This is a genomic window from Streptomyces sp. NPDC003635 (assembly GCF_053587635.1).
In genome coordinates this window covers 1-57,671 of sequence record NZ_JBSFOK010000035.1, presented here as the reverse complement: position 1 = coordinate 57,671, position 57,671 = coordinate 1, and the positions used below count along the sequence as shown (strand labels likewise).

49 protein-coding genes, 1 tRNA gene and 1 pseudogene (1 of these 51 running past the window's edge) are annotated in these 57,671 nt (G+C 70.3%); 24 read left to right on the top strand and 27 right to left on the bottom strand.

The genetic code is table 11. The features are described from left to right. The 3 genes and pseudogenes from ACWDRW_RS28090 to ACWDRW_RS28080 form a co-directional block, all read right to left on the bottom strand. A protein-coding gene (locus ACWDRW_RS28090; RefSeq protein WP_451727231.1) for a family 2B encapsulin nanocompartment shell protein crosses the window boundary here: on the bottom strand, positions 1–885 show its 5' portion. 531 nt of this gene lie to the left of the window's left edge; only the first 885 of its 1,416 coding nucleotides appear in the window; its start codon is at positions 883–885; the stop codon falls past the left edge of the window. Between the two features lie 399 nt (positions 886–1,284). Next, a pseudogene (locus tag ACWDRW_RS28085) lies at positions 1,285–1,536 on the bottom strand (helix-turn-helix domain-containing protein); the annotation flags it as partial. Between the two features lie 149 nt (positions 1,537–1,685). Continuing rightward, complete coding sequence (locus ACWDRW_RS28080) at positions 1,686–2,681, bottom strand: ROK family protein (RefSeq protein ID WP_451727228.1); 996 nt, start codon at positions 2,679–2,681, stop codon at positions 1,686–1,688. Positions 2,682–3,030: 349 nt separating this feature from the next. Between ACWDRW_RS28080 and ACWDRW_RS28075 the strand changes: the two genes are divergently transcribed. From ACWDRW_RS28075 to ACWDRW_RS28045, 7 genes are all read left to right on the top strand, one after another. Beyond that, positions 3,031–4,308: an ABC transporter substrate-binding protein gene (locus ACWDRW_RS28075; protein WP_451727226.1), complete on the top strand. Its 1,278-nt coding sequence runs from the start codon at positions 3,031–3,033 to the stop codon at positions 4,306–4,308. Positions 4,309–4,438: 130 nt separating this feature from the next. Then, positions 4,439–5,407: a carbohydrate ABC transporter permease gene (locus ACWDRW_RS28070; RefSeq protein ID WP_451727223.1), complete on the top strand. Its 969-nt coding sequence runs from the start codon at positions 4,439–4,441 to the stop codon at positions 5,405–5,407. 2 nt (positions 5,408–5,409) lie between these two features. Beyond that, complete coding sequence (locus tag ACWDRW_RS28065; protein WP_451727325.1) at positions 5,410–6,279, top strand: carbohydrate ABC transporter permease; 870 nt, start codon at positions 5,410–5,412, stop codon at positions 6,277–6,279. A 47-nt stretch (positions 6,280–6,326) separates the two neighbouring features. Continuing rightward, positions 6,327–8,804, top strand: coding sequence for a glycoside hydrolase family 2 protein (locus ACWDRW_RS28060; protein WP_451727220.1), 2,478 nt, complete (start codon positions 6,327–6,329; stop codon positions 8,802–8,804). Beyond that, positions 8,797–9,855 (top strand): LacI family DNA-binding transcriptional regulator, encoded by a 1,059-nt coding sequence (locus tag ACWDRW_RS28055; RefSeq protein ID WP_451727217.1) that lies wholly within the window; start codon positions 8,797–8,799, stop codon positions 9,853–9,855. Before ACWDRW_RS28060 ends, ACWDRW_RS28055 begins: the two co-directional genes overlap by 8 nt. A 285-nt stretch (positions 9,856–10,140) precedes the next feature. After that, entirely contained in the window at positions 10,141–11,337 is a 1,197-nt protein-coding gene (gene manA, locus ACWDRW_RS28050; RefSeq protein WP_451727214.1) for a mannose-6-phosphate isomerase, class I, read from the top strand. Next, the gene (locus tag ACWDRW_RS28045; protein WP_451727212.1) at positions 11,334–12,011 is read left to right on the top strand and encodes an alpha/beta fold hydrolase; all 678 of its coding nucleotides are present in this window, start codon (positions 11,334–11,336) and stop codon (positions 12,009–12,011) included. The genes manA and ACWDRW_RS28045 overlap by 4 nt, the downstream gene beginning before the upstream one ends. A gap of 527 nt (positions 12,012–12,538) precedes the next feature. Here the strand turns inward: ACWDRW_RS28045 and ACWDRW_RS28040 are convergent. From ACWDRW_RS28040 to ACWDRW_RS28015, 6 genes are all read right to left on the bottom strand, one after another. After that, the gene (locus ACWDRW_RS28040) at positions 12,539–13,153 is read right to left on the bottom strand and encodes an FMN-binding protein (RefSeq protein ID WP_451727210.1); all 615 of its coding nucleotides are present in this window, start codon (positions 13,151–13,153) and stop codon (positions 12,539–12,541) included. Positions 13,154–13,235: 82 nt separating this feature from the next. Then, positions 13,236–14,606 carry a ferredoxin reductase family protein gene (locus tag ACWDRW_RS28035; protein ID WP_451727207.1) on the bottom strand — a complete coding sequence of 457 codons (1,371 nt, stop codon included), beginning with the start codon at positions 14,604–14,606 and terminating at the stop codon, positions 13,236–13,238. A gap of 514 nt (positions 14,607–15,120) precedes the next feature. After that, on the bottom strand, positions 15,121–16,125 hold the full coding sequence (locus ACWDRW_RS28030; protein WP_451727204.1) for a glycosyl hydrolase: 1,005 nt from the start codon (positions 16,123–16,125) through the stop codon (positions 15,121–15,123). Between the two features lie 262 nt (positions 16,126–16,387). Next, on the bottom strand, positions 16,388–17,278 hold the full coding sequence (locus tag ACWDRW_RS28025) for a hypothetical protein (RefSeq protein WP_451727202.1): 891 nt from the start codon (positions 17,276–17,278) through the stop codon (positions 16,388–16,390). A 51-nt stretch (positions 17,279–17,329) separates the two neighbouring features. Next, positions 17,330–18,454 (bottom strand): DUF4185 domain-containing protein, encoded by a 1,125-nt coding sequence (locus tag ACWDRW_RS28020; RefSeq protein WP_451727199.1) that lies wholly within the window; start codon positions 18,452–18,454, stop codon positions 17,330–17,332. A 195-nt stretch (positions 18,455–18,649) separates the two neighbouring features. Continuing rightward, positions 18,650–19,078, bottom strand: coding sequence for a peptidase inhibitor family I36 protein (locus ACWDRW_RS28015; RefSeq protein ID WP_451727197.1), 429 nt, complete (start codon positions 19,076–19,078; stop codon positions 18,650–18,652). A gap of 150 nt (positions 19,079–19,228) precedes the next feature. On the opposite strand from ACWDRW_RS28015, the gene ACWDRW_RS28010 reads away from it, so the two are divergent. Further along, entirely contained in the window at positions 19,229–22,177 is a 2,949-nt protein-coding gene (locus ACWDRW_RS28010; RefSeq protein WP_451727194.1) for an nSTAND1 domain-containing NTPase, read from the top strand. Positions 22,178–22,317: 140 nt separating this feature from the next. On the opposite strand, the gene katG is transcribed toward ACWDRW_RS28010, so the two are convergent. The 13 genes from katG to ACWDRW_RS27945 all read right to left on the bottom strand — a co-directional run bounded on the left by katG (position 22,318) and on the right by ACWDRW_RS27945 (position 38,292). Further along, entirely contained in the window at positions 22,318–24,507 is a 2,190-nt protein-coding gene (katG, locus tag ACWDRW_RS28005; protein WP_451727191.1) for a catalase/peroxidase HPI, read from the bottom strand. A 227-nt stretch (positions 24,508–24,734) separates the two neighbouring features. Beyond that, positions 24,735–25,634: a TauD/TfdA dioxygenase family protein gene (locus ACWDRW_RS28000; RefSeq protein ID WP_451727188.1), complete on the bottom strand. Its 900-nt coding sequence runs from the start codon at positions 25,632–25,634 to the stop codon at positions 24,735–24,737. Positions 25,635–25,674: 40 nt separating this feature from the next. After that, positions 25,675–26,043 carry a 4Fe-4S dicluster domain-containing protein gene (locus ACWDRW_RS27995; RefSeq protein WP_451727186.1) on the bottom strand — a complete coding sequence of 123 codons (369 nt, stop codon included), beginning with the start codon at positions 26,041–26,043 and terminating at the stop codon, positions 25,675–25,677. Beyond that, positions 26,040–27,653: an FAD-binding protein gene (locus ACWDRW_RS27990; RefSeq protein ID WP_451727183.1), complete on the bottom strand. Its 1,614-nt coding sequence runs from the start codon at positions 27,651–27,653 to the stop codon at positions 26,040–26,042. The genes ACWDRW_RS27995 and ACWDRW_RS27990 overlap by 4 nt, the downstream gene beginning before the upstream one ends. Further along, on the bottom strand, positions 27,650–29,017 hold the full coding sequence (locus ACWDRW_RS27985) for an LLM class flavin-dependent oxidoreductase (protein WP_451727181.1): 1,368 nt from the start codon (positions 29,015–29,017) through the stop codon (positions 27,650–27,652). Before ACWDRW_RS27985 ends, ACWDRW_RS27990 begins: the two co-directional genes overlap by 4 nt. A gap of 68 nt (positions 29,018–29,085) precedes the next feature. Continuing rightward, positions 29,086–30,114, bottom strand: coding sequence for an ABC transporter permease (locus tag ACWDRW_RS27980; RefSeq protein WP_451727179.1), 1,029 nt, complete (start codon positions 30,112–30,114; stop codon positions 29,086–29,088). Further along, positions 30,111–30,962: an ABC transporter ATP-binding protein gene (locus ACWDRW_RS27975; RefSeq protein ID WP_451727176.1), complete on the bottom strand. Its 852-nt coding sequence runs from the start codon at positions 30,960–30,962 to the stop codon at positions 30,111–30,113. The genes ACWDRW_RS27980 and ACWDRW_RS27975 overlap by 4 nt, the downstream gene beginning before the upstream one ends. A gap of 4 nt (positions 30,963–30,966) precedes the next feature. Beyond that, entirely contained in the window at positions 30,967–32,013 is a 1,047-nt protein-coding gene (locus tag ACWDRW_RS27970) for an ABC transporter substrate-binding protein (RefSeq protein ID WP_451727174.1), read from the bottom strand. 413 nt (positions 32,014–32,426) lie between these two features. Beyond that, positions 32,427–33,209 (bottom strand): TSUP family transporter, encoded by a 783-nt coding sequence (locus tag ACWDRW_RS27965; RefSeq protein ID WP_451727171.1) that lies wholly within the window; start codon positions 33,207–33,209, stop codon positions 32,427–32,429. A 26-nt stretch (positions 33,210–33,235) separates the two neighbouring features. After that, positions 33,236–34,453: an acyl-CoA dehydrogenase family protein gene (locus tag ACWDRW_RS27960; RefSeq protein WP_451727168.1), complete on the bottom strand. Its 1,218-nt coding sequence runs from the start codon at positions 34,451–34,453 to the stop codon at positions 33,236–33,238. A 14-nt stretch (positions 34,454–34,467) separates the two neighbouring features. Next, positions 34,468–35,037, bottom strand: a complete 570-nt coding sequence (locus tag ACWDRW_RS27955; protein WP_451727166.1) for a winged helix-turn-helix domain-containing protein — start codon at positions 35,035–35,037, stop codon at positions 34,468–34,470. Between the two features lie 274 nt (positions 35,038–35,311). Then, positions 35,312–37,288: an FAD/NAD(P)-binding protein gene (locus ACWDRW_RS27950; protein WP_451727163.1), complete on the bottom strand. Its 1,977-nt coding sequence runs from the start codon at positions 37,286–37,288 to the stop codon at positions 35,312–35,314. Then, a complete protein-coding gene (locus tag ACWDRW_RS27945; protein WP_451727160.1) occupies positions 37,285–38,292 on the bottom strand; it encodes an ABC transporter permease subunit in 1,008 nt (335 codons plus the stop codon). Before ACWDRW_RS27945 ends, ACWDRW_RS27950 begins: the two co-directional genes overlap by 4 nt. Positions 38,293–38,891: 599 nt before the next feature. Here ACWDRW_RS27945 and ACWDRW_RS27940 point away from each other — a divergent pair. The 12 genes from ACWDRW_RS27940 to ACWDRW_RS27885 all read left to right on the top strand — a co-directional run bounded on the left by ACWDRW_RS27940 (position 38,892) and on the right by ACWDRW_RS27885 (position 50,422). Next, complete coding sequence (locus ACWDRW_RS27940) at positions 38,892–40,028, top strand: LLM class flavin-dependent oxidoreductase (RefSeq protein WP_451727157.1); 1,137 nt, start codon at positions 38,892–38,894, stop codon at positions 40,026–40,028. Continuing rightward, entirely contained in the window at positions 40,025–40,543 is a 519-nt protein-coding gene (locus ACWDRW_RS27935; RefSeq protein ID WP_451727155.1) for a GNAT family N-acetyltransferase, read from the top strand. Before ACWDRW_RS27940 ends, ACWDRW_RS27935 begins: the two co-directional genes overlap by 4 nt. 14 nt (positions 40,544–40,557) lie before the next feature. Further along, entirely contained in the window at positions 40,558–41,511 is a 954-nt protein-coding gene (locus ACWDRW_RS27930) for an ABC transporter substrate-binding protein (protein WP_451727152.1), read from the top strand. 21 nt (positions 41,512–41,532) lie between these two features. Further along, complete coding sequence (locus tag ACWDRW_RS27925; RefSeq protein WP_451727149.1) at positions 41,533–42,555, top strand: amino acid ABC transporter permease; 1,023 nt, start codon at positions 41,533–41,535, stop codon at positions 42,553–42,555. Next, the gene (locus ACWDRW_RS27920) at positions 42,552–43,316 is read left to right on the top strand and encodes an amino acid ABC transporter ATP-binding protein (protein WP_451727146.1); all 765 of its coding nucleotides are present in this window, start codon (positions 42,552–42,554) and stop codon (positions 43,314–43,316) included. The genes ACWDRW_RS27925 and ACWDRW_RS27920 overlap by 4 nt, the downstream gene beginning before the upstream one ends. Before the next feature lie 37 nt (positions 43,317–43,353). Further along, complete coding sequence (locus ACWDRW_RS27915) at positions 43,354–44,334, top strand: ABC transporter substrate-binding protein (RefSeq protein ID WP_451727143.1); 981 nt, start codon at positions 43,354–43,356, stop codon at positions 44,332–44,334. A 73-nt stretch (positions 44,335–44,407) separates the two neighbouring features. Then, positions 44,408–45,238: a hypothetical protein gene (locus ACWDRW_RS27910; RefSeq protein WP_451727140.1), complete on the top strand. Its 831-nt coding sequence runs from the start codon at positions 44,408–44,410 to the stop codon at positions 45,236–45,238. 10 nt (positions 45,239–45,248) lie between these two features. Beyond that, positions 45,249–45,386 (top strand): hypothetical protein, encoded by a 138-nt coding sequence (locus ACWDRW_RS27905; protein ID WP_451727137.1) that lies wholly within the window; start codon positions 45,249–45,251, stop codon positions 45,384–45,386. 107 nt (positions 45,387–45,493) lie between these two features. After that, a complete protein-coding gene (locus tag ACWDRW_RS27900) occupies positions 45,494–46,756 on the top strand; it encodes a vanadium-dependent haloperoxidase (RefSeq protein WP_451727135.1) in 1,263 nt (420 codons plus the stop codon). Between the two features lie 119 nt (positions 46,757–46,875). Beyond that, positions 46,876–47,604 (top strand): GNAT family N-acetyltransferase, encoded by a 729-nt coding sequence (locus tag ACWDRW_RS27895; protein ID WP_451727132.1) that lies wholly within the window; start codon positions 46,876–46,878, stop codon positions 47,602–47,604. Between the two features lie 216 nt (positions 47,605–47,820). Beyond that, complete coding sequence (locus ACWDRW_RS27890) at positions 47,821–49,029, top strand: LLM class flavin-dependent oxidoreductase (RefSeq protein WP_451727129.1); 1,209 nt, start codon at positions 47,821–47,823, stop codon at positions 49,027–49,029. 19 nt (positions 49,030–49,048) lie between these two features. Continuing rightward, entirely contained in the window at positions 49,049–50,422 is a 1,374-nt protein-coding gene (locus ACWDRW_RS27885) for an NtaA/DmoA family FMN-dependent monooxygenase (RefSeq protein ID WP_451727127.1), read from the top strand. 42 nt (positions 50,423–50,464) lie between these two features. Here ACWDRW_RS27885 and ACWDRW_RS27880 read toward each other — a convergent pair whose 3' ends face one another. The 5 genes from ACWDRW_RS27880 to ACWDRW_RS27860 form a co-directional block, all read right to left on the bottom strand. Then, positions 50,465–51,655: a peptidoglycan-binding domain-containing protein gene (locus ACWDRW_RS27880; RefSeq protein ID WP_451727124.1), complete on the bottom strand. Its 1,191-nt coding sequence runs from the start codon at positions 51,653–51,655 to the stop codon at positions 50,465–50,467. Positions 51,656–51,730: 75 nt separating this feature from the next. Further along, positions 51,731–52,231 (bottom strand): DUF6415 family natural product biosynthesis protein, encoded by a 501-nt coding sequence (locus ACWDRW_RS27875; RefSeq protein ID WP_451727121.1) that lies wholly within the window; start codon positions 52,229–52,231, stop codon positions 51,731–51,733. After that, positions 52,228–52,764, bottom strand: coding sequence for a hypothetical protein (locus ACWDRW_RS27870; RefSeq protein ID WP_451727119.1), 537 nt, complete (start codon positions 52,762–52,764; stop codon positions 52,228–52,230). Before ACWDRW_RS27870 ends, ACWDRW_RS27875 begins: the two co-directional genes overlap by 4 nt. Positions 52,765–53,067: 303 nt before the next feature. Then, the gene (locus ACWDRW_RS27865; protein WP_451727322.1) at positions 53,068–54,249 is read right to left on the bottom strand and encodes a helix-turn-helix domain-containing protein; all 1,182 of its coding nucleotides are present in this window, start codon (positions 54,247–54,249) and stop codon (positions 53,068–53,070) included. 105 nt (positions 54,250–54,354) lie between these two features. After that, positions 54,355–54,996 carry an HAD family hydrolase gene (locus tag ACWDRW_RS27860; RefSeq protein WP_451727116.1) on the bottom strand — a complete coding sequence of 214 codons (642 nt, stop codon included), beginning with the start codon at positions 54,994–54,996 and terminating at the stop codon, positions 54,355–54,357. Positions 54,997–55,464: 468 nt separating this feature from the next. Between ACWDRW_RS27860 and ACWDRW_RS27855 the strand changes: the two genes are divergently transcribed. From ACWDRW_RS27855 to ACWDRW_RS27840, 4 genes are all read left to right on the top strand, one after another. Then, a complete protein-coding gene (locus ACWDRW_RS27855; RefSeq protein ID WP_451727113.1) occupies positions 55,465–55,902 on the top strand; it encodes a DUF4259 domain-containing protein in 438 nt (145 codons plus the stop codon). 76 nt (positions 55,903–55,978) lie between these two features. After that, positions 55,979–57,046, top strand: a complete 1,068-nt coding sequence (locus tag ACWDRW_RS27850) for a hypothetical protein (protein WP_451727110.1) — start codon at positions 55,979–55,981, stop codon at positions 57,044–57,046. Between the two features lie 272 nt (positions 57,047–57,318). Then, positions 57,319–57,522 (top strand): cold-shock protein, encoded by a 204-nt coding sequence (locus ACWDRW_RS27845; RefSeq protein WP_143638655.1) that lies wholly within the window; start codon positions 57,319–57,321, stop codon positions 57,520–57,522. 56 nt (positions 57,523–57,578) lie between these two features. Further along, positions 57,579–57,655: transfer RNA gene (locus tag ACWDRW_RS27840), tRNA-Met, on the top strand. Positions 57,656–57,671 lie beyond the last annotated feature (16 nt).

Here is a 57,671-nt window from a genome sequence, read left to right as displayed (position 1 = left end):
CTCACGCAAGGCCTCGACGGTGAGCCTCAGTTGCTCCTCGCTCTGGTTCATCGGACCGTTGTAGAGGTCGGCGACCCGGGTGTGGATGCGCAGCACGGTCTGGGCGACGGAGAGTTCGTACTCGCGCGGTTCGAGCTCGTAGTCGACGAAGGTGCCGGGCAGGTCGGCCTCGCCGACGTGGCCGGCCGACACGGCGATCTCGGCCTCGCCGTGCTTGTTCTGCCGGTGCCCCGCGCGGCATCGGAACGCGTCGACGTGGGCATGAAGGCGGGGCGCGGAGGCCTGCACGGCGGCGAAGTCAGCGCGAGAGAGGGTCAGGAGGGTGCCGGAGGTCTCGGCGGTGACCGTGCTGTCGTGACGGGTCTCGCCGTCCCACAGCGCGTTCTGACCGAAGTGCTGGCCGTCGGCGAGCACCGCGACGCCGACCTCCTGGCCGTACTTGCCCTGGGAGGTCTGGCTGACCCGGCCGTGGGCGATCAGGTAGACCCGGTCGGCGGGACTGCCGCGCTCGACGAGGACTTCTCCCGCCGTGAAGTCGCGTTGGGTGCAGCGCTCGGCGAGGGTGCTGAGGACGCCGTGGTCCTCGAATCCGCGCAGAAGGGCCAGTTCACCGAGTTCCCGGGGGATCACCCGGGCCGTGGCGCCCTCCTGGACGAACTCGATGCGCCCGTCGCCGAGGGTGTGGCGCAGCCGCCGGTTGACCCGGTAGGTGCCACCTGTGGCCTCGACCCAGGGCAGCATCCGCAGCAGCCAGCGGGAGGTGATCTCCTGCATCTGCGGGGCGGACTTGGTGGTGGTGGCGAGGTTGCGGGCGGCTGCGGTACTGAGGGACTGCTGCGGCGCGTCGGGTGTGGTCTGAGCTTCCGGGATGCTCTCGACAGACATCGGAGGGGCTATCTCCTTGCACGACGGGTCGTCCGGCTCACACGGGTGCGCCGACCGGGAGACGGGAGGAGTGGGCAACGAGCGGGACGGAGCAGGGAATTCCGTCCACGTCCAAGAAGCTATCCACGGAACCGGCCGCATCCACCAGCGAGAGGAGAGGCTTACTTCGAAGCAGTGACAATTGATCGGATGCGGTTTATCAGTCCGTATGTGTCATTGCGCCATTCTCGCGCGTGGCGCGACCGGTATGCGCCGGCGGTCCGGCAACGATCGGCCGACGAGTGGGCCTTGGGACAGGGCCGAAGGAAGAGCCACGACGCGTGACCTGCACGGCTCCCACCACACGATCCAGGCCATCCCTTCGGCGGGGACGACGGACCACCGTGTTTCGCGGCCCGCTCAGCCCGCGGGTCGGGCCTGGCGGGTGGAGGCGCGGCGGCAGGAACGCGGTGTCACCCCCCGGCGGTGCACGAACCGCTCGCGCAGCACGGACGCACTGCCGTAGCCGACGTGGCGGGCGATCTCCTCGACCGGCAAGTCGGTCGTCTCCAGCAGCTCCTCGGCACGGCTCAGCCGAAGCTCCCGCAGCCACGCGTGTGGCGTCGTGCCGGTGGCCGCGGTGAAGCCGCGCGCGAAGGACCTTTTGCGCCCCTGTGAGCGGCCTGCCTTGGATGCGGTCCCCGGTGGCGCCGAAGACCGTATCCGTTCTTTCTGAGCGCTGTCTGTCGCAGGGAGCCCGGACCCGCGACGCCTGACGTGTGGGCCTCGCCCTTCAGTTGACCGGTGGTGCCGGTGAGGCCTCAGTGACGGCCGTCGACGAGCAGTCCCGCGGCGGTCGGTGCCGTGACGTCCGCCAGGGCCGCGGCTCCGACCAGGCCGGAATCGGGGCCCAGTTCGGCGGGGACGGCGTGCAGATGACGCAGAAAGGGCATGGCCGCGTAGCGCCGCAGATGGTGGTTGAGCGGGGAGAAGAGCACTTCGCCCGCCTGGGCGACCCCGCCTCCGATGACGGCGATGTCGATCTCGACCAGTGCGGCGGTGGCGGCGATACCGGCTGCCAGGGCGCGGGCTGCCCGGTCGAACGCGGCGACCGCGGCCGGGTCACCGGCTCGGGCCGCTGTGGCGACCGCCGCCGCGTCCGCCGTCGCCGGCGGTCGCCAGCCGTGCGAGAGGGCGTGCCGGGTGATGGCCGTGCCGCTGGCGACGCCTTCCAGGCAGCCGAGCGCACCGCACGGGCAGGGCTCGCCCTCGAAGTCGACGCTGATGTGCCCGAGATGACCGGCGTTGCCGGTGAGGCCGTTGCGCACCCTGCCGTCGAGGATCAGACCGGCGCCGACACCTGTGGACACGACCAGGCACAGTGCGTCCCCGTATCCGCGTGCGGCGCCGTGGCGGTGCTCGGCCGCGGCCATCGCCACCGCGTCGCCCGCGAGCACCACGGGCCTGGTTGCCAGCGCCGGATGCGCGCCGACGGACGCGACCAGCGGAAACTCCCGCCACGCGGGGATGTTGACGGGGCTGACAGCGCCGCGGGCCAGGTCGACCGGGCCGGCACTGCCGATGCCCAGTGCGCGGACGTCTTCCCACAGCTGGTCGGCGGCCAGGGCGTCCACGACCTCGTACACGGCGGCGAGGAGTGTCTCGGCGGACTCCTTGGCCGGGGTGGTGCGGCGCACCTGGTGAACGAGAGCGCCGGCCCGTGTGACGAGCGCCCCCGCGATCTTGGTGCCGCCTATGTCGAGGGCGGCTATCAGGCCATCGTCCGGGGCCGGGACGGCACGTTGCTGATTACTCATGGTGATGGCGCTCCGAAGGGGGTGCGTACGACCGGGCCAAGAGACCGCTACATCGCAGCACAGTTCTGACAACGATGTCTACGGCCGGGCGCGGCTGCTTCGCATCCGGTCGCCCAGGTCCGTCAGATTTAGTCAACGTTTAGTAAAGTCGCAGTTCAGCGCCCTGGAAATCAACGAAATCGATCTAGACCGGTCTATGGACATGGCTGCGAAGTTACGTCTACGTTGAGCCCGCATCAGGCCGGGGTCTTGAATGCCGGTACGGCGTTCCCCCGGGCCTGGCATCGACAGTTCGCGATGAGAGGTGGCGGGGATGCGGAGAAGGTGGGCGGTTTGCGCGGCCGCGGTCATGGTGGCGGCCACAGCCTGTAGCGATCAGGGCGGCGGCGAGCGTGGCGAGATCGCCGCTCCGCCGAGCGATCCGGCGAAGGTGTCGGGCGAGATCACGGTGCTGACCAACAGGACGGACCAGATATCCGACGGCACGCTGGAGAAGTACGCCGCGGAGTTCCGCAAGGTGTACCCGGGTGTGAAGGTCAAGTTCGAGGGTCTGACCGACTACGAGGGCGAGACCAAGATCCGGATGAACACCGAGAACTACGGTGACGTCCTGCTGATCCCCAACTCGTTGTCCCTCGAGCAGTACCCCACCTTCTTCGCCCCGCTGGGCAAGGCCGGCGAGCTGTCGGCGAAGTTCGACTACACCGACCACGCGACCGTGGACGGTCAGGTCTACGGCCTGGCCAACATCGGCGTGGCCAACGGATTCGTCTACAACAAGGCGGTCTGGGCGAAGGCCGGCATCACCGACTGGCCCACCACGCCCGCGGAGTTCGTCACGGACCTGGAGGCGATCAAGGAGAAGACCGGTGCCGTCCCCTACTACACGAACTACAAGGACGGCTGGCCGCTGACCAACTGGACGAACGCCGTCGGTTCCCCCGAGTGCGACCCCGGTGCCTACGACGCGCTCGCGACGACGGAGAAGCCGTGGACCGAGGGTTCGGATCTGCACACGATCGACAAGCTGCTCTACACGATCGTCGAGAAGAAGCTGAGCGAACCCGATCCCACCACGACCAACTGGGAGGATTCCAAGGCGCAGATCGGGACCGGCAAGGTCGCCTCGATGTGGCTCGGTTCCTGGGCCATCTCCCAGATGCGCGCCGCGGCGGAGGCGGCCGGAGAGGACCCCGACGACATCGGGTTCATGCCGTTCCCCGCGCAGAAGGACGGGAAGTTCTGCTCCGTGCTGCGTCCTGACTACCAGTACGCGGTCAACGTCCACTCCGACAAGAAGGCCGCCGCCCGCGCGTGGATCGACTGGTACATCACCGAGTCCGGTCAGGCCGCGGCCGAGGGATCCATCTCCTCCGTGAAGTCCGCCCCGCTGCCCGACACGCTCAAGGCGTTCGCCGACAACGATGTCACCACGATTCCGCAACACCAGAAGAAGCGGGCCGAGGTCAACGAGATCGACAAGGCTTCCGAGGTCGGGATCACCGCGCAGGACTACCGGCAGAAGCTGGTCGACGTCGCCCGCGGCGCGGCCGACGGGGACATGGACAGCTACTTCGACGAGCTGAACGGCAAGTGGTCCGAGGCTCAGCAGACCCTCGGCGGCTGACGCACCACGGCACGGCGAGAAACGGCCAGGCAGCACGTCCCGGCCGCACCACGACGCCACGTGGCCCTCGCTCGCCGTGCCCAGGCCGCTCACTACGCCCGACCGGGAACTCACCACGAGGAACCTTGAGATGACCGCTGTCCAGAAGACCCGCGCCGCGGCACATGCCGTCGGTCGGCGAAGCGCTCCGCCTCCCGAAGAACCGGACGTCGGCCGGCCCCGTCCTGCCAGGCGTCGGCGTACCGCCGTTCTGACCCCCTGGCTCTTCCTGGCCGCACCCTTGACGCTGCTGGTGATGTTCACCTACCTCCCGGTGGCCGACATGATCGGTTACAGCTTCACCGACTGGGACGGCGTCAGCCCCACACGCTCCTATGTGGGAGGGGAGAACTACACCGACCTGGTCACGCAGCCGGCCCGGTTCGAGGTGTTCCTCGTCAGCGGCTTCTACCTGGCGGCCTCCGTCGTGCAGATCGCCCTCGCGCTGTACTTCGCGACGGTCCTCAGCTTCAACACCCGGTTGCGCAACCTCTTCAAGGGCTTGCTGTTCTTTCCCTACCTGATCAACGGGGTGGCCGTCGGCTTCGTGTTCCTGTATTTCTTCCAGCCCGACGGCACCCTCGACACACTGCTGCGGCTGGTCGGCGTGGACGGCGAGCACCTGTGGCTCGGAGACCCGGACCTCGCCAACCCCTCACTCGCCGGGGTGTCGGTGTGGCGTTTCATGGGGCTGAACATGGTCTTGTTCCTCGGCGCCATCCAGTCGATCCCGCCGCACCTGTACGAGGCGGCCCAACTGGACGGGGCGAACCGCTGGCAGCAGTTCCGGCACATCATCGCGCCCAGCATCAAGCCGATCATCAGCCTGAGCTTCATCCTCGCCGTCTCCGGCTCACTGGCGGTCTTCGAGATCCCGTACATCATGACCGGCGGCGCCAACGGCACCGAGACCTTCGTCATCCAGACGGTCAAACTCGCCTTCCAGTTCGACAAGGTCGGCTTGGCCTCTGCCTCTGCCGTGGTCCTGCTGGTCCTCATCCTGCTGATCACCTGGGTGCAGCGCCGGCTGATCCCCGAGGAGAGGGTGGAACTCTCGTGACCATCGGCACCCCCCTTCCCGCCCGGCGTGCGGCCCGGGACCGCGGCGTCCTGTCGCGCACCGCCGTAGCCCTGAAGTATGTCTCCCTGCTGCTGGCCTCGGCGTTGGTCGTCGTGCCGCTCGGCGTCGTCCTGCTCACCTCGCTCAAGACGCGGTCGGAGATGGTGAACAACGGCCCGCTGTCGCTGCCCGGCGACTGGCTCAACTTCGCCAACTACGCCACCGCCTTCGAACAGGGAGCCATGCTGCGGGCGTTCGGCAACACGGCGCTGATCCTCGCGGTCTCCACCGCCGGGACCGTTCTGATCGGCTCGATGACCGCCTACGCCGTCGACCGTTTCCGGTTCCGGCTCAAGAAGCTGGTGATGGGCCTGTTCCTGCTGGCCGCGCTGGTCCCCAGCGTCACCACCCAGGTCGCCACCTTCCAGGTGATCGACGATCTGGGCGCCTTCAACACCCGCTGGGCACCCATCCTGCTCTACACCGGAACCGACATCGTCTCGATCTACATCTTCCTGCAGTTCATCCGCTCGATTCCGGTCTCCGTCGACGAGGCCGCGCGCATCGACGGCGCCAACGCATGGACGATCTACTGGAAGATCATTTTCCCGATGCTGCGACCGGCGATCGCCACGGTCGTCATCGTCAAGGGCATCGCCGTCTACAACGACTTCTACGTGCCCTTCCTCTACATGCCCGACCCCGAACTGGGCACCATCTCCACCGCCTTGTTCCGGTTCAAGGGCCCCTTCGGCGCCCAGTGGGAGACCATCTCCGCCGGCGCGATCCTCGTGATCGTCCCCACTTTGATCGTCTTCCTGGCGCTGCAGCGCTTCATCTACAGCGGCTTCGCGGCGGGATCCTCCAAGTGACCCGCCCGCGCACCGCACCTCGCACCACGTCTCACAAGGAGTCCCGCATGAAGGTCCGCACCCCGCTGTCCCAGGGTTGGACGCTGCGCCTGAACACCGACCGTCACACACCCGGGCAGGCGCCCCCGGGGCTGGCCGGGACCGATGTGCCGGCCCAGGTGCCCGGCTGCGTCCACACCGACCTGATGGCCGCGGGACTCCTGGCCGACCCCTACCTCGACCGCAACGAGGACGAGGTGGCCTGGGTGGGCCGCGCCGATTGGACGTACACGACGCAACTTCCGCGGCGAGAAGGCGCGTTCGAGCGTGCCGAGCTGGTCTTCGACGGACTGGACACCGTCGCGGCCGTACACGTCGACGGCAGGCTGCTGGGCCGCACCCACAACATGCACCGCTCCTACCGGTTCGACGTCACCGACGTGCTGGCCGACGGGCCCGCCCCGCTCGAAGTCGCCTTCACCTCCGCCTACATCGAGGCGGAGGAGACGCGCGCACGGCTGGGGGAGCGGCCCAATTCCTATCCCGAGCCGTTCAACTACGTGCGCAAGATGGCTTGTTCGTTCGGCTGGGACTGGGGGCCCACGCTGGTGACGGCCGGTGTGTGGCGCGAGGCGCGGATCGAGCAGTGGTCCACGGCCCGGTTGGCGGCGGTGCGTCCGCGGGTCACCGTCGCCGAGGACGGCACGGGCGTCGCCGAGATCGTCGTCGACCTGGACCGCACGGCGAGCGGCAGGGACCGCGCCCTGACGCTGGTGGCGGCGGTGGGGGAGGCGTCCACGGAGATCGACGTACCGCCGGGGGAGAGCACCGCCACGGTGACGGTGCGGGTCCCGGACGCGGCACTGTGGTGGCCGCGCGGCTACGGTGAACAGCCCCTGTACGGATGCACCGTCGTTCTCAGGGAGGCAAGCCGCAACAAGGCCCTGGACACCTGGGAGCGTTGCATCGGCTTCCGCACGATCGAGCTCGACACGTCCGCGGACGAGCACGGAAGTGCCTTCACCCTGGTCGTCAACGGCACACCCGTCTTCGCGCGGGGCGTGAACTGGATCCCCGACGACGCCCTTCCCGCCCGCGTCACCCCCGACCGCTACCGCGCCAGGCTCACCCAGGCCGCCGAGGCGGGCGTGGACCTGGTGCGGGTGTGGGGTGGCGGGATCTACGAGGACCGGGCCTTCTACGACGTGTGCGACGAGCTGGGTCTGATGGTCTGGCAGGACTTCCTGTTCGCCTGCGCCGCCTACCCGGAGGAGCAGCCGCTGCGCTCCGAGATCGAGGCCGAGGCCCGGGAGAACGTGACCCGGCTCATGCCCCACCCGTCGCTGGTGCTGTGGAACGGCAACAACGAGAATCTGTGGGGCTTCGCCGACTGGGAGTGGGAGCAGAGCCTCGCCGGTGACTCCTGGGGTGAGGGCTACTATCTCGGTCTCCTGCCGCGCGTCGTGGCGCAGACGGATCCGACCCGGCCGTACTGGGCGGGCAGCCCCTGGTCGGGATCGTGGGACCACACGCCCAACGACCCCGATCACGGCACCGCGCACTCGTGGGAGGTGTGGAACCGCCGTGACTACAGCGACTACCTGAGCACCGTGCCACGCTTCGTCGCCGAGTTCGGCTGGCAGGCGCCGCCCACGCTCGCCACCCTGGAACGGGCCCTGTCCGAGCGGCCGTTGACCGCCGATTCCCCCGGCATGCTGCACCACCAGAAGGCGGAGGACGGCAACGGCAAGCTGAACCGCGGACTCGCCCCGCACTTCAGCGCGCCGGCCGACTTCGACACCTGGCACTACCTGACCCAGCTCAACCAGGCGAGGGCCGTGGCCGCGGGGGTCGAGCACTGGCGCTCCCACTGGCCGCGCTGTGCCGGCACGGTGCTGTGGCAGCTCAACGACTGCTGGCCGGTCACCTCCTGGGCGGCCATCGACGGGGACGGACGGCTCAAGCCCCTCTACTTCGAGATGCGCCGCCTGTACGCCGACCGGTTGCTCACGATCCAGGACCGCGACGGCGACCTGCTGCTCGCGGGCTGCAACCAGAGCGGGTCGACCTGGGACGCAACCGTCACCGTCCGTCGAGTCGCGGCGGACGGCACGGTGCTGGCACGCGCCGAGATCGTGCTGAAGGCGGCAGCGCGCGGCGTCGCGCTGGAGCGGCTGCCCGAGGCGGTCACGCGGTTCGGTGACGCGCGCGAGGAGTTCCTCGTCGCCGACAGCGACGGCCTGCGCGCGGTGCACTTCGCCCGCGCGGACCGTGAGTTCGCCTATCCAGCCGCCGCCTACGACGTCCGGATCAGCGAGGACGGCGGGAACGGCGTGCTGGTCACGGTCACGGCCGACGGGCTCGTCCGGGACCTGTTGCTCCAGGCCGACCGGTTGCACGCGGACGCCCGCACCGATCACGGACGGGTGACCCTGCTGCCCGGCGAGAGCATGACGTGGCGGGTCACCGGGTGGCCGCGGCCCGATGCGCAGGCCGCCCGGGCGGCGCTGTTCAGCGTCAACGGCGTCGGAGCGGTCCGTGAGTGAGGGCAAGGCACGCCGCTCCGGACGCGTCACCATCTCGGACGTGGCCGCCCGTGCCGGTGTGTCCCGGGGCGCGGTCTCCCTCGCCTTCAACAACCGCCCCGGTGTCTCGGAGGCCACGCGTGAGCGCATCATGGCCGCCGTCGCCGAGCTGGGTTGGGTCCCGAACCAAGCCGCGATCAAGCTGTCCGGTTCGGCGACCGGTGCGGGGGACACCGTCGGTCTGGTCATCGCCCGGCCCGCGCGGCAACTGGGACTCGAGCCGTTCTACATGGAGTTCATCTCCGGCGCCGAGTCGGTGCTGGAGGAGCACGGCTGTTCGCTGCTGCTGCACCTCGTGCGGGACACCGCCCAGGAGATCGCTGTCCACCGTCAGTGGTGGCAGTCCCGCAGGATCGCCGGATCGATCCTGGTGGACATCCAGCAGAACGACGCTCGGATCACCGAACTGGCGACCATCGGGCTGCCGGTGGTCGCCGTCGGTCACCCCTCGCTGACGGGCGACTTCACCTCGGTGTGGACCGACGACGAGACCGCCGTGCACGAGGCGGTGCGCTACCTCGCCGCCCTCGGTCACCGGCGCATCGCCCGGGTGGGCGGTGACCCGGCGCTCGGCCACACCGTGATCCGTACCGCCGCCCTGAACGCGATGGTGGCGGAACTGGGCCTGGAGCCGGCCCGCAGCCTGACCACCGACTACTCCGGCGAGCAGGGCGCTCGCGCCACCCGCTCGCTGCTCGCCTCCCGGGACCGGCCCACGGCGATCATCTACGACAACGACATCATGGCCGTCGCGGGACTGTCCGTGGCCGCCGAGATGGGCCTGAGCGTGCCGAAGGACGTCAGCCTGATCGCCTGGGACGACTCGCAGCTGTGCCAGCTCACCCATCCGAACCTGTCCGCCATGAGCCACGACGTGTTCGGCTTCGGCGCGGACGTGACCCGGCGGCTGTTCGACGTCGTCCACCGTCGCAACCCCTCCTCGGGCCCCGTCGCGACCCCTGTCCTGCTGCCCCGCGGCAGCAGCGCGCCCCCGCGGGGCGACACCGACTGACGGCGAGCCGTCGGGCCGGCGGTCCGGGCCCCAGGGGTACATCCCTCGCGCCCGGGCCGCCCTCGCCCACCGTTGCTCTTCCTCTGCCTCGCCGCTCCTTCTGCCTCCCCTTGAGCCGAAAGACAGGTCCGCCGTGCCCAGGAGCCGCCGAAGAATCCACTCGATCACCGCCACGGACTGACGTCCCCACCGATCCGCCGGGCATGGCCTCCTGACGCCGTGCCCGGCACCCGTGTGCCGCCCTCGTCCGCCGACGGCGGTCCTTCCCCTGCCCCGGAGCACCCCATGACAGCGATCTCCCTTCTGGCTCCCGTCGTACGCACCTACTCGTGGGGTTCGCGCACCGCGATCCCCGCCCTCCTCGGGCAGCTGCCGGACGGTGAACCCCAGGCCGAGCTGTGGTTCGGCGCGCACCCTGCGGCTTCCTCACGCCTCACCGGCCGCCCCGGGACTCCCGACCTGGCCGCCGCGATCGCCGCCGACCCCGCCGGGGAACTGGGACCGGCGAGCCTGGCCGCCCACGGCGCCGAACTGCCCTTCCTGCTCAAGCTGCTGGCAGCCGACAAGGCCCTGTCGGTACAGGTGCATCCCACCCGCGAGCAGGCGCAGGCGGGCCATGACCGCGAGGAAAGCGCCGGCATACCGCTCGACGCCCCCCACCGCACCTTCAAGGACCGTAACCACAAGCCGGAACTGCTGTGTGCGCTGGGCCCCTTCGAGGCGCTCTGCGGCTTCCGCGACCCCGCCCGCACCGCCGCTCTTCTGGACGACCTCGCCGTACCCGAACTCCACCACTGGGCGACGCTGCTGCGAACCCTTCCGCCGCAGGACTCCCTCGCACACACACTTCACGCAGCCCTGCAGGCACCGGAACGTCTGGTGCACGCGGTCTCCAGCGCCCTGCCGCGCCTGGCCGGCTCGCCGAGCCCCTGGGGCACGACCGCCGCCGTGTACGCCACCGTGGCCGTCGACTTCCCCGGCGATCCCGGGCTTCTCGCGGCCCTGCTGCTCAACCACGTCCGCCTCGACGCCGGGCAGGCCCTGTACCTGCCAGCGGGGGTGCCTCACGCCTACCTGCGGGGTACCGGTGTGGAAATCATGGCCAACTCCGACAACGTGCTGCGCTGCGGCCTGACCGACAAGTACGTCGACGCCGCGCTGCTGAGCGACATCGTCGACCTCACGGCGACGCGACCGTCCGTCATCCACCCCGCGCCGACGGCGATCGGGGGCGAGAGGCACTACGGCACTCCGGCGCGGGAGTTCAGGCTGTCGCGCCTGGACGCGGGCACCGAGGCCGTGTGCCTGACCGACGCCGGACCACAGGTGCTCCTCTGCCTCGTCGGCGAGGCGCGTCTGGAACCTGGCCCGGCCCTCGTGGCAGGTACGGCCGCGTTCGTACCGGCCGGTTCACCCTGTGCGCTGACCGGCGCGGGGGCCGAGCTCTGGCGTGCCCGGGTGCCCTTGGACGCCCTCGCGTGAGGCTCGCGACCCGCGTCTGGGGCGGCGGCGCCCGCACGGCCGTTCTCGTGCACGGCATCATGACCGACTCCCGCAGCTGGAACCGCGTGGCTCCGGCTGTTGCCGAATTCGGCTACCGGGTGGTCGCCGTGGATCTGCCCGGCCACGGAGCCAGCGGTCCCGCCGCGACGTACACGCCCGCCACGCTCGCCGCGGCCCTCCTGGAAACCCTGCCCGCGGCTCCTGACCTCGCGATCGGTCACTCGCTGGGTTCGGCCGTGCTGCTGCGAGCCCTGCCGGCTCTGCGCTGCGCCCGCGCCGTCCACTGCGACCCGGCCTGGCTGCGACGCCCGCGGGACCTGGCCGCGCTGCGCGCCGTCAAGCACGCCGGCTGGCCGGAGTTGCGTGCGGCGCACCCCCGTTGGCACGACGACGACATCACCGCCGAGCACCTTGCCCTCACGACCTGGGACCCGGCCTCGGTCACCGCGCTCGAGCACCTCCCCGGACTGCCGGCCGTCCCGGTCGTCCGCTCGCTCGTCCTCCTCGCCGACCCCAGCGAGCGGATCCCGCCGGCGGAGGCCGCGGCCCTGAGCCGCCGCGGCTGGTACGTGCGCACGGTGGACGGTGCGGGGCACACCGTCCACCGTGACGATCCGGCCGGTTTCCTCCACGGGCTGCGCGGTTGGCTCTGAAGGGCATCGCCGGGCGGCTCGGGCGCGAGGGCCCAAGGGGTCAGGGCAGGGCTTCGGCGTAGTCGAATGACGCCCGGTTCGTGGCAATCCGTCAGCTCGGCGGCGCTCTCGGAACGTGACAGGCACGGCTTACAAGATCATGGAGTTCTCGGCGCCCTGCGATCCGAGTGGAAGACCGTGCCTGCCTGTGACCAACTCCGCGAGCATGGCGAGGCCGTGCCCGGCATGCCGTGCCTGCTGGAGCGATTGGTGCGAGGTGCCCGACCCGCGCGATCCGCGTGGTGTGCGGCATGCTCTGGTCGTCGTGCTCGCGCTGACCGCGTGCGCGGTGCTGGAACGCCTTGGCGTACGGCCCGATCCGGTGTTCCCGAAGCGGTGCCTGCCTGCGGAATCGACGGTGCGGCCGCTACTGGGCCGCATCGACGGCGAGGTGGCGCATCACTGCGCCGAAGCCCTGGGGGGCGGGCTCGTCTCGCTTCTCGCAGATCATGTCGATCGGTCACTGGCCTCCGGTGCCAGGGGGATGGTCAGATGCCCGCCTGGTCCAGGGCGCTCTGCAGGGACTGCCGGTAGCCCGCGCTGGTGTAGGTGGCGCCGGACACCGTGTCGATGTTCGCGCTCTGGGCCGCCAGTGTCTCCTGGTTGAGCTTGGAGACGGCGGCGGAGGAGATGTCCTGGCTGCGGGCCGTCTCATCGGGGTACTGGACCGCGGTCGCCCCGGTGATCGTGCTGCCGGAGAGCGTGATCCGCACCTGGACCGGGCCGTACTTCGTCGACGCCGTGACCCCGGTGACGGTGCGGGGGGCGGGTTTCGGCGCGGCCGAGGTGGTCTTCGGTGCGGCCGGCGCGCTGGTGGTCCGGGCAGGGGTCGCGGCGGCGGAGCGCGAGGCCGACGCGCTCGGGGAGGAGGAGGCACGCTTGTCCTTGGCGCTCTTCGACGGCGGGGCCGACGCCGCCGGTGAGACCGCAGAGGCGGTCGGGGACGGGGAGGCCGTTGCCGTGGCCTGGACGCTGGGCGTGCCGTCGGCCTGCACGACGGCCGCGGGGTCGGTGCGGGGCTTGAGCGCGAGCAGCAGCACGATGGTGGAGACAGTGGCGGCGCCGAGCAGCACCGTGCGGCGCAGGGGGTGGTTCTTCCTCACACACCTCACAGCGCACGCGTCCCTGGAACTGTCACCTTTCGGGTCGGCGTCGAAGCGCCTTCGCAACGGCGTGAGAGCGAAGTCAGAACTCGAAGGACTCGTGGTGGATGCGCCGGTCGGGCACGCCGACCTCGCGGAGCGCGGCGTAGGACTCCTCCGCGAGGCCGGGCGGGCCGCACACGTACACGTCGTGGCGGGCGATGTCCGGCAGGATCCCGCGCAACATCTTCGCGGTGATCGCCGGGCGGCGGCCGTCCGGGCTGTTGACCGCGTACAGCAACTGCGCCCCGCGCTCGTCCGCGATCGCCTCCAGTTCGTCCCGCAGGGCCAGCTCCTCCGCCGTGCGGGCCCGGTAGAGCAGGGTCAGGTCACCGGGCGCGCCGGGCAGCGTCTCGAACAGGGCCCGCAGCGGAGTGATACCGGCGCCACCCGCGAGCAGCAGCACCTTGCCCCGGCTGCGACGAGCGCCGGTCAGCGCGCCGTACGGGCCCTCCGCCCATACCCGGGTGCCCGGCCGCAGTGCGGCCAGCGCGGCGCTGTGCCCGCCGACCGCCTTAACCGTGATGCGCAGCAGGTCGGGTCGGGGCGGGGCGGACAGCGAGTACGGGTGCTGGGTCCACCACATGCCCCGGGTCAAGAACCGCCAGCGGAAGAACTGCCCTGCCTCGGCGCCCAACCGGTGCAGCCGCCGGCCGCGGATCAGGACCGACACCACCCCGGGGGCCTCGTCCACGACCGCCTCGACCCGCATGCGGTGCCGCAGGTTCAGCCGCACCGGACTGAGCACGCGGTACCACAGCACTAGCGCCGCGACCGTGACGTAGAGCGCGTACCAGGCCGTACGGGCGGCCGCGCTGCCGACGAACTCGTTACCCGTGGCCAGCTGATGCCAGAAGGCGAGGTAGACAGCCACGTAGGTGAACAGGTGCAGGTAGTACCAGACCTCGTAGCGCATCCGGCGCCGCACCGCGCCGGCCGACACGAGGCCGACCACCAGCAGGATCAGGGTGCCGACGGTCGCCTTGACCATGTCCGGGTAATCGGTCACCACCGACACCGTCTGCGCGACGATCCCGGTGTCCGCCTGCATCGCATATCCGTACAGGATCAGCACGACATGGGCCAGGGTCAGGTACAGCGCATAGCGGCCCGTCGCCGCGTGCCAGCGCGTCACCCGGTCGGATCCCACCCGGCGCTCCAGCACGGGCACGCGCGCCATCTGGGCGATCGTCAACGCGATCACGTAACCGGCGAGCAGTCCCGTCATCCGGCCGGCGTTCACCAGCCGGTCGGCGGTTCCGGACACGGCTGGGGTGTTCTGCCACCACAGCCACAGAACGGCGGCCGCACCGGCCCAGGCCAGGGCCAGAAGGGGTATCGCGGGAGAACGCCGGGGGCGGATCCGCCTGCCCGCCTGCCGTCTCCCCGCCCGGCTGTGGTGGATCGTCGTCAAGGGCCGACTTCCTTCCCTTCGCGTTGTGCCCCGGCACCTTATCCCAGGCGGGGAACCCTCCCGCCGACGTCCAGCGACGACCCCAGCAGGCGCGGACGGCCCCGGACAGCCCGGCGAAGAACCCCACCTCCGCGGCCGGGGCCCCTCTCCTGGCAGCAGATCCCGCTCCAGAGCCGCACCCGCGAGAGCGGCCACGGCCGCAGCGAGATCCGCCGCAACGGCAAGGTCAGCATCAAGACCGTCTACGCGGTCACCAGCCTGAGCGCCGCGCAGGCTCACCCGCCCAGCTCGCGAACATGATCCGCTCGCACTGGCAGATCGAGGCTCTGCACCCCATGAGGGACACCACCTTCGCCGAGGACGCCTCACGGCTTCGGACCGGCCGCGCGTCCCGCACCATGGCGGCCTGGCGCGACCTGCCGTTGGCGCCTTACGCATCACCGGCCGCTCGCACTATTCGGTCTCACCTGATCACGAACCGGACATCACGCGACTATGCCGAAGCCCTGGGGTGTCAGGGCAGTCGAACCTCGCCCTGGTTCAGCACTCGGGGGTGGAAGTACGCCGTCTGGATTTCGGCGTTGGTGTTGTTCCCGCGCAGATGCTCGGACCACATCATGAACCAGGCCCACTGGGTTTGGCTGTCCAGCAGGGCGGCGGTCGGCATCTTGCCCATCTCACCGATGGCCATCGGTTTCGTGCCCGCGATGCCACGCATCTGTTGGTAGTCGGCGGAACTGGGGTGGCTCTTGTACCAGACGTCCAGCGATACGACGTCCACGTACTGATTGCCCGGATAGTAGCTGCTCCAGCCGCCCGCCGGATTGTCCTGCACGTTCCATACCCAGATCAGATTGTCCAGCCCCTTCGTTCCGGCGAGATAATCCCGCGTGATCTGGTAGAGCCGCGCGCTGCCATTCGATCCGGGGCGGTTTCCCCACCAGTTCCACGATTCGTTCATCTCGTGCAGCGGCCGGAAGAGGACCGGAACGCCCGCGCTTTTCAACTGCTGCAGGTAGGGGACGACTTCGTCGAGGCGACGCTTCCAGGCATTGTTCAGAGCGCTGCCCGGGGTGAGGATCTGCGAGAACTGGGCATTCGTGATGTTCGACTTCACACCGCCCTCGAACGCGCAGGTGCTTCCGCCGGTGGGCGGGCAGACGTGCCAAGTCAGGCTGACCAGCGAGCCGTTCGCCCACTCCGTCCTGGCCTGGTCGATCACGCGTTGACGGTTGGCCACGTCGGTGGCGGCGAACATCAGGTCGCCACCCCACAGGCCCGGATACTGGCCTGTCACGTCCTTGACCTGCTGTGTGTACTGACCGGGCGCGGAAGCCGGCTCCTTGTTGTGCTGACCGGAGACGATGTGGTTTCCGGAAATGGTGCGCAGGTAGTTCAGCACCGTCTGCTTCGGAGTCGGTGGGAACGCCTGCGCGGATTCCGTCGCGGGCCACGCAAGGATCGTCGCTGCGACAGCCACAGCCGCGACGAAGGTGATCCATTGCCGTATTTTTCTCATGGGCATTCCAGCTTTCACGGCGAGGGGAATTCGTTTCGCCATCAAGGTGGCTGCTGCGGGGGCGGGCGTCAATGGGGTGCACGGCTCTGTGCAACTGCCCTGCGGCATCTTTTACTTAACGTTTCCTGAACGTCGTCGAGATGCCGATTACTTATGCCTCTTGTGTAATTTCGTGCGTTGCTCGTCGGCCGCCTGCCCCGGCACGGCTGGGTGCCCCACCCTCCGACGGGTGGGGCACCCAGCGTTTCGAGGCCGAGGGGTGTCAGTTTCCGTACTGCAGCGGGCGGTAGGCCTTGTACTCGCTGCCCGCCGCCAGCCCGTACGTCACCGATCGGTGGCTGGTGCCGTGCACGCTGCGCTGTTCGTATGCCGTGTAGGAGCGGTGGGCGTCGTCGTTCCACTTCTCGAAGATGACGACGTGCCGGGTGTTGCTGTTACCGATGGCGTCGATGACGAGGTCACCGGGCTGCAGCTCGTTCATGGCGATGGGTCGGGTGTGCCTGCGGTCCGCCAGCCCCTGGGTGTTGGTGCCGGGTGCCGGCAGGCCCAGCGCCATGGAGGCGTAACCGGAGCAGTCCTGGCGGTAGCCGTCCCGCCAGTACTTGTCCTGGGCGTAGGGCACCGGGCGCCCGTTGTTCGCCGTGAGCCAGGTCGCGGCGCGCTGCAGGGTCCGCTGCCGCGAGCCGGGCTGGGGGTCGGGCTGCCCCGCCTGCACGGGGACGCCCGGCAGCCGGTCCTCGGGGATGTCCACCGCGACGACGGTGAGGAAGCCGGTGACGGGCTGGGTGATGTGGGCCATGAAGGTGGAGCAGGCGCTGCCTTCGCAGACCCGGCGGCCGGTGTCGACCTGGTAGTCGGCCGTGATCCGGTCCTGCCCGGCGGCGGTCTTGTTGATCATGCCCACGGAGGGCGAGTCGATGTCGGGTGTGGCGTGGACGACCCAGCGTGTTCCCCAGGTGGGAAAGGACGCGGCGGCGGCCTGCACATGGGTGGTGCCGGTGTGCGCCGGTGCCGCCGCGGCGGCGTGGCCGGGTACCGCGACACCTCCTGCGGCGACGCAGGTCAGGGCGAGCGCCGGCAGCAGTCGGCGCAGGGCGGCGGACCGCGCCGCGGAACGCTGGGAGGTGCGGTGCGCGAAGGTGGGCATGGACATGGTGGCTGTGTTTCCTTCCGTGTGGGTGAGTGTTTCTGACGGGGCGGCGGATCAGCCGGCGAGTCCGCGGACGCGGAACTGCATGACGCGGTAGGGCCATCCCGCCTGGGTGTTCCACTGGCTGACCGACAGGTGCAGGTCGTCGAGGGTCGACCCGGGGATCACGTAGCCGCCGTACAACTGCGCCACGTGGGTGTCGTCCTCCCGGCCCCAGGACGTGCCCCACAGCAGCGTGCGGCGATGAGCGGTGCGCAGGTCCGCGGTGGGGTGCTCCGTGACGAGGCCCTCGATGCGGTAATCCCCCTGGTTGAACCAGGTGAGGATCCACCGGCCGTCGAGCAGCCGCAGGCACAACTCGCCGAAGGTGCCGTCCAGGACGGGTGACGGCGGGTTGCCCCAAGCCCAGCTGCCGTCGGGGCCGCGTCCCCACGGCTCGTAGGCGCCGGGCTCGGTCAGCCTGTCCGGGCGGACCCGGTGCAGGATGACCGGCTTGTTCCGCTGGAACCCGGTGGACAGGACGTAGACATGGCCGTCGTCGCCGAGGGCCCAGGTGAGCAACTGGAACATGCCGCCGTGCAGGTCCGGCGCGAACACGGCACCGGTCGGGAACCAGGTCGCGCCCGAGTCGTCCGACCGCCAGATCTCGGTGCGCACCACGTTGCCGAGCCCCTTGTTCACCATGGCGTGCAGGTACATGCAGTCGCCGAGGGTGATCACGTCGGACGGCAGCACGGTGGAGTACTCCGGGTTGTCGTGGGCGTACGGCCACAGCTGCCGGGCCTGCCGACCACCTACCGCACCGGTCCAGGCGACCGGGCGGTCCGGACCGTCGAAGCGCCCGTAGAGCGCCACGGGTGAGCGCCACCACCCGCCGCCGACCCTGCCCTCTTCGAAGGTGTCGCCGAAGACGAACAGGAGCCGGCCGTCGGGCGTCCGTGCCGGCACACCCAGGTCGGTGGCTTCCATGCGGAACCGGGTGGTGAGTCCAGGGCCGGTGAGGTCGGCGACCTTGGAGACGTGGAGCGTCTCCGCCGCGGCGTGGGCCGGGGTGCGCAGCAGGGGACTGCCCAGGGCCGCCGCGGTGGCCGCTCGCAGGAAACCGGCCCGGCTGAGGTGGACCGGGCGGATGGGGGCCCGGGGTGGACGTGCTGCCCCATCCGGTGCGGGGTCGTGCATGAAGGCTCCTTGGTGGAGGGATCGAGGGAGAGGGGCCAGGTGTTCGTCCCCACGGGCTCCGTGGGGACGAACACCTGGGCGGTGCGGGGCGGCGGTCTGCGCGGATTGGCCCCGCGGAGCCGGGCTGTCCCGACGCGGGTGCCGGGGTCCGCTACGCGGTCACGGATACCGGCACTCGAGTGATGCGCTCCCGCTTCAGCAGACCGGCTTGATCCGGTCCACCCGGCGGCCGAAGGTGTAGTCCGAGCCGAAGTCGCCCGCGTTGACCGGACGCATGGTGGCCGGCTCCGGCGGCGGCGAGTCCTGGAAGCAGCCCCCGACCGAGGCGACGAACGAAGCGACCTTGTCGGCGAGCCCGTGGGCGCCGAGGAAGACGTTGCCCTGGTCGGGGCTCCAGTCGTAGCGCGTGCCCTGGAAGTGGGCCTGCGACCACATGCAGATCTTGCCGGTGGGGCAGTGCGGCACAGCGGCGGCGTTCGCGATGCCCGTGACCGGCCCCGCCTGGGAGTGAGCCACCGGCGACTGCGCGTGCGTGGGGCCGGCCGTGGCCAGGGCGGCGGTCGCCAGGGCGACCGAGGCCAGCAGCGTCCTGATCGGGCGCGGCCGCTTCTTCATGTTCGTCATGCGATTGCTCTTTTCCGTTCGTCGTCCGGTCCTGTTTGCGGGACCTGATGCACCGTTTGTAGCCGCTAATCTGTTGTTCAGGTCCGGCCGCCCGATGGTGAACAAACGGATGCCGAACAATCTGATGGGCTTTGGGGAAAGGGGCGGTGCGTGCCACGGGGAGAGATTCCTCTGGACCCGGAAAACGGTCCTCTGTTCGAGTTCGCGGCCCGTTTGCGGAAACTGCGGGAACAGGCGGGCCGACCCACCTATCGGGACCTCGCGCGGAGGGCGCACTACGGGATCGCGACGCTCTCCTCGGCCGCTGCGGGACGTCAACTCCCCAGCCTGGCGGTCACTCTCGCCTATGTGCGCGCGTGCGGGGGAGACGAGCGGGAATGGAGGGTGATCTGGCAGCGGACGGCCGACGCGTGCAGCGGTGCGGACGCGTCGGCCGATGTCGGCACGGAGAATCGGAATGGGGTCGTTCCCAAGCCCCCCTATGCCGGCCTCTTCGCGTTCGGGGAGTCCGATGCCGGATTCTTCTTCGGTCGCGAGAAACTCACCGGCGCACTCGTCGAACACCTGAAGGCGAAACGGCTTCTCGTACTGTTCGGGGCGTCCGGGTCCGGGAAGTCGTCCGTACTGCGCGCCGGAGTGATCCCCGCCTTTCCCGATGGTTCGGCGCTCGTTTTCACGCCCGGCGCGCACCCGCTGGAGGAATGCGGCGCACGGCTGGCTGCCCGCGCCGGTGTCGCCCCCGGTCCGGTGCCCGCCGAACTCGCGGCCGAGCCGGTCACCTTTCACCGGATGGTGCGGCAGATTCTCGCCGGGCGGCAGGAAGCAGATGCCTCACCCGAGGAACTGCTCGTGGTCGTCGACCAGTTCGAGGAAGTGTTCACCCTCTGCCGCGACGCGCGGGAACGGGAGCGGTTCGTGGCCGCCCTCGTGCACGCCGCGCGGACGTCCGACAGCCGCTCCCGAGTCGCCATCGCCGTACGGTCCGACTTCTACACGCACTGCACGCGACTGCCCGGTCTCGCCGAGGCCCTGCCCCACGCCCACCACTCCGTCGGCCCGATGACCGCCGAGGAGCTGAGGGCCGCGATCGTCCAGCCCGCCGCCCGCAGCAGGCTCACCGTCGAGACTGCGCTGCTGACCACACTCACGGCCGACGCCCACGGCCGGCCCGGGGCGCTGCCCCTGCTGTCGCACGCCCTGCTGGAGACCTGGAAGCGGCGGCGGGGCAACGCGCTCACGCTGGCCGGGTACCGCGCCGCGGGCGGCTTCGAGGGCGCGCTCACCCAGACCGCCGAGGAGTTCCACGGCGCCTTGGACGACAGCGGACAGGAGGCCGCGAGGCGGCTGTTCGTGCGGCTCGTCGCGCTGGGCGAAGGCACCGAGGACACCAAGCGCCGGGTGCCGCGCAAGGAACTCGACAGCGGACCGGACACCACGTTCGTCCTCGAACAAGCGACCAGGGCGAGGCTGCTGACCGCCGACGGCGACCATGTGGAGATCGCTCACGAGGCACTCATCCGATGCTGGCCCCGGCTCGCGAGGTGGCTGGAGGAGGACCGCGGCCAGGAGCGCCTGCACCGCGCGCTCACCGAGGCCACGACGCTCTGGGAGTCCATGGACCACGACCCGGACACCCTCTACCGCGGGGCGCGCCTCGCCGCCGCGAGGGAACTGCCGCCGCAGGTGCTGACCGCCCGGGAACGCGCCTTCCTCGACGCCGGCGAGTCGGCGGCGCGGCAGGCACAAGAGCGGGACCGCCGCCGCCTGCGCCGCCTGCGCCGACTGGCCGGGGCCCTGGTCGTCCTGTTGGTCTGCGCGGTGACCGCCGCCGGTTTCGCCGTCCGGGCACAGGAGACCGTCACGCGGCAGCGCAACGAGGCCGTGGCCCTGCGGGCCGCTGCCGAGTCCGTTCGGCTCAGCCAGCACAGTCCGTCCCTGGCGGTGCAGATCGCCCTGGCCGCCTACCGCCGGTCCCCACAGGAGCGGACTGAGGACGCCTTGCTCAGCACGTTGTCCGTCGCCTCGATGGGCTCCAGGACACTCGGATCCCTACCGGCCGGGCAGGCACCCGCCGAGCACACCCCGGCCGGGCACGCCCCGGCCGTGACGGCCGACGGCCGGACTCTGGCCATGGCCGACGGTTCGCGGGTCGTCCTGTGGGACATGAGCAACCCGCTACTGCCCCGCCGGCTCGGCGTCCTCGACGCACAGGGAATCGGCATCAACGCGATCGAGTTCACCGGGGACGGCGACACGCTGGTCGGGACGGGCGTCGACGGCGCGCTCCGACTGTGGGACGTGTCCGACCCGCGCAACCCGGCCCCGCTGTCGAAACGGCCCACGGGCCACGCGGGCCCCCTCTACTCGATCGCCGTGCGCCGCGACGGCAGTATGGCCGCCACCAGCAGTTACGACGACACCATCCGCCTGTGGGACATCACCGACCCGGCCCGCCCCCGGATGCTGGGCACGCTCGCCGGGCACCGAGGGAACGTCAAGCCCGTGGCCTTCAGCCCTGACGGGAGGACCCTGGCCTCGGGCTCCGACGACCGCGACGTCCGCATCTGGGACGTCACGGACCCGCGCCGCGCCGTCTCCGTCGCCGTCCTCGAAGGCCATCGGCATTTCGTGGACGCCCTCGCCTACAGCCGGGACGGCCGAAGCCTGCTGAGCGGGAGCGACGACCGTACGGCCAAGCTGTGGGACGTCAGCGCCCTTCCCCGGCACCGGGAGCTGGGTGGGCTGGCGCGGCACGCCGACATCGTCACCGGCGTGGCCTTCGCCCCGCACGGCCGCACGGCGGTGACCGTCGGCGTGGACGGCGCGGTGAACGTGTGGGACGTGACCGACCGCGCGCACCCGGCCCATCTGGCCCACCTCACCAACCCCCGCGGGACGGTGAAGGAGGTGCGCCCTCTGACGGCGAGCGGCACCTTCCTCAGCGTCACGGCCCACTACAGCGTCCAGATCTGGTACACCGATCTGGACCGTGCGCTCGCCGAGGCCTGCGACCGCGTCCGGACCCCCATCGGCCGCGACCAGTGGGCCCGCCACTTCCCCCGACTCGACTACGCCCCGCCCTGCCCGCGCCGCGCGTGAGGGCGGGCGTGGCGCAGAGCCGTGTGACGCGCCGTGGAGAACCGGCCCGCATCGGCCGGGGCGCCGGCGGGACGGGGCCGGCTGCCGTCGGCCCCTCTATCGCGTGCATTCCCGCGTCACCGCTCCGACGAGGACAGCGATCAGGAAAGGTCGAACCGGTCGAGGTTCATGACCTTGGTCCAGGCCGCCACGAAGTCCCGTACGAACTTCTCGCCCGCGTCGCTGGACGCGTAGACCTCCGCGAGGGCCCGGAGCTGGGAGTGCGAGCCGAAGATGAGGTCGACGGCGGTGGCGGTCCACTTGACCTCGCCGGTGGTGCGGTCCCGGCCCTCGAAGACGTTCTCGTCCGTGGCCGACGCCTTCCACTCCGTGCTCATGTCGAGCAGGTTGACGAAGAAGGCATTGGTCAGTGTCTCCGGCCGGTCCGTGAGGACTCCGTGGGGGGACTGCTTGTAGCCGGTGTTCAGGGCCCGCATGCCGCCGATCAGGACGGTCATCTCCGGGGCGGTCAGGGTGAGCAGGCTGGCGCGGTCGAGCAGGAGAGTCTCGGGCGACAGCTTCTCCCCGGCGTGCAGGTAGTTGCGGAACCCGTCCGCCCTGGGTTCGAGCACGGCGAAGGACTGCGCGTCGGTCTGTTCCTGGGAGGCGTCCGTGCGGCCGGGTGCGAAGGGGACCGTGATGGCGTGCCCGGCGTTCTTCGCGGCCTGTTCGACGGCCGCGCAGCCGCCCAGGACGATCAGGTCGGCGAGCGAGACCTTCTTGCCGCCGGCCTGTGAGGCGTTGAAGTCCTGTTGGATGCCCTCCAGCGCACGTACCGTCTCGGTCACCTCGGGCAGGTTGTTGACCTCCCAGTCCTTCTGCGGTGCCAGCCGGATCCGCGCTCCGTTCGCCCCGCCGCGCTTGTCGGTGCCGCGGAAGCTGGCCGCCGCTGCCCACGCGGTGGTGGCCAGCTGGGAGACGGACAGTCCGGCGTCGAGGATCCTGGCCTTGAGGGCGGCGATGTCCTGGCCTCCGACCAGCTCGTGATCGACCGTCGGCACCGGGTCCTGCCACAGCTGCGGCTCGGGGATCCACGGGCCGAGGTAGCGCGAGACGGGGCCCATGTCTCGGTGCAGCAGCTTGTACCAGGCCTTGGCGAACGCGTCCGCGAGCCTGTCGGGGTTCTCGTGGAAGCTCTTCGCGATCGGCGCGTAGACAGGGTCCTGCTTCAGCGCGAGGTCCGTCGTCAGCATCATGGGAGCGTGCCGCTTGGAGGGATCATGGGCGTCGGGCACGGTGCCCTGGGCCGCCGGATCCGTGGGCGTCCACTGCTTGGCGCCGGCGGGGCTCGTCGTCAGCTCCCAGTCGTACCCGAACAGGTTGTCCAGATAGCCGTTGTCCCACCTGACCGGCTCGGAGGTCCACGCTCCCTCGAGCCCGCTGGTGAGCGCGTCGGAGCCGACGCCGCTGCCGTGCGTGTTGCGCCAGCCGAGCCCCTGCTGCTCCAGGGGGGCTCCCTCGGGCTCCGGGCCGATGTAGCTGGCGTCGACCGCGCCATGACACTTGCCGAAGGTGTGGCCGCCGACGATGAGCGCCACCGTCTCCTCGTCGTTCATCGCCATACGGCCGAATGTCTCGCGAATGTCCCGGGCGGCGGCCAGCGGATCCGGGTTGCCGTTCGGCCCCTCCGGATTGACGTAGATCAGTCCCATCTGCACGGCCCCGAAAGGCCCGGTCAATTCCCGGTCGCCGCTGTAGCGCTCATCGCCGAGCCAGGTGTCCTCGGGCCCCCAGAAGATCTCCTCGGGTTCCCAGATGTCCTCGCGGCCGAAGGCGAATCCGAACGTCTTGAATCCCATGGATTCCATGGCGCAGTTGCCGGCGAAAACCAGGAGATCGGCCCAGGAGATTTTCCGGCCGTACTTCTGCTTCACCGGCCAGAGCAGACGGCGCGCCTTGTCCAGGCTCGCGTTGTCCGGCCAGCTGTTGAGCGGGGCGAAGCGCTGTGCCCCGCTGCCGCCGCCGCCCCGGCCGTCCGCGATGCGGTACGTGCCCGCGGCATGCCAGCTCATCCGGATGAACAGCGGACCGTAGTGGCCGTAGTCGGCGGGCCACCAGTCCTGGGACGTCGTCATCACCTCGAAGACGTCCCGCTTCAGCGCGTCGACGTCGAGGGTCGCGAACTCGCTCGCGTAGTCGAAGTCCTCCTCCATCGGATTGGAGCGGGACGAGTGCTGGTGGAGAACCTGGAGTTCCAGCTGATTCGGCCACCAGTCCCGGTTCGTCCTGGGCCGGGTCGGCGTGGGACTCGGGGAGGGGATTACCGGGTTCTCGCTTTCGCTGCCGGGCATGTCTGTCCTTCTTCCTGTCTCCGTGTTCACCGCGATCCACGCCCAGCGCGCCATTTGTTCCCAGCGGCTGGAAAACGCGCTGTGTCAGCGTCCGTATGGTCGCCTACTACTGACCGCATCGCTACGAAACACGCAGAGCACCCCCGTATGACAAACACGGAAAGCGAATGGCCGCCGGGGAGGAATGGATGCTCCTGCCCGGCGGCCGTGCGTGCCGAACGCGGTGCTCAGGCCGCGGTGGGGGTGTAGTGGGCGGCGTCGTCGCCCTCGATGACGTGGCTGAGCGTGCCGTCGACGCCGGCCGGGACGTCACCCGCGACGGTCACCCGGTGCAGCAGGCGGGGCAGGTCGCCGTAGTCGTCGGGGGCGTAGTGCTGGGTGATGCGGTTGTCGAACAGCACGAGGTCGCCCGGCGTCCAGGCCACCCGCACGATGTTCTCGGGGCGCGTGACGTACGACTGGAAGATGCGCAGCAGGTCCCGGGAGTCGGACGGGCCGAGGCCCACGATGCTCTGGGCGAAGCCGCCGACGAACAGTCCACGCTCCCCGGTCTCGGGATGAACCCGGACGACCGGGTGGGCCGTGCGGTACTTCCGGGAGACGAACCGCCTGCGGTGCTCGGCGGCCTTCTCGCTCTTCGGGGCGGCGTAGTCGTAATCGTTGGTGTGCACCGCCCACAGCTTGTCCGCCAGCTCTCGCAGCGGCTCGGGCAGATCCCGGTAGGCGGCGGCCGAATTGGCGATGAGCGTGTTGCCGCCGTAGGGCGGGACCACGATGCTGCGCAGCGTGGACGCCTTGGGGGGCGTACGGACGAAGGTGACGTCGGTGTGCCACTGGTTGGCGCGGATGCCCTCGTCGCCGTCGACCGGCAGGATGTGGGGCTGGCCGTCGACGGAGGGGACCGTGGGGTGCGCGGTGGTCAGTTCACCGAAGAGGGAGGCGAAGCGGAGCTGGCCCGCGTCGTCCAGGTCCTGTCCCCGGAAGACGAGCGCCTTGTGCTCCAGGAGCGCGGAGTTGATCTCGGTGACGATGGCGGGGGCGAGGTCGGTGGCAAGGTCGACGCCGACTATCTCGGCGCCGATGCGGCCGCCGATCCTGCGGACGTCGAAGCCGGTGCTGGTGGTCATGGGTGGTGGTTCCTTCCGTTGGACGAGCGGTGATGGGTGGTCAGGAGGTGATGGGCAGGGAGGGGCCCGTGGCCCCCGGCGGCCCGAGTGGCGGACCTACGGCGCGCAGTGCGCCGGGTGTGCGGCCCTGTCCCCAGCCGATGTGCCGGCGGTAGCTGCCGAGCAGGCCCGAACGGTTGAGGTGGGCCTCGTCCCGGGAGGGGTCGTCGTCGGGCAGGGGGTGGGTCTGCGGGGCGACGAACAGGGCGTCGGCGGGGCAGTTCGCCTCGCACTGGAAGCAGGTTTGGCAGTCGTCGCGGCGGGCGAGGACGGGGATGCCGTCCTCGCCTCGGTCGAAGACATCGGTCGGGCAGACCTTGATGCACTTGTCGCAGGCGATGCAGCGGTCCGCCGAGACCAGTTCGATCACGAAGCCACCTCCACGGGTGCGGCCGGTACGGTTGGCGCGGTCGTCAGGGGCTCGAAGCGGGTCCACACCCGGTCCAGACCGCCCGTGGTGATGCGGTGGTGTTGAGCGGGGTCCTGTGCGGGGAAGTCGAGCCGTTTGGCCATGCCACGGGTCTCGGTACGGGCCAGGGCCGCCGCGTACATCCAGCGGGCGTGCGCCGTCATCGCCGCTGCCTCTCTCGCCCGTACGGTGTGCCCGCCCCCGGCGTGCAGGGAGGCACGCGAGTGTTCCCAGACGCTGTCGAGGATCTCCAGCGAGGCGGTGAGCCGGTTGCCCTGGCGCAGGTAGTTCTTCTCGTACGGCAGCACCTCCGCCTGGACCGCGGTGACGACCTCGTGGACGGCGTCGTCCCGGCCCGCTGTCCCGGTGGGCCGGAGCCCGGCCCCGCCCGCGGCGACCAGGCGGCGCGTGGCGGTGCGTGTGCCGAGCGAACGGGCGTGGCGGGCCGCGCCCTGCCCGGCCCAGCTGCCGGAGGAGATGGCCCAGGCGGCGTTGTGGCTGCCCCCGCCGGTGAAGCCGCCGCAGATCAGCTCGCGGGTCGCCGCGTCGCCGGCCGCGTACAGGCCCGGGACGGTGGTGGAGCAGTCGTCGCCGGTGATGCGGATGCCGCCGGTGCCACGAACCGTCCCCTCGGCGAGGAGCGTGATGGCGAAGCGCTGGGTGAAGGGGTCGACGCCGAGGCGGTCGAAGGTGAGGAAGAAGTTCGGCTGGGCCAGCCGCATGGCTGCGCGGGCCGCCTCGTCCGCCCGGTCCAGGCGGCAGTACACCTTCTCGCTGAGCAGGGCTTTCGCGATGACGGACCGGCCGCCCTGGCTGGCCGCGCCGTCCAGGACCGTGCCGTCCTCGTGATAGAAGGTCGCGAAGGAGTAGAAGGCCGTCTTGGTGACGGAGGTTCCCTCGGGAGCGATGCCGTAGGCGTTGGAGAACTCCATCCCCGACATCTCCGCGCCCACCTCCGCGGCGAACAGCGCGCCGTCACCGGTGTTGACATTGCAGCCCAGTGCACCGCTGAGGAACGCGCAGCCTCCCGTGGCCAGCACGACGGCACCGGCCCGTACCTGGTAGGGCTGACCGGCCTGGCGCCGGTGTCCCCGGGCGCCGGCCACGGCCCCGGAGGGATCCGTGAGCAGTTCGGTGACCGGGCTGTGGTCCAGGACGCGCGCTCCGGCCCGCTGCACGCGGATGCGCATCCTGCGCATGTACTCCGGTCCCTGGAGACCGTTCCTGAGCTGCTGTCCGTCCGACGCTCTGGGGAAGGGATAACGGCCCGCCGCGGCCAGCTCGTTCATGCCGGCGTACGTCTGGTCCAGCACGCGTGCCATCCAGCGCCGGTCGGCCAGGTATCCGCCGAGTCCCTCTCGGCTTGCCATGGCCGCCTCGCGCGCGGCGGGGTCCGGGGGGACGTACCAGACGCCGGTGCCGGCGGAGGCGGTGGCACCGCTGGTGCCGCAGTAGCCCTTGTCGGCGAGTACCACGTCCGCCCCGGCCTGTGCCGCCTTGAGGGCGGCCCAGGTGGCGGCGGGGCCGCCGCCGATCACCAGGACGTCCGTGGTGAGGTCGAGGCCGGTCATACGGCCACCTCCTGCCCTGCGGTCGGCGCGGTCGGCGGCGCGGTCAGCCGGTTGGCCGGGCGGGCCAGGCCGTAGTTCTCGCGCAGGGTGCGCCCGGTGTACTCGGTACGGAACAGCCCACGCCGCTGGAGGATCGGTACGACGTGGTCGACGAAGTCCTCCAGGCCGCCCGGCAGATGGGGCGGCATGATGTTGAAGCCGTCGGCGGCGCCCTCGGTGAACCACTCCTCGATCTCGTCGGCCACCTGCTCGGGGGTGCCGGCGAAGACGCGGTGGCCGCGTCCGGCGCCGAGGCGGGCGATGAGCTCGCGCAGGGTGAGGCCGTCACGGCGGGCGAGTTCGGCGACGAGCGTGAAGCGGCTCTTGTTGCCGTTGATGTCCCGTTCTTCCGGCAGTTCGGGCAGCGGCCCGTCCAGCGGCAGTCCGGTCAGATCGGTGCCGAGCATCCCGGACAGCTGGGCGAGCCCGTACTCCGGAACCTGAAGATCCGTCAGTTCCTGTTCCAGTGCGCGGGCTTCGGCCTCCGTGGAGCCGATGACGGGCGCGATACCGGGCAGCACCAGCAGTTGGTCGGCGCTGCGGCCGTAGCGGGCGAGGCGGGACTTGAGGTCCTTGTAGAAGGACTGGCCGTCGGCGAGGGTCTGCTGCGCGGTGAAGACGGCTTCGGCGTATTGGGCGGCGAACTCCTTGCCGTCCTCCGACGAACCGGCCTGCACCAGCAGCGGGTATCCCTGCGGGCTGCGCGGGACGTTGAGGGGGCCCTGCACCCCGAAGTGTTCTCCGCGGTGGTTGATCTCCCGGACCTTGTCGGTGTCGGCGTAGACGCCGCGTTCACGGTCGAGGAGGATCGCGTCGTCCTCCCAGCTGTCCCACAGCTTGGTGGCGACCTCGACGAACTCCCGTGCCCGCTCGTAGCGCAGCCGGTGTTCCAGGTGCTCCTCCTGCCCGAAGTTGCGTGCCTCGTTGACGGTGCCGGAGGTGACGATGTTCCATCCGGCGCGGCCCGCGCTGATGTGGTCGAGGGAGGCGAACTTGCGGGCGGTGTGGAAGGGCTCGTTGAACGTGGTGGAGACCGTGGCGATCAGGCCCACGTGGTCGGTGACCGCCGCCAGCGCCGAGAGCAGGGTCAGCGGTTCGAAGCCGCCGAGCGCGTTGTGGCGGACCTTCCCCCACAGGGCTAGTCCGTCGGCGAGGAAGACGGAGTCGAGCAGGCCGCGTTCGGCGGTGCGGGCGAGATCCTGGAAGTAGCGCAGGTCGGTGACGCGTTCGGGCTGGGTGCGCGGGTGGCGCCAGGCGGCGTCGTGGTGGCCGGCGTTCATCAGGAAGGCGTTGAGGTGCAGTTGGCGAGGGCTGGGCGGAGTCATCAGGTCGTCCTCGGATCAGGGAGGGGGGTGGCCGGGGGAGTGCGCGAGGGAGCGCGAGGGTGGGCGGGTCAGCCGCCCGCGGGTACGCGCCAGGAGCTGAGCCGTCGCTCGACGGCCACCAGGAGCTGGTTGAAGGCCACGCCGATGGCGGAGATGGTGATGATGCCCGCGTACATCTGAGGGATCGCGAAGTTGTACTGCGAGGCGTTGATCAGGTAGCCGAGGCCCGCCTTGGCGCCGATCATCTCGGCGGCGACGAGCACCAGGATGGACACCGCTCCGGCCAGCCGGATGCCGGTGAACATCACCGGTACCGAGGCCGGCAGGATGACCTTCTGGAACAGGCGGGGGGCGGACAGGTCCATCGACTTGGCCAGCTTCAGCAGGGTTGGGTCGACGTGCCGGACCGCGCTGATGGTGTTGAGCAGGATCGGCCAGGTGCAGGCGTACACCACGATGGAGATCTTCGAGGTCTCGCCGATGCCCAGCAGCAGGACGAACACCGGGAGCAGGGCCAGCGCCGCGGTGTTGCGGAACACCTCCAGCAGTGGCCCCAGGAGGTCGGCGACGGGCTTGTACCAGCCGATGAGCAGTCCGAGCGGCACGGCGACCGCCACGGCGATACCGAATCCGCTGAACGAACGCGTCAGGCTGGCCTGGGCGTTGTCGGCGAGCCGGCCGTCCGCGGCGAGCTCCCACCAGGCGGTGGCGACCTCGGTGAACGGCGGCAGGAAGGTGCGGTCCACCAGAGCGGCCCGGGGCGCGATCTCCCACAGCAGGAGCAGCGCCACGATGGCCGCGGACTTGGTGGCCCCCGTGAGCAGCAGGTACGGCAGTCGGCGGACCGTCCGGAGCGCCGTACGGCGGACACGGGCCGCCAGGGAGGGAGCGCGCCGTGTGTGCGGGGGTGACGAGTGGGTGGGCGGGGAAGTGCTGGGCGAGGCGGGCTCAGTTGTCTCGGTGCGCTCGGTGCGCTCGGTGCGCTCAGTGCGCTCGGTGCGGGAAGGTGCCTGGACTGCTGTGACGGGCACCTTGGTCGTGGTGGTCGCGTGAGCCTCGTCGGCCGTCTCGGCGGTCCTGCCGGTCGTGGAGCTCATACGGAGGCCTCCTCCCTCTCCAACTGCTGGGCCCTGGCCACCTCGTCATGCAGCAGCGACCAGATCTCGTGACGGTGATGTGCGAACTCGGGGCTGGAGCGGAGGTCGTCCGTCACCGTGCGGGAGCCGAGGGCGACCGGCACGATCTGCTTGATCCGGCCGGGCCTGGACGTCATCACGGCGACGCGCTGTCCCAGATAGACGGCCTCGTCGATGCCGTGGGTGATGAAGACGACGGTCTTGCCGGTGCGCTGCCAGATGCGCAGCAGTTCGTCCTGGAGAGACTCCCGGGTCTGGGCGTCCAGAGCGGCGAACGGTTCGTCCATCAGCAGGACGTCGGGGTCGTAGGCGAGGCTGCGGGCGATCGCCACCCGCTGCCGCATCCCACCCGACAGCTCGTGCGGGTGACGGTCCTCGAACCCGGTCAGGCCGACCAGGTCCAGGAACTCCCGGGCCCGTGCGGCGCGTTGCCGCCGGGGGACGCCGGTGGCCTCCAGGCCGAATTCGACGTTGCCCTGTGCCGTGCGCCACGGCAGCAGCGCGTACTGCTGGAAGACGATCCCGCGGTCCAGACCCGGGCCGGTGACGGGTTCGCCGTCCAGCAGGATCCGGCCGCCGGTGGGTGAGGTGAGACCGCCGAGCAGATCCAGCAGCGTCGACTTGCCACAGCCACTGGGACCGACCAGGACGACGAACTCGCCGTCCGCTATCTCCAGGTCGATGCCGTCCAGTGCGGTGAAGTTGGTGGTCTGCCGGTCCGCGGAGCGGTCCTTGACGGTGAATTCCTTCCGTACGTCCTCGAAGACGATCTTGGGTGCGGGAGGCTCGGGGGTGGTGGACTGCGCCATGGGATCAGCTCCCGCTCGTCGCGGTGGGGGAGGACTTCGCGTGGTCGTTGAACTCGTTGGTGTAGAGCTCGGACAGCGTGACCTGGTCCTTCTTGATGTCGCCCCGTTCGGCCAGCCAGTCGATCCACAACTGGAGCTCCTTGCCGGTGATCCGGCCCGCCGTCTCCGCGACGCCGTAGGACCGCCAGAACTTCAGGGGCCCCGCGTCCTCGTTGCGGCCGCGCTTCTTCACGATCTGTGTCATCCGCTCGATGACCTTCTCGCGCGGAGTGGACCGGGACCACTCGATCGCTCGCCCCACCCCGGTGACGAAGGTCCGGGCCGTGTCGGGGTTCTGCTTCAGGAAGCGGTCCGTCATCACATAGGTGCCGGCGCTGAACGCGCCGAGCAGCTGGTAGTCGGTGAACAGTGGTCGGATGCCGCCCGTCTCCAGGGCCTTGTCGCGCAGGATGCCGCCGAGTACGGCCACTTCGATCTGCTTCTGGCGCAGGGACTGCTCGGTGTTGACCGGGGGAACCACGAGCGGCTCGACCTTGGCGATGTCCCCCTGGGAGAGACCCCCCCGCTGGAGGTAGATGTCGAGCATGGCCTCGGAGTGGGCGCCGAGGGTGTTCATCCCGACCTTCTTGCCGGTCAGGTCGCGGGCCGAGCGGATCGGGCTGTCCTTGAGGACGTAGAACCCGTTGTAGGCGTCCTTGTCGGCGCCGTAGTAGCTGATGACGGCCTTGATGGGTGCGTTGTTGGCGGCCAGCTTGACGACCGCGCCGTTGAACGCGCCACCGAAGTCGACCTGACCGGTGGCCGCGGACTGGATGTCCTGCGGTCCGCTGATCGTGTTGCCGACCCACTCCAGCTTCACGTCCTCCAAGTAGCCGAGATCCTCGGCCAGTTCGGGCGGTGTGACCTGACCGGCCCAGCCCTGGTACCTCAGCGTTTTCGTCTGGTCCTTGGCGGCCGGTGTTCCGGACACGGCCGTGCCGCAGCTCACCGACACCGCCGAAAGACCGAGCAGGGTGAGGAAATGACGTCGGGTCGATGCCGTCGTGGCCATGGAAAGGTCCTGTTCAGGGAAATGGGGCGGGGAAAGGACAGACGTCGAACGGCGGAGAGGGAATCTCAGCGCAAAACGGCTACGGGGAGAGCCGACGTCTGGTGAAAGCAGCGGCTCGCGCACGAGCCGACTGTGAAAGGGAGCGGAGAGGAGCTGCGCCGGTCAGTGAGTGCGCCGACCGGCGGCACAGAGGGCGCTGGCCTGACATCGCAGATCGACGTGGAGGCGCGCGGCGAGGATCTCGGACTTGCTCACAGCCACGAGCGTTGCAGCGAAAATCAGCCAGGTCAATGACACTTGGGCAGGCGTCGTGTGTTCTCAACAGTCCGACATACGAGGGAAGCGCGGTGTTCACAATTGCCCGGAAGGGCGATGGCGGGGGGGCACCGCCCGGGGGGTGCTCGCCGCCGTGGTCAGCGCAGTGACTGGACGGCGTAGAGGGCACCGAGGGCGGTGGCCAGGGTGCCGAGCAGAAGACGCAGCGCCGTGTCGGGGAGCCGAGGCTGCAGATGCGCGCCGAGGTAGCCGCCGATGAGTCCGCCGAGGCCGCAGGCCAGGCCGAGGTACCAGTCGGGGGCGATGTCTCCGGAGCCGGTCAGCGACAGCAGCGCGAAGACCGCGGCCCCGGTCAGGGAGGCGACGAAGGTGGAGGCGAGGGCGGCCGGTGCGACACGGGCGACGGGCATGCCCCGGCCTACGAGGAGGGGGCCGAGGACGGAGCCGCCGCCGATCCCGTAGATGCCGCCGAAGACCCCGACGACCAGCGCCAGTGCGGTGATGGCCCGGGGTGAGGGTTCCGCGGCCGGGGCCGGCCGGGCGGGGCGGAGGGTGCGCCGGATGAGCCACAGGCCCAGTGGCAGGAGCAGAGCGGCGACCAGAAGGCGGAAGACGGTGGCTCCCGGGATGGCGAAGACCCGGATCACGGCGCCGATGACCACCCCGGGCAGAGTGCCGGTCACCAGGCGGCGGGTCAGCGGGCCGCGCAGCGAGCCCTTGCGGTGGTGGCGCAGTAGGGCACCGGGCCCTGCGACCACGTTGAACAGCAGGTTCGTGGGTGTGACCGCCGGGCTGGGCACCCCGAGCACGCTCAACTGCACTGGCAGCAGGAACACCGCACCCGATACGCCCACCGGTGCGGTCACCGCCGCTATGAGCAGACCGACGGCCAGACCCGCCAGCCCGGTTGACCACGTCACGACAGCCTCGTCCTCCCCCCTCCCGATCAGGAGGGCAGGATGAACGGAGGGTGGGCGCCGTTGAGGTAGTACTCCCCGACGTCGCGGAGCCGTTGTGCGGCGGGTTCGTACAGGGTGTGGGTCCGGGCGTTGCGCCAGAACCTGTCGAGGCCGAGCCGAGCGGACGTGGAGCGAGGGCCGACGATCTCGAGGGCGCGGACGGCGGATTCCTGAGCCGCCCTGGCCGCGGCGGTTTCGGCCATGCTCACCAGGGCGGAGATGTCCGCGCACTCGTCGAAGGTGAGGTCTTCGCCGCGAGCGAGCCCGCGCCGCACGGCTTCCAGCGCCTGATCGGTGAGTGCCGACGCGGAGCGGGTGAGGACGGCGAGCTCTCCGTAGGCGGTCTGCACCTGCGGGTCATGCGGGGTACCGGCCGGCCAGGCGGACTGCCAGGGCGTATGACCCGTAGTGCTGTACTCGCGGGCTTCGGCGAGCACTCCCTCCGTCATGCCGAGGAGGAGCTGAGCGGAGAACAGCCGCCCGACCGGCGAGGCGAGCGCGGCCCGGGGCGACAGCAGGTCCTCGTCCGCGGACAGGGAGCCGAGCACGTCGTCGGCCTCCACCGGGACGTCGTCGAACTCCACGCTGCCGCCCGCCGCGAGTCGCTGGCCGAACGTGTCGGTGTGGCCGTCGATCACCACACCGCGAAGAGTGGGGTCCACCACGACGGCGAGCGGTTCGCCGGTGTCCTCCCGCACGGCGCGCACGGCGAGACGGTCGGCGACCAGGACCCCGGTGGTGTAGGTCTGCCGCCCGTCGAGCACCAGCCCCTCGGAGGTGCTGGCGAGCATCAAAGGCGGCTCTTGACTGGCGAAACCGCCGCCCCAGCACCATTGTTCCGCCGCGGATCGCTGCTCTGTCCGCGCGGCGAGGTCGGGCTCGGCGAAGAAGCGGGCGCTCCACGACAGGAAGTAGTGGGAGCCGAGCAGTTGACCGATCGCGCCGTCGGCCGCCGCGATCTCCCGGACGACGGCGTAGGCCGTGGGCCAGTCCGGGCCGCCGACCTGGGACCCGGTCGGCGTCAGCGCCAGGAGGCCCGCCTCGCGCAGCCGGGACACCTCGTCGATCGGGGCCTTGCCCGCCTGTTCTCTTGCCACGGTGTCCGTGGCAAGGTCTTCCGCCGCCTCGCGGGCCACGCGCAGCCAGTGCGCGCGGCCGGATTCGGATGGCGAGGCGGGGAGGGACGGAGCGGAGGCAAGGCCCATGGAAAGTGTTCTCCTCAAGGTCGGCCGCGGAGCGCGGCGTCGGGGCTCTCCTGGTCCGGCACGTACTTGTAGCCCACGCGGCGAACGGTGACGATCCGGTGCCGGTGAGCCTCACCCAGCTTGCGGCGCAGGCGGGCGATGTGGACGTCGACCGTGCGGCCGTCGCCGATGTGGGCGTAACCCCAGACGGCGGCCACCAACGCATCGCGCGAGTGCACGTGGTGGGGACGCTGGACGAGATGCGCCAGCAGTGCGAACTCCAGGTAGGTCAGGTCCAGTTCGCGTCCGTCCAACTCGGCGACGTGCCGTGCCGGATCGATGCGGACGGCGTCGTCTGCCGTCGTCCGCCGGGCCGGTGCCGAGACCGCGGCGCCGACCGGGCGGATCTCGGGCCGCGGCCTGTCCTTGGCGAAGAGCTCGGCGGGATCGGTGCCCTCGGGTACGAGGACGAGATAGCCGATGAGCGGCGCGGACGTGTGCCCCTGGGCGCCCCCGGGGGTGGTGTCGCCCACCAGGCGCAGGTGCGGGGTGTCGGTGAGCGACGGATCGTGTGGGGTGGCCTGGGTTGGAAGTGCCGTGGTCATGGCGTTTTGTCCCTCGGAAGAGTGTGGGGCCGTCAGGCGCATGGGGTGAGTCGCCCGAGTGCCCGGGAAAGGGGGGAGCGGAGTGGCACGAGTGTGGCTGGGTGAGCCGTGTGCCTTACGCGCGACAGCAGGCGGCGCTGACGACGTGACCAAAGTCGACATGCCGACGACGAACGAGTCGTTGCTGCTTACGGGACATGTTCATCATGCTGCGCACTCGCGGTGAACGCGTCAAGCGTTCCCTAGTGAATCCATGGGAAAAGTAGGGAAGATCTCACACTCTGAGAGGCCGACCGTCCACCGGAGACGTTTCTGTCTCGGCCTCGGTGTCTCTCAGGGCGCGCAGGAGCGCGCGGGCCACCGCGTCGTTCTGGCGGAAGGCGGGCGCGTTGGTGCGGGGGCGGGCGAACGCGGCGACCGCCCGGCTGTTGGTGGGGGCGCCGAGGGCGATGCGTCGAGGGTGGGTACGGCCGAGGGACGGGTCGAGGACGTGGCCGTCGGCGGGGGAGACGGCGAGCAGGCCGGAGCGGTGGGTGTGGGTGGTGTCGGTGATGACCTCCTCGGTGAGGGCGCCGGCCCGGTACAGGCCGCGCAGGAGAGGGTCCTCGGTGCGGTCGAGGGAGGGGCCCGGCAGGTACGCCTCGACGAGGGCGGTGGCGTGGACGGTGTGACCGGGGACGGTGGGGCTGGTCGCGGTGAAGGTGCCGGTGGACTCGTCGGCGCCGATTCGGATGCCGGCGCCCACGAAGCGGACGACGCCGGCCCGGGACAGCGCGAGGAGCTGGCGCAGGCGGAAGCCGGGCGGTCCTGAGGCCAGGAAGCTGAAGAAGCCGTGCCACCACCCGTCGAGGTGCTCGGCGACGGACCGTGCCGTCAGCCGCCCCGCGGCGACCAGCCCGGGCAGCTGCCCGTAGACGGAGAGCTGGGCGAGGAACGCTCCGAGGTCGGCACTGAACTCCGGGTCCTCACGGCGGGCCACGTCCTTGGCGATGTGTTCGCGCAGATGGTTCTGGAACGCCTCCGCCGTAGGGAAGGCGAGGCCGTCCAGCGGGTGGTCCAGGGCCTCGAAGTCCAGACGGTCCGCCGGATCGGGTACGGCCGTGGCGACGAGGCTCGCCATGGCGTCGTCGTACCAGCCCAGCCGGTCGTAGGCGGTGATGAAGTCCGCCCAGGCAAGAGCGGTGCGCTCGGGATGGGCGTGGAAGAGCTCGTGGTAGTGGCCGAAGCCGATCTCCTTCGCCATCAGCGGCCACACGTCGCGCCTCAAGTCCAGCGGGCGGTCCTCGGCGAGCAGCGCCTCGATCGCCTCGGGTCCGAAGTGGCGCGGCAGCGGTGGCCGGGGGCCCCGGAGGCGGTAGCGCGTCTTGGAGTGGTACGGCACCCCGCGCCGCGATCCGACGTGGAGGACCGGCTCGCGGCCGGACGGGAGGTAGGTCAGCGTGCCGTCGGCCTCGGTGCGGTAGGTGCCGCCGCGGCCCTCGGTGAGCAGCGTCACCAGGTCGACGAAGGCCAGCCCGAGACCGCGCAGGATGACGTGCTCACCGGGGCGCAGGGCGGACAGGTCGGCGTCGGCGGAGAACTCCGGGGGGAGGTGGAACCGGCCGTGGCGGCGGGCGAAGTCGGCGTGGTCGCGGTGCTCGGCGGTGGGCAGGGAGCCGATGTGCCCTTGGGCGAGGACCACCAGGTCGGCGGTGAGCGGATCGCCGCGGTCGGCGAGGTGCACGTGTTGCGGGCCGTCCGCAGGACCGGTGACGGCGGTGGCGGTGGTGCGGTGCCACTCGACGGTGACCGAGGACGGCAGGTCGGCCAGCGCCCTGCGGAACACCCAGTCCAGATAGGCGCTCTGGGCGCGGCGGGTGGGGAAGGCGCTGCCTTCGAGCGTGCGCAGTTCGGCGAGCACGTCCGGGTCGGCGGGTTCGGCGTACGGGGCATGGCGTGGCTCCGGCCCCGCGAACTGGGCGGCCCACTCGGCGAGCGAGGGACCGGGCCGTACCGGTCCGTCGATGGTGGAGGACTCGTCGGTGAACATGGTGACGTCCTCGGCCATCGAGTTCATCCGCAGCAGCGCGGACTGCTCGTCGCGCCACACGCGCCCCGGGCCGGGCGGGTGCGGATCCACCAGGTGAATGTGCAACTGCCGTGTGGGGTCCCACAGTTCGGGTGCGTTCGCGGCGATGCGCTCCAGCAGGCCCGTGGCGCGCGGTCCGGCGCCGACGACGACCAGGACGGCCGCGGAAGGTGCGGTGCTCACCGGTCACCGCCGATCACCGGGTGGGCGTCGGCGGCCGTCGCCGCACTCAGCCGGCGGCGCAGGGCGCTCAGGTGGCCGCGCAGCCGCTGCAGCGGAGTGGGCGGCAGGGCACGGGAGTTGCCGCGGGCGTAGTACCGCTCGACGTAGAACTGGCCGGCGCCGAGCACGGTGGTGACCGCGATGTACCACAGGGTGGCGACCATCAGCAGCGGGATGACCTGGTACGTCTGGTTGTAGATCAGCTGCACCGAGTACAGCAGGTCATGGACGGCCAGCACGCTGACGATGCTGGTGCCCTTCAGGGTGCCGATCAGCATGTTCCCGGCGGTCGGCACGATGGAGCGCATCGCCTGGGGGACGACGATCCGGCGCAGGGTTCGGCGTCTGCTCAGCCCCAGGGCCTGGGCGGCCTCGGTCTGTCCGGACTCCACGGACAGGATGCCGCCGCGCACCACTTCGGCGGCGTAGGCGCTCTCGTGCAGGGTCAGGCCGATGACGGCGGTGAGTGTCGGCCCGAGCAGATTGACCGTCTGGACCGTGAGGAACTGCGGGCCGAACGGGATGCCGAGGCCCAAGGTCGGGTAGAGGGCGCCGATGTTGAACCAGAACAGCAGCTGCACCAGCAGCGGCGTGGACCGGAAGATCCACACATAGCCCCAACTCAGGGTGCGCAGAACCGGGTTGGCCGAGAGCCGCATCACCGCGAGGACCGTGCCGAGCAGGAATCCGAGCACCATCACCACAGCGGTCAGCCACAGCGACAGCATTAGCCCGTCGAGCACGGCGGCGGTGGTGAAGTAGCGGGCCACCACCTCCCACTGGAACGCCGGGTTGCGGATCACGGAATTGAGCACCATCGCGAAGAGCAGCAGGGCGACCGCTGCGGTCAGCCACCGGCCGACGCGCCGGCGCGGCACGATCCGCGGCACCTGGGGGCCGAGGGCTGCCGCCCGCTTCGCTGGCTTCGTGGCGGGGGCCGGCGGGACTTCGGAAGACGTGACCATCGAGAGGCTCTCCGGGGGAGGGAATCGCGGGCGTGGGTGACCACCCGGTGGCACACGCAGGGAGCGCAGCGGCACAGGCGCTGCGTGCGTACGATGCGGCCGGGGCTCGGCGTCGTCACTTGCGCCGCGTCCCTCAACGCGGCTGGAAGGGCTGCCGCATAGCGCGCAGCCGGTCCGCCGTCGATCGTATGTGCCCATGGCGTCGATGTGTCAACAGCACATGGCACAGGGCCGGTCGAGACGGTCCGGCATCCGGGCGCCGCTTGACGGGAAGCGAAAAGCCCTGCTCAATTAGTCGCATGCCTCCCCAGCCGCGCCTGGTCTCACGCGACCACATCGACTTCGGTCGGGTGTGGTCCGCCGCGTGTTGTACCTGACGCGGCAGCGGGCCGTCTGACCGGCCCTTCCCTCCCTCGGTGACCCCGTCGCGGGCCGAGTTCTTCCTTCACGCGCGCTGCCGCAGCTCCGTTTCACCCGACGCTCGTCGTCGTCACCTCTGCACCGGCCTGTCTGCCTGACGGTCCGTTCGCTCGCCCCTGCCGCCGTACGGCCATTCCGCCCTGCCCGCGTGCCGCAGCAATCCCTGAAAGGCCATGCCCATGCCCGTGGAGTTCCTCGGCATCGCCGCCACCAACAACGGTTCCGAAACCACACAGCGCTCCGGCGACGCATTTGACAAGGAGTTCACACTCCGGCTCGCCCGGGCCCACGAGGAGCACGGCTGGGACCGGGTGCTGTTCGCCTACGGCTCCGGGTCGCCGGACCCCGCCCCGGCCGCGGCGTACATCGCCAGCAGGCTGGAGCACCTGCAGATCCTGCTCGCCCACCGGCCCAACGTCTCGTACCCCACCTTCGCCGCCAAGACCTTCGCCACCCTCGACCAGATCAGCGAGGGCCGGCTGACCGTGCACTTCATCACCGGCGGCAACGACCACGAACAGGGCCGCGAGGGCGACACCCTCAGCAAGGACGCGCGCTACACCCGCACCCGCGAGTACATCGGCATCGTCAAGAAGATCTGGACCACCCGCGAACCCTTCGACCACGAGGGCGAGCATTACCGCTTCCACGACTTCGTCAGCGACGTCTTCCCCGTCCAACAGCCCCGGCCCAAAGTCTCGTTCGGCGGCTCGTCCGCTGCCGCCTACGCCGCCGGCGGCGCCGAGGCCGACATCTACTGCCTGTGGGGGGAACCCCTCGCCGAGACCGCCGGACAGATCGAGAAGGTGAAGGCCGCCGCGAAGGCCGCGGGCCGCACCGAGGCGCCCCGCATCCAGGTCGCCTTCCGCCCGATCATCGCTCCGACCGAGGAGCTGGCCTGGGAGAAGGCCCACCGCACGGTCGGCGCGATCCGGGCCCGCAAGGAGAAGGGCGAGGCGATCACCAAGCGGCACAACGGCAACGCCCAGCCCCAGAACACCGGATCGCAGCGGCTGATCGCCATCGCCGAGGCGGGGGAGCGCTACGACCGCGCCCTGTGGACCCCGACCGCCGCCGCGACGGGCGGCGCGGGCAACTCCAACGCCCTGGTCGGCACCCCGGAGACGGTCGCGCAGGCACTGCTGGACTACTACGACCTCGGCGTCGACATCCTCTCCGCCCGCGGCTACGACCTGCTCGACGACGCGATCGACTTCGGCCGGTACGTCATCCCCATCGTCCGCGAGGAGGTCGCCAAGCGCGACGCCGAGCGAGCGGCCCGCGGCACGCAGAACCTCGCGGCGGTGGGCGGATGACCTCGACCGCCCAACCACCGCTCCCCGCGGCCGCGTTGAGCGTCGTGTCAGTGCCGGTGTCCGACCCGCTGGCCAGGCCGCTGCTACGGGAACTCGGCGACGAGTACTCCGCGCGCTACGGCGGCGACGCCCACGCCGAGATGGCCCGATACCCGGACGAGGAGTTCACCGCACCCCACGGCGGCGTCCTCCTGCTGCTGCTGGAGCGCGGCGCGCCGGTCGCGGGCGGGGCCTTCCGCCGCTACGACGAGAACACCGCCGAACTGAAGCGGATCTGGACGCACTCCGCGCACCGTCGCCGCGGTCTCGGCCGCCGGGTCGTCGCCGAGCTGGAGCGCGAGGCGGGCGAGCGCGGCTACCGGCGGATCTACCTGACCACAGGGCCGCGCCAGCCCGAGGCCCGTGGCCTGTACCTGGTCACCGGCTACACACCGCTGTTCGACACGGAGGCCGACCCGGAAACCATCGGCCCGCTGCCGTTCGAGAAGCACCTCCACGTCACCCCGCGCACCTGAAAGGCCTGCGACCCGTGAACCTTCCTGGTATCAGAACCCGCCTGCGCGTCGCCGCGCTCGCGCTGCTGCCGCTGCTGGCGATGACGGCCTGTGGCTCCGGCGACACCGGCGGCGCGGCGGCAGTGGGGGCGCAGGGCTCACCCGCGCCGACCGATGACCCGGTCGCCGCCATCCGCACGGTGGAGGCGGCCGCCGCACTGCTGCCCGCAGAGGTCCGCGAGGCGGGCACGCTGCGGGTGGGCAGCTCGGTCGGATTCCCGCCGGGGGCGTACTACCCCAATGGTGCCGACAAGGCTCCCGAAGGCCAGGACATCGACCTCGCCGACGCGGTCGCCAAGGTGCTCGGCGTCAAGCTGGAGCGACAGGACGCCTCGTTCGAGACGATCCTGCCCGCCCTCGGCAGCGGCAAGTACGACGTCGGCACGGGCAACTTCGGCGTCACCACCGAGCGCCTGAAGACGATCGACTTCGTCACCTACGTCAACGACGGCCAGGGCTTCGCGGTGAAGAAGGGCAACACCGAGCTCAGCGAGAAGGTCACCGACCTCACCCAGCTGTGCGGGCTCACCATCGGCACCGGCGCCGGCACCACCTTCGAGGCCACCCTGACCGCGCAGAAGGGGGTGTGCGCCGAGGCGGGCAAGAAGCCGTACGACGTGAAGGTGTACTCGGAGAACGCGGCGACTCTCACCGCACTCCAGCAGGGCCGGATCGACGTGATCATGTCGACCATCAACGGCCTGCGCTACCAGGCGGCCCAGCCCGCGTCGCAGACCACCTTCCTCGGCGAGTTCCACCGCCTCGACGTCGGCTTCGCCTTCAAGAAGGGATCCCCGCTCACCAAGGCCTTCCAGGCCGCCGTCAACGAGCTGATCAAGGACGGCACCTACGCGCGGATCCTCGCCAAGTGGGGCACCTCCGCCTCCGCGATCGAGACGTCGCGGATCAATCCGCCCGAGCACGCATAAGAGTCGAGCAGGAACATCACGATGGCATCCACAACCGACGCCGCGCCGCCCGGTGCGGCCACCCCGGGCACCGGCCCGGAAACAGCTCCCGCCCCGGACGATCCGGCAGCCCTGAAGGTCGTCCCCGCTCGGCACTACGCCCGCTGGGCGGCGGCCGTCGCCGTGGTCGTGCTGGTCGCCCAGTTCGCGCACGGCCTCGCCACCAACCCGGTCTGGGAGTGGGGCGTCTTCAGCGACTACGTCTTCTCCGAGACGATCGTGCAGGCGGTGTGGGTGACCCTTCAACTCACCGCGTACGCCACCGTGCTGGGCTTCCTGCTCGGCACCGTGATCGCCTTCATGCGGCTGTCGCGGAGCCCGGTGCTGCAGACCGTCGCCTGGAGCTACATCTGGATCTTCCGGTCCATCCCGATGATCGTCCAGCTGGTGTTCTGGTTCAACCTGAGCGCCCTGTACGAGAGGCTGGGCTTCGGCATCCCCTTCGGCCCGGTGTTCTGGTCCGTCGACAGCAACAGCATCATCGGCACCATGGGCGCCGCCATCATCGGGCTGACGCTGCACCAGGCCGCCTACGCCGCCGAGATCGTGCGCGGCGGCGTCATCTCCGTCGATCACGGCCAGCTGGAAGCCGCCGCCGCCCTGGGCATCCCCCGGCTGCGGCAGATCCGCCGCATCGTGCTGCCGCAGGCCATGCGGGCAATCCTGCCCACCGCCGGCAACGAGATCATCGGCCTGCTCAAGGGCACCTCGGTTGTCTACGTGATGTCCATCGGCGAGCTCTTCTACCAGGTGCAGGTGATCTACGGCCGCAACGGCCGGGTGATCCCGCTCCTGCTGGTCGCCACCGCCTGGTACGTGGTGCTGACCTCCCTGCTGTCGGTCGCCCAGTACTACGTGGAGCGCCGCTACGCCCGGGGCGCCAATCGCACCCCGCCACCCACCCCGCTCCAGCGCGTCCGCCGTTTCGTCCGCGACCTGCGCGCGGCGGCCGCCCAGCGCAACCAGCCCGTCGTACCCCTCAAGCCCCTGGGAGACAGCCGATGAGTGAGGTGATGGTGGACGTCCACGGCGTCCACAAGAGCTTCGGCCCGCTGGAGGTGCTGCGCGGAGTCGACCTGAGGGTCCGGGCCGGCGAGGTCACCGTCATCCTCGGCCCGTCCGGCTCGGGCAAGTCCACGCTGCTGCGCACCATCAACCACCTGGAGAAGGTCAACCGCGGGTGGATCAGCATCGACGGTGAGCTCATCGGCTACCGCCGTTCCGGCGACAAGCTGCACGAGCTGAAGGAGAAGGACGTACTCAAGCAGCGCACCCACATCGGGTTCGTCTTCCAGAACTTCAACCTCTTCCCGCACCTGACCGTACTGGAGAACCTCATCGAGGCACCGGTCTCCGCGCTGCGCCGCCCGCGCGGTCAGGCGGAGGAGACCGCCCGGCGACTGCTGGAGCGGGTCGGCCTCGTGGACAAGACCGACGCCTATCCGCGGCAGTTGTCCGGAGGGCAGCAGCAGCGCGTGGCCATCGCCCGCGCCCTCGCCCTCGAACCCAAGGTGCTGCTCTTCGACGAGCCGACCTCCGCGCTGGACCCGGAACTGGTCGGCGAAGTCCTCGATGTCATCAAGGACTTGGCCCGCACCGGAACCACCATGATCGTCGTGACCCACGAGATCGGCTTCGCCCGCGAGGTCGCCGACACCGTGGTGTTCATGGACGGCGGCGTCGTCGTGGAGCAGGGCCCGCCCGCGGCCGTCCTCGACGACCCGCGGCACGAGCGCACCCGCGCGTTCCTCTCCAAGGTCCTCTGACCAACCCCACCCCATTCCCTGAGCAAGGAGCACGACTGTGTCCACCTCGATCACCCGCCGCACCGCCGCCGCGCTGGGACTGACCGCCGTCCTCACTCTCGCCGCGTGCAGCAACCCCGACGACGGCGGCACGACCGAGGTCGCGGCCACGTCGGGCAGCAAGACGAAGATCAACCTGAGCCCGGACCAGGACCGCGTCACCACCGACAAGGTCGACTCCATAGCCGCCGAGGTCCCGGAGGAGATCCGCAAGAGAGGCACCTTGGAGGTCGTCAACTCGTCCGGCTCCGCGGCACCGCTGACCTTCTTCGCCACCGACAACAAGACCGTCATCGGAGTCGAGCCCGACCTCGCCTCCCTCGTCGCCGACGTTCTCGGCCTGAAGCTGCACGTCAACACGGTGTCCTGGGAGAACATCTTCGTCGGCCTCGACAGCGCGAAGTACGACGTCGGTTTCAGCAACATCACGGTCACCGAGGAGCGCAAGGAGAAGTACGACTTCGCCACCTACCGCGAGGACAACCTGGGCTTCGAGGCCAAGAAGGGCAGCGGCCTGAGCGTGGACGGGCCCGAGGACGTGGCGGGCAAGACGGTCGCCGTGGGCAGCGGCACCAACCAGGAGAAGCTGCTGATCGAGTGGAGCAAGGACAACGAGAAGGCCGGCCGTGAGCCGGTGAACATCAAGTACTACCAGAACGACAGCGACACCTACCTCGCTCTCCAGTCCGGCCGCATCGACATCTACCTCGGCCCCAACCCCACCGCCGCCTACCACGCCGCAACCAGCGGCAAGACCGAGGTCGTCGGCACCTACTCCGGAGCCGGCGCCACCCTCCAGGGCCTCATCGCGGCCACCACCAAGAAGGACAGCGGACTGGTCGAGCCGCTCGCGGACGCCCTCAACCACGTCATCGAGAACGGCACCTACGCGAAGGTGCTGAAGCGCTGGGGCCTGTCCGACGAGGCCGTGGCCGAGTCGGAGATCAACCCGCCCGGTCTGCCCAAGACCAACAAGTAGCCGACCCGGGGTGCGCGGGCCGTATCACGCCCGCGCACCCCCGCCTTCGTACAGGAACCCAGGACACGAGGCCATGTCCCGCGAACTCCACCTCTCCATCGAACTCGACGGCACCGGCCACGGCCACGCCGCGCCCTTCACCGACACCCACTGGACGGACCTGTTCGAGCTCGCCGAACAAGGTGCCCTGGACTTCGTCGCCGTCGCCGATCACGTCGCCTCACTCGACGCCGTGGCCGCACTCGCCCGCGTTGCGCCGCTGACCAGCAGGATCGGCCTGGTCCCGGCGGTGGCCGCCCCCCGCGGCGCGGCCCTTCACACCTCCAGCGCCCTGGCCAACCTCGAGCTCGCGAGCGAGGGGCGGGCCGGCTGGCTGGTCGACGCCTCCGCCAACGGGGCCGAGGCGGCCGAGGTCACCGAGGCCGCCGTACGGTTGTGGGACAGGCCGGAGAACGACGCGGAGCACCCGGCTGCCGCCGCCGACGGGTTCACCGACCGCGAACGCCCGCCCCTCGTGGGGGAACCCTCGCCCGGCACCCGCCCACCGCAGGGGCGACTGCCCATCGCCGTGGCCCTCGACGCGCACGACTCGGACGGACAGTGGGAACTGGCCGCGAGCCACGCCGAGCTCGTCCTCCTGGACGCGGACCAACCGTCCACGGCCCGGCTCGCCCCGGGCAGCACTGCTGCGCCGTGCCGCGGACGCCGGACGCGACCCGGATGCGCTGCGGATACTGACACGCCTCGCGGTCGATCTCGGCAGCGGTACCGGGCCCGGACCCCTCCCGCCCGCCGAACTGCGCTTCACCGGCGCCGCCGCGGACCTGGCCGGACTGCTCGCCGACTGGCACGCGGCCACCGGCGTCGACGGCTTTCACCTCCTCCCGGCGTCGGCCCCCGCTGATCTGGCCGCCGTGGTCCACGACGTCGTACCCGCGCTGCGCGAACGCGCCCTCTTCCGCACCCACTACACCGGCCGCACACTCCGTGACCACCTCGGCCTGTCCCACCCCACCAGCCACCACGCCCGCGACACCGAGCCGGTGCGATGACGCACACGACGACGGCTCTGGGAACGCGCAAGCCCCGCGATCGAGTTCACCTCGCCGCTCAAGTCCTCGGCACCACCCGTCATTCGCACGCTGTTGAAGGAGTACGCGTGAAGCCGTTCAGAAACCGCCCTTCCGTCCGTCCCGCCCTGGTGGCGCTGGGCTCGGCCGCCCTCCTGGCCGCCTCCGTCCCTTCCGCCGCGGCCGCCGTGGGGGAGGAGCATGCGCGGTCGTCCGTCGCGCTCGACTGGTACGACACGACAGCGGCGACGATCGCGGCGGGCGGCGCCCCGACGCAGATCACCAACAGCCGCACCTGGGCCGTCAGTTGGCTCGCCGCGGCCCGAGCCACCCGTCAGGTTCCGGCCGGCGTCGACCGGAGCGACTTCCAGGACGCGGCTCTGGCGTCCGCCGTACACGACGCCCTGGTGGCGCTGGTCCCCGCCCGCACCCAGGAACTGGACGCCGCTCTGCACACGACGCTTCAAGGCCTTCCGGACGGACCGGCCGAGTCGAAGGGCGTGGCCGCCGGCGCCCGCCAGGCGCGACTCGTACTGGCCACCCGCGAGGGAGACGGCCTCGACCCGGCCTCGGTCAACGCGCCGTTCACCGTTCCGCCCGCGGCCCCCGGGGTGTGGCAGCCGACACCGCCCGCCTACGCACCGGCCGCACAGTACGGGAATCGCCTGGCCCGTCCTTTCCTGCTGGACAGTCCCGACCAGTACCGGCTGCCCGCCCCGCCCGCCCTGGACTCCGCCCGGTACCGCGCCGACCTGGACGAAGTCCGTGCGTACGGTGCGGTGAACAGCACGGTGCGCACCGAGAGGCAGACGGAGACCGCCACGTTCTGGCTCGGTTCCTCACTGACGCTGTACACCGAGCCGCTGCGGGTGGCTGTCGCCCGGTCCGCGCTGTCCAGCGCCGGACAGGCCCGGCTGGTGGCCCTGTTCCACGTGGCCCTGGTGGACACACAGATCGCCACCTCCGACAGCAAGTACGCCTATCTGCGGTGGCGCCCGGTCACGGCCATCCGCACCGGTGCGATCGACCCCGATGCCGCGTGGACGCCGCTGCACACCACGCCGGCCCATCCGGACTACCCCAGCGGCCACAACACCTACTCGGGCGCAGCGGAAGCGGTCCTCTCGGCGCTGGTCGGGCCGCGCACGGCGCCGTTCGAGCTGACCAGCCCGACGGCGCCCGGAGTGACCCGCACATACACGGCCTGGAGCCGGCTGTCCCAGGAGAACGTGGACGCCCGCGTGTACTCCGGCATTCACACCCGCTCGGCCGACGAGGCCGGTCTCGTGCTGGGTGAGCGGGTCGCGACGCACACTCTGCGCAACGCCGCGCGCCTGTTCGGCACGCTGTGAGCGGCACCGGCACCAGGCAAGAGCGGCCACCTGCTGTGTCCAGCCCTCGCATACGCGTCGGCCACAGTGAGGTGACCACCGCAGCGGTCGTATCCGTGGCAGGTGGGAACGGCGTTCGCATGGACGGGGCCCCGGGCCGCCCGGGCACGCACCTTCTGGACAACGCGGTCTGGGCCGCACTGACCGGCCCGCACGCCCGCTTCGCTCAGCGGGTGGGCCGAGCGGCCCGCTATCCGGCCGACGTCTACGCGTTCGCCGCCCTCGCCGATCCGGCGGACCCGGCCGCCTGGGCCGACCTGCGCACGCTGGTCGGGCCCGGAACCGTGGTACGGGTCAAGCCCGTTGACCGGGTCCCCGCCGGCTGGGAGGTCGTCGGTGCCGGGCAGGGCGTGCAACTCGTCGACGACGGCCTGCGGGCGGAGCCCGCTCCGGAAGCGGTGCGGCTCGGGCCCGACGACGTTCCCGACATCCTTGAACTGGTCGCCCGCACGAAGCCCGGCCCCTTCCAGCGGCGGACCGTCGACATGGGGACGTATCTCGGTATCAGGCACCGCGGGCGGCTGATCGCCATGGCGGGCGAGCGGATCCGTCCGCCCGGCTGGACGGAGATCAGCGCCGTCTGCACCGACCCGGATCATCGAGGCCGCGGCCTGGCCACGCGCCTCATCCGCGCGGTCGCGGCGGGTATCCGGGCCCGTGGCGACGTTCCGTTCCTGCACGCCGCCGCCGGCAACACCGAGGCGATCGGCCTGTACGAGTCCCTCGGTTTCACCGTGCGGCGCCGCTCGACCATCCGACTCGTCCGCAGCCCGGGACCTCACACGAGAGCGACACGCCGTGACCCATGACAGGAGGGGTGACGCGCTGAGGCGCGTGCTCCGACGGACTGAGGCGGCGGACGTGACACACCTGTCCCACGCCGTCCACCTCCACTGCCGGACCCACACAGACCTCCAGGGCGTGGCCGGCGCGCTCTGTTGTTCCTGACCCGTTCCCCAACCGCCGTGCCCGCCCTTCGGTGAGGCCGGTGTTCTCGTCACGGACTTCCAGGAAGGCACCGACCCGTGTCCTCAACTGCCCCCACCCCCTTGCACCTTGCTGTCGCGCTGGACGGCACCGGCTGGCATCCCGCCTCCTGGCGTGAGCCGGCCGCCCGCCCCCGGGACCTGTTCACCGCCGGATACTGGGCCGACCTGGTCAGCGAGGCCGAGCGCGGACTGCTCGACTTCGTGACCCTCGAGGACGGCCTCGGCCCGCAGTCCTCCCACTTCCTCGACCCGGACGAGCGGACCGACCAGGTGCGCGGCCGCCTGGACGCCGTTCTCGTCGCCTCCCGCGTTGCCCCGTTGACCCGGCACATAGGCCTGGTGCCGACAGTGGTGGCCACGCATACAGAGCCGTTCCACCTCTCCAAGGCGATCGCCACCCTCGACTACGTCAGCAGTGGCAGGGCCGGCCTGCGCGTGCAGATCACCGCCCGCCCGAACGAGGCCGCGCACTTCGGCCGCCGCACCATCGCGCGCATCGAGGCCTACGACAGCCCGGCCGCCCAGGAAGTGGTGACCGACCTCTTCGACGAGGCCGCCGACTACGTCGAGGTGGTGCGCCGCCTCTGGGACAGCTGGGAGGACGACGCCGAGATCCGGGACGCCGCCACGGGCCGCTTCATCGACCGGGACAAGCTGCACTACATCGACTTCGAGGGCCGGCACTTCAGCGTCAAAGGGCCCTCCATCACGCCCCGGCCGCCCCAGGGCCAGCCGATCGTCAGCGCCCTCGCCCACGACACCGTCCCGTACCGGCTCGTGGCCCGCGCCGCCGATGTCGGCTATGTCACCCCGCATGACGCCGACGAGGCCCGTGTGATCGTCGCCCAGGTCCGCGCCGAGCAGAACGCGGCGGGGCGAGGCGCCGACCCTCTCCATGTCTTCGGCGACCTGGTGGTCTTCCTCGACGACACCCCGGCCGCCGCGCGGGCGCGCCGGGAACGGCTCGACGCGCTCGCGGGAGAGCCGTATACGAGTGACACCCTGGTTTTCCAGGGCACGCCCGTCCAACTCGCTGATCTGTTGTTGGAGTGGCGGGGCGCCGGAGTGAGTGGCTTCCGGTTGCGCCCCGCTGTCGCCGGCCACGACCTCCCGGCGATCACCCGCGGGCTGGTTCCCGAACTCCAGCGCCGGGGCGCCTTCCGCCGGGCCTACGAGGCCGACACCCTGCGCGGACTGCTGGGCCTGGCCCGCCCCGCACACCGCTACGCCGCAGCCACCGCCTGAGCCGGAGGAACCCACCGCCATGACCAAGCCGCTGAAGCAGATCCACCTGGCCGCCCACTTCCCCGGCGTCAACAACACCACCGTGTGGAGCGACCCCGAGGCCGGAAGCCACATCGAGTTCAGCTCCTTCGCCCACTTCGCACGGACCGCCGAACGCGCGAAGTTCGACTTCCTCTTCCTGGCTGAAGGCCTGCGGCTGCGCGAGCAGGGCGGGAGGATCTACGACCTCGACGTCGTCGGCCGCCCTGACACCTTCACCGTCCTCGCCGCGCTCGCCGCCGTCACCGAACACCTCGGTCTGACCGGCACCATCAACTCCACCTTCAACGAGCCCTACGAGGTGGCCCGCCAGTTCGCCAGCCTGGATCACCTCTCCGGCGGCCGCTCCGCCTGGAACGTGGTGACATCCTGGGACGCCTTCACCGGCGAGAACTTCCGCCGTGGCGGGTTCCTGCCGCAGGAGGAGCGCTACTCCCGCGCCAAGGAGTTCCTCGCCACGGCGAACGAACTCTTCGACTCCTGGCGCGGCGACGAGATCCTCGCCGACCCGGCCACCGGCACCTTCCTGCGCGACGCCAAGGCCGGCGCCTTCGTCCACGCCGGGCAGCACTTCGACATCCACGGGCAGTTCAACGTGCCCCGCTCGCCCCAGGGCCGCCCTGTCATCTTCCAGGCCGGTGACTCCGAGGAGGGCCGAGAGTTCGCCGCCTCCAGCGCCGACGCGATCTTCAGCCGGTACGCGACCCTGGAGGCGGGCCAGGCCTTCTACACGGACGTCAAGAACCGCCTCACCAAGTACGGCCGCCGCCACGACCAGCTGCTGATCCTGCCCGCCGCCACCTTCACCCTCGCCGACACCGACGCCGAGGCGGAGGAACTCGCCGAGGCGGTACGCCGTCAGCAGGTCAGCGGAGCCACGGCTCTCAAGCACCTGGAGTTCGTCTGGAACCGGGACCTGTCCTCCTACGACCCGGACGGGCCGCTCCCCGACATCGACCCGGACGTCAGCGACCACCACATCTCGAAGGGCCGCGCCCAGGTCCGTATGTACCGGGACCCGCTGGCCACCGCCCGCGAGTGGCGCGAGCTCGCCGCCGCCCACGACTGGTCGATCCGCGACCTGGTCATCGAGACCGGCAACCGGCAGAACTTCATCGGTTCGGCCGAGACGATCGCCCGCACCATCAACGAGTTCGTGCAGGCGGACGCGAGTGACGGCTTCATCCTGGTCCCGCACATCACCCCCACCGGCCTGGACGACTTCGCCGACAAGGTCGTTCCGCTGCTCCAGGAACAGGGCGTGTTCCGCACCGAGTACGAGGGCCCGACCCTGCGTGACCACCTCGGCCTGGCCCATCCGGACGACGTGCGCGACCAGCGGGCGGCGTCGTGAAAGTTCCTCGCCATCACGCTGATAGTGCGCCGGCCCGGATGCTCATGGACCGCCCGGGGGCAGCAGGTCGGGCCGACCGGCCAGGCCGAAGCGTCCGACGACCAAATCGTCCATGGGAAGGCTGGTCAGCCGGATGCGCTCGTCGAAGCCGATGTCATCCCACCGCTGGAACATCCCGTTCGGGAAAGTGATCCAGCCCCACCGGTCCTCAGTGTTCAGGATGTCCCCGGTGGGCACCTCCTGGATGAACGCGCGATGGTAGGGGTGGATGTTGTTGGTGAAAGGTGTCGGCAGCCCGGAGAACAGGAAGGTGCGCAGCACTTCGTAGTGCGGCGGAATGATCGACTTCTGTTCGTTCTCCAGGAGGTCCCGGTTGCCCTCCGCTACCAGGCCAGTGGTGATCTTGTTCCAGGCCGCACCGTAGGAACGCGTAGGGAAACCGGGCGCGAAGGTCGGCACGAGCGCGGAGTAGGTCGTGTACTCGTTGAACCGGTCGTGCAGGTGGCCAAGCTTGATCGCCTCGCTCGGATGATCGAGGAAGGCCTCGTGCAGCCAGGCGAGGTCGAAGAAGATGTCCCGGCCGATCCGCACCATGATGGACTGCTCGATGAAGCCGGGGTCGCTGTCCAGGCCGCCCACGACGGCACCCCCGGCCATGCGCCCGAGCCCAGCCCAGAGCAGTTCCTTCGGAGCGGCGAGGTACAGGTCGCGGTAGTAGCCGTACAGGTCGACGACCCGCGCACGGTTTGCGGCCCACCCTGCCTCCGGCAGCCACTCGGCGTGGTCGGCGTTCCGCGCCTTCTCCAAGGCACGGTTGCTGTAGAACGAGCGCCGGTCCGAGTAGTGCATCTGCTGGTCGTCGAGGCTCGGCAGGGGCTCGCCGTCGAGGCGGTTCATCGTCTGCGGGCCGACTTGGCCGTCCTGCGAGAGACCGCGGGCCTCCTGGAACGCATGGACGGCGCCGGCGGTTTCGGAACCGAAGTCGCCGTCAGCGCCGAACATCGGCAGGTCGAACCCCAGATCCAGCAGCGCCCACTGAACGCGACGCACCGCCAGTCCCTTCTCCTGCAACTTCATGACATGGGTGTTCGCCGCGCATGCCTGCAGCACGGGGTCATCGGTGAATCGCGGATTGCTCAGGCCCATCGTCGATCCCTCCAGATCCCCAGGCCGATCACGAGCGACGCGGAGTGAATTCTCCTCGCTCACCCAGCCGCGATCGGCGCGACGCACCGAAGACAGTGGAGCGATCGAGCAGCCACTGCTAGATCCCGCCGGGAGCGTGCCTCGCCCGACGGGATGGCTTCATCAGCGGAGATGGACCGTGTTCGCGCAGTGGTCGTGGATCTGTCCGGAGCCGACGACCCCGGCGGAGGGGCTGACTTTGGAGTACGGCCGGCTGGTCTGCCCGTTTCGGATGGGCCGGTCGCAGGCCAGGCACATCCGTACACCGGTGAGGGTGTCGTAGTGGTCGCACAGCGCCAGAAGCGATCGTGCGAGCTTGCGGGCGTGGACCATGGCGTCGTACGTCCCCGCCCCGCGCGCGGCGTTCAGTTTCCGGCGGGCTTCGCCGGTGCAGGCGAGTGCGCAGTACCGGGGCACGTCGTCCTCGGACAGCCGTACCGCCAGTTGCTCGATCTCCGGGATGAGCAGCTCCATGTGGCCGCGCAGCAAACCGGTGAGCGTATCCAGGGTGGCGGCGTCGGTGGGGGTCACGTCGGGCGGGAGGATCAGGGCGATGCTCGCGCGCATCGTGGCGATGTCCACGGGTGGCGTTGTGGTCGTGGCCGGGCTGTCTGCCTGCTTCATGCCGGGCCCCCGTCATGGTCGACTGGGTCGCGGCCGGCCATCACGAGCGTCAGTACGTCGCTCGCCCTGCACAGCCGGCCCGGCCGGGCCATGGGTACGGCCCAGTACGAAGCCGGGGTGGGTTCCCTGAGCTGGGTGAGATCGGTGCGCGGTACTCCCAGGTAGGTGCCGTGGCCGAGGCAGACGGCTGCGGGGGCCCGCCAGTTCTCAGCGGTGCCGGGCGGCACGAGGGCGTAGTAGCGGCTGCCGCTGGGGTCGTGGATGACGGGACGGCTGTTGAAGGTCCAGCCGAGCCAGTCGTTCACGGTAGGTGGGTCACTGATCCCGGCCGCACCGCGGACGAGGTCCTCGGAGAGACGGACCGCATCGAAGCGCCGCCCTAATGGGATCAGGGCGAGACCGGCTGTTCCACCCCACTCGCCGTGCACCGCGCCGGGGGAGGGGTGCGCGGAGGCCAGCCAGTCCTGAACCGTGGTGGCGGGCGGCGAACTCGCTGGTGGGAAAGTCCCGTTCGGGGCCGTACTGTTCGTCATGTCGACGCTCCTTTGAAACGTTGGCCGTGCCCCGGGACCGTCGTGAACGGTTGCCGGGGTCTGCCTGTCTCGATCGTGTTCGTGCTGCGGTCGCCCGGTCGCGGCAACCGCCTGTGGAGATCAACCACACACAGGTCCTGCCGCGCACTAGGGCGAGGCCAGCTGCACCCAAGACCTTGTAGAGCGCCCCGCAGTCGAAGCACGCCTCACTGAGCGGGCCTCCTCGTTCCCGCGTGTGGAAGGGATGATGGGCCTACGGCGATGCCACAAGTACCCCAACGAGGGGTACCTCCGGGGACTTGCTCAGTCGGCGGCGCACCACTGCGCGAAGTGCGAGAGCGCCTCCGCGTCGGCTCGCCTCAGTCGGCGCAGTGTGGCGACGTCCTGCCGTACCCAAGGATGTTCGCGCGTGTGTTGCGGAGCGATGCGACGGGCCACGTTCAGTGATTCGAAGGCGTGCCTTGGCCGCCCGGCCCACAATTGTGCCCGGGCCAGTTCGATGTAGAAGCCGCTGCGCCGTTCGACAGGCAGGTCGGGCTGGGGCTTCCACTCGTGGGCAACGCCGAGGGCCTGTCCGACATGGTCCTGTCCCAAGCTGACCGCCACGGACACCTCGTGGATACGCACCGTGTCGGGTCCGAACGCGGTGCCGTAATACACCTTCTCCGTCAGACGATCACCCAGTTCACGGGCCTCGTCGAGGTGGGCCTTAGCCGCGGTGGAGTCCTGTGCGCGGCCTGCGACGACGGCAGCCCGCATGTGAAGGGCCCCGCGTGCGGCGACCGCTGTCTCCGTGCCCGGTGCCGGGGCGGCGTCGAGTGCCCTCTCGAGGGCGCGCAGGCCGGCGGCATGGGCGCGCGCCGCGAAGAACGTCTCAGTGCGCACGTAGGCAACGCAAGCGGTGAGCAGTGGATCACGGGCCTCAGGGGCAGCCCACCGCATGAGGTCGATCAAGCGGGCGGACAGGTCGTAAGCACCGAATTTGAAGGCAACAGAATCGGCCGAGCGGTACGCGTTGACCAGGAGAGCAGCCAGCTCGGCCCGCTCGCCGTTGCCGGCGCAGTAGTAGGCCCGCGCAAGGTGGGCAAGCAGCTCGGGCAGCGTGCCGGCGAGACGTGTGTACTGGGCGGCCAGTCGCCATCGGGCAGCCTCGTCGACCGCTGTACGCAACTCGTGCAGGGGTAGGACCGGTCCGTCCTCGGGAACGTCGTAAGCCGCAATCGCCGCGGACAGCAGAGGCAGCGCGTCATGTACCGGCGTGCGGGCGGGCTCCGGGCCCGCACGGAGCCGGGAGGCATCGATGCCCATGGCTTCCGCGAACGCATCCACCATGACCTCGCTGGCATTGCGCTCACCGCGCTCGATCTTGCGTACGGCACCCAGGGATGCGCCGGATGCGTCGGCGAGTTGCTGCTGCGACATGCGCGCCATGCGGCGCTCGTAGGCGACGCGCTGTCCGATGCCACGGTAGGCAAGTGGGGGCATCATGCCTCCAGTTCGCTGCTTTCACGGCGAACCGTACCCGCGCCGACGCGGTGCGGGTACCGAACCGGCCCTACCACCATTGGTTGCTGAGGCCGTTCGCTGTGGTCAGGCCGTAACGATCTCGGTGAGCTGTAGGAGGCCGTCGATCCGCCAGTCCGCGGCGGCGATCACCTTCGGATCGTCCGCCCACAGGAACCCCCACGGCCCACGGCGAATGTGCGCCACGCGGAGCCCCGCCGCTTTCGCTGGGAAGACGTCATTGGCGGGATGGTCGCCGACATACAGAGTCTGCGCCGGATCGGCCTGCGCCGCCTTCTTCACCCGCTCGAAGAAGGCGGGCTGAGGCTTTGCCACTCCCCACTCTCCGGATGTGGTCACAAGGTCGGCCGGAAGACCCAGGCCGCGCAGCAGTTCACCGACCCGCGGGGTCTGATTGCCCGCAATGATCACGCGCATGCCAGCACCCTGGAGCGCGGACAGGGCGGGGCGCACATCGTCGTACAGGTCGCCTTCGTCGAGTCGCTCGCCTCGCCCGGCCGCCTCCCGGGCGGCGTACTCGGCGGCGACGTCGACACCCGGACGGATGAGCCGGAGAGCGTCCGCGTTGTCCCGGCCCTGTGCGACCACGGCACCTACGAGCGCGGACAGCGTATGACGGGGCACCTTCAGCCAGTCGGCCCAGGACGCCCAGTAGCGGTCGTCACGAGTGATCGTCTCGCCGATGTCCAACACGATGGTCTGAATCACCCTGGGAGCCTACGGCGCTGGTTGAGCTCCTGTGGCAGACCGGAGGGCTGCCGCTCGCGTGCTGCGACGCGGCAGGTGCTGGCGTGCCTGGTACCGGAGGGCCCCCCTTGGCGACCGTATGGAGGGCGGTCAGGCGGCGGTCGAGATGGGGGAGCTGCTCGTCTGTGGTCGGCTCGACCAGGCGTTCCTGGGCGGCCAAGCCGCTGTCCAGGGTCAGACTCTAGACGGCCAGGTACGGCAGGTTCTCCTTGCGAGCTGCTTGCCCATCTCGCCGTGTCATTGAGGCATGCATCGCAGGATGCCGCCGCTTCCCTACCGCGTAGTTCCGTTCGCGGGTTCATGCTGCTCAAACGGCAGTTGTACGATCACGCGGGCCTCAAGCTCCCGCCCCACTGCGGACTCGTCGCCGCCTGACCTCACTGTCAGTGGCGAATGCGACGATCTCCCGACGGCTAAGGGAGGAGAGCAATGGGCACCTGGGACATCGGCCCCTTTGACAATGACACCGCCGCCGACTTCGGAGGCGACCTGGACGAGGCAGCCCTGGAAGAACGCGAAGCCCTGATCCGTGGCGCGCTCAAACGCGCCTCTGACCCTGCGGACTTCCTGGGTACCTCCGACGGCGAGCGAGGAGTGGCTGCGGCCGCCCTGGTCGTTGCTCAGCATCCTGCTGGCAAGCCGGCATGTACGAACTACGGTCCGTCACAACCGCTGCCAGCGTTGCCCACAGACCTTCGGGCGCTCGCCGTCGACGCACTGGATCAAGTGATCTCCGAGCGGTCTGAACTCGCCCGACTGTGGGACGACGCTGTGAACGGCTCGAAGTGGCGGGACGACATCACCTGCCTTCGCGACGTCCTCGACCCTCCGACGCCTCCACAGGAGGACGCCCTCTTCGACATCTGAGCGATCACCCACGGTCCGTGCGGCTCCCCGTTGCGCGGGCCGGGCGCTGTCAGTGCCCGGTGGCAAGATCGCCGGTATGAGCTTTGTTCGTACCACTCCACCGCGGCCGGTCGACGTCGCCACCGTCTTTCCCGAGTTGGCTGGGTTGGCGCGGGAGGCGATCCGGCTGCATCCCCGTGCCGGGGTGCCCACGGCGTACGAGAGTTCGGTGGGGGGCCCGTTGCTGTGGCCCGCCGAGGAGCCGTGGCCGCACTGCGATGCCTCGCATCCGGGTAGCGGCAGGTCCACGTCACCCGCGGAAGTGAGGCTGGAGCGGCGCAGGCGGGCCCGACTGAACCGAGATCCCCACGGCCCTCACTACGCGCCCGAGGAAGAGGCGACCAAGCACCGGAACGACGCGGCGTTCATGGAGCGCCTCGACGCCGGCCCTCCGTGGCCCGCGGAGAGCCCGGTCCCGATGCTGCCGGTGGCCCAGCTGTATGTGCGTGACATACCCCTGCTGCGGCCGCCCGGCCAGGCCGACCTGCTCCAGGTTCTCTGGTGCCCCTACGACCACGAACCGCACTGCAAGCCGGCCACCCTGCTGGTTTGGCGATCCGCCGCCACGGTCGTCGACATCCTCGCCGCACCGCCGGAACCGTACGAGGCGGACCACGACGGCTACGTACCGGAGCCGTGCCTGCTCGCGCCGGAGCAGATCACCGAATACCCCAACAGCCTCGATCTGAGTGCGGAGCTGCGGAAGGTGGTGGGGGACTGGAGCAGATGGCAGGCGGCTGACGCCGACGTGGACAGCTCGTACGCGGACTACCCGGCGGAGTTCTATGACAACGAACTGGCTGACTCTCCCGGCTGGAAGGTCGGCGGCTGGCCCCCGTGGGGCCGCACCGACCCGTATCCCCGCTTCTGCTCGGTCTGCGAGGTTCAGATGGTCCCGTTGCTGACCATCGCCTCGTTCGAGTGGGACGGCGGTACGCGCGGCTGGGCGCCGTACGAGGATCAGGCCGACGCGTTTGCCGCCAGTCATCGCGCCGGCCAGAACCCCGCGCAGCCGACCGCGGTCGAAGTCGGCAGCGCCGACAACATGCAGATCTATGTCTGTCCCACGTCCCCGGAGCATCCGCACACCGACTTGATCCAGTGACCGCCCGTGAGCCGTGCCACTCCAGGGTGACGCGGACGGCCGGGTTCCGCGCGCCCCCTGCGCAGCTGCTTCGGCGGGCAGGGCATCCTCGCGGCGTGCTCCAGCCGCCACGTGTCGTTGCCCTGGCGGGTGAGATTGTTGCAGACGCGTGGACGAATGATCGAATGAGGTGGCCCCGAGCGGGGTAGAACGGACGCCGGGAGCCCTGTCCGGCAGGGACTCCCGCTATTCACCCCGGCCGGCACACCCGGCGCGAACTGAAGGATTGCAGTATGGCCAGTGGCACCGTGAAGTGGTTCAACGCCGAGAAGGGCTTCGGATTCATTGCCCAGGACGGCGGTGGTCCGGACGTTTTCGCCCACTACTCCAACATCGCCGGCAACGGCTACCGGGAGCTGGTTGAGGGCGAGACGGTCACCTTCGATGTGACGCAGGGGCAGAAGGGCCCCCAGGCGGAGAACATCGTTCGGGGCTGACCACGAGAAAATGCTCACCGCATCGCGAGTGTCACTGTGTAGAGTGGCATCACCGACGCGGGGTGGAGCAGCTCGGTAGCTCGCTGGGCTCATAACCCAGAGGTCGCAGGTTCAAATCCTGTCCCCGCTACCAAAGACAGGGACCCGGC

Bases quoted from the DNA above. Each gene is read 5' to 3' on its own strand.
- ACWDRW_RS27955 (WP_451727166.1), bottom strand. From the start codon at position 35,037: ATGACCACGGCACTTCCAACCCAGGCCACCCCACACGATCCGTCGCTC.
- ACWDRW_RS28020 (WP_451727199.1), bottom strand. From the start codon at position 18,454: ATGCACGACCCCGCACCGGATGGGGCAGCACGTCCACCCCGGGCCCCC.
- ACWDRW_RS27980 (WP_451727179.1), bottom strand. From the start codon at position 30,114: ATGAGCTCCACGACCGGCAGGACCGCCGAGACGGCCGACGAGGCTCAC.
- ACWDRW_RS27935 (WP_451727155.1), top strand. From the start codon at position 40,025: ATGACCTCGACCGCCCAACCACCGCTCCCCGCGGCCGCGTTGAGCGTC.
- ACWDRW_RS27895 (WP_451727132.1), top strand. From the start codon at position 46,876: ATGGACGGGGCCCCGGGCCGCCCGGGCACGCACCTTCTGGACAACGCG.
- ACWDRW_RS28015 (WP_451727197.1), bottom strand. From the start codon at position 19,078: ATGACGAACATGAAGAAGCGGCCGCGCCCGATCAGGACGCTGCTGGCC.
- ACWDRW_RS27990 (WP_451727183.1), bottom strand. From the start codon at position 27,653: ATGACCGGCCTCGACCTCACCACGGACGTCCTGGTGATCGGCGGCGGC.
- ACWDRW_RS27850 (WP_451727110.1), top strand. From the start codon at position 55,979: ATGAGCTTTGTTCGTACCACTCCACCGCGGCCGGTCGACGTCGCCACC.
- ACWDRW_RS27855 (WP_451727113.1), top strand. From the start codon at position 55,465: ATGGGCACCTGGGACATCGGCCCCTTTGACAATGACACCGCCGCCGAC.
- ACWDRW_RS27985 (WP_451727181.1), bottom strand. From the start codon at position 29,017: ATGACTCCGCCCAGCCCTCGCCAACTGCACCTCAACGCCTTCCTGATG.
- ACWDRW_RS27940 (WP_451727157.1), top strand. From the start codon at position 38,892: ATGCCCGTGGAGTTCCTCGGCATCGCCGCCACCAACAACGGTTCCGAA.
- ACWDRW_RS27885 (WP_451727127.1), top strand. From the start codon at position 49,049: ATGACCAAGCCGCTGAAGCAGATCCACCTGGCCGCCCACTTCCCCGGC.
- ACWDRW_RS27945 (WP_451727160.1), bottom strand. From the start codon at position 38,292: ATGGTCACGTCTTCCGAAGTCCCGCCGGCCCCCGCCACGAAGCCAGCG.
- ACWDRW_RS28030 (WP_451727204.1), bottom strand. From the start codon at position 16,125: ATGAGAAAAATACGGCAATGGATCACCTTCGTCGCGGCTGTGGCTGTC.
- ACWDRW_RS28000 (WP_451727188.1), bottom strand. From the start codon at position 25,634: ATGACCACCAGCACCGGCTTCGACGTCCGCAGGATCGGCGGCCGCATC.
- katG (WP_451727191.1), bottom strand. From the start codon at position 24,507: ATGCCCGGCAGCGAAAGCGAGAACCCGGTAATCCCCTCCCCGAGTCCC.
- ACWDRW_RS27970 (WP_451727174.1), bottom strand. From the start codon at position 32,013: ATGGCCACGACGGCATCGACCCGACGTCATTTCCTCACCCTGCTCGGT.
- manA (WP_451727214.1), top strand. From the start codon at position 10,141: ATGACAGCGATCTCCCTTCTGGCTCCCGTCGTACGCACCTACTCGTGG.
- ACWDRW_RS28025 (WP_451727202.1), bottom strand. From the start codon at position 17,278: ATGTCCATGCCCACCTTCGCGCACCGCACCTCCCAGCGTTCCGCGGCG.
- ACWDRW_RS28060 (WP_451727220.1), top strand. From the start codon at position 6,327: ATGAAGGTCCGCACCCCGCTGTCCCAGGGTTGGACGCTGCGCCTGAAC.
- ACWDRW_RS28075 (WP_451727226.1), top strand. From the start codon at position 3,031: ATGGTGGCGGCCACAGCCTGTAGCGATCAGGGCGGCGGCGAGCGTGGC.
- ACWDRW_RS27865 (WP_451727322.1), bottom strand. From the start codon at position 54,249: ATGCCCCCACTTGCCTACCGTGGCATCGGACAGCGCGTCGCCTACGAG.
- ACWDRW_RS28080 (WP_451727228.1), bottom strand. From the start codon at position 2,681: ATGAGTAATCAGCAACGTGCCGTCCCGGCCCCGGACGATGGCCTGATA.
- ACWDRW_RS27845 (WP_143638655.1), top strand. From the start codon at position 57,319: ATGGCCAGTGGCACCGTGAAGTGGTTCAACGCCGAGAAGGGCTTCGGA.
- ACWDRW_RS27975 (WP_451727176.1), bottom strand. From the start codon at position 30,962: ATGGCGCAGTCCACCACCCCCGAGCCTCCCGCACCCAAGATCGTCTTC.
- ACWDRW_RS27910 (WP_451727140.1), top strand. From the start codon at position 44,408: ATGTCCCGCGAACTCCACCTCTCCATCGAACTCGACGGCACCGGCCAC.
- ACWDRW_RS27870 (WP_451727119.1), bottom strand. From the start codon at position 52,764: ATGACGAACAGTACGGCCCCGAACGGGACTTTCCCACCAGCGAGTTCG.
- ACWDRW_RS27875 (WP_451727121.1), bottom strand. From the start codon at position 52,231: ATGAAGCAGGCAGACAGCCCGGCCACGACCACAACGCCACCCGTGGAC.
- ACWDRW_RS27920 (WP_451727146.1), top strand. From the start codon at position 42,552: ATGAGTGAGGTGATGGTGGACGTCCACGGCGTCCACAAGAGCTTCGGC.
- ACWDRW_RS28070 (WP_451727223.1), top strand. From the start codon at position 4,439: ATGACCGCTGTCCAGAAGACCCGCGCCGCGGCACATGCCGTCGGTCGG.
- ACWDRW_RS27960 (WP_451727168.1), bottom strand. From the start codon at position 34,453: ATGGGCCTTGCCTCCGCTCCGTCCCTCCCCGCCTCGCCATCCGAATCC.
- ACWDRW_RS27925 (WP_451727149.1), top strand. From the start codon at position 41,533: ATGGCATCCACAACCGACGCCGCGCCGCCCGGTGCGGCCACCCCGGGC.